This is a genomic window from Microcoleus sp. A003_D6 (assembly GCF_036702825.1).
GTDB lineage: Bacteria > Cyanobacteriota > Cyanobacteriia > Cyanobacteriales > Microcoleaceae > Microcoleus.
Genome location: NZ_JAUBWA010000038.1, coordinates 1 through 53,657 on the forward strand (window position 1 = coordinate 1; position 53,657 = coordinate 53,657).

The following is a 53,657-nucleotide window of genomic DNA, read 5'->3' on the forward strand; positions in this document are numbered from 1 at the left end:
GATCCGCCTGAACATACACCCGATAATTGCGCTGCTGGAGATTAAAATCGTTCACATACTGCGAACCCAGAGCCGTTTGTAACGTACTGAAAATATCATTAATCGGAATATCTAAAGCCTTAGCTCGATTGCGGTCAACTTCCACAATTAACTGAGGCGTATTCGCAGCAAACGTACTAAATACCGCTTGCAATCCCGGTGTCTGATTTGCCTGCTTTAAAATTCCACCCATCGCCTGAACCAGAGAATCTAAACCGCTGTTACCTTTGCGGTCTTGCAATTGAAATTGGAAGCCTCCAAATTGACCTAAACCTTGAATAGCCGGCGGATTCACAGGGAAAATTCTAGCTTCTGGAATCGAGAAAAACTTAGCCTGCAATTTACCAATAATCGCTTGTACAGTTTGATCTTCACCTTCCCTTTCTTTCCAAGGTTTAAGGGTAGTAAATATAATCCCCTGATTGGAACTATTACCGCTAAAACCAAAGCCACCTACAGAAAAAGTCCCCACAACTTCAGGAACTTTGAGTATTTCTTGTTCAACTCCGTCCATCACCTGCTGGGTGTATTGCAGCGAAACGCCTTGAGGCCCTTGAATAATTGTCAGAAAATAGCCCTGGTCTTCCTCTGGGATAAATGCAGTCGGTACTGATAAATAAAGCCAAGCTGTGAATCCCAGAGAAGCAATAAACACCAGGGTAACAATGGTTTTAAATCGGGTTAAGAATATTAAGGAATCTCTATATTTCTTTTGCATCCAATCCAGAAAAATATTAATCCGGTTAAACACCCAACCCAACGGGCCGCCAAACTTCTTACCTGGGCGCAGTAATATAGCGGCAAGTGAGGGAGTAAGAGTAACCGCCATAAAGGTAGAAATGAGCACTGAAAAAGCAATTGTCAGGGCAAATTGTTTATAGAGTGCTCCCGTTGTCCCAGGGAAAAATGCCACGGGTATGAACACGGCCATCAATACTAAGGAAGTGGCAATTACAGCACTAAAAAGTTCCCGCATTGACTCGGAAGCTGCTTGGCGGGCATTCATACCTTGGCGGACTAGACGGTCAATATTTTCGACTACGATGATAGCGTCATCAACCACTAAACCTGTTGCTAAGGTAAGACCAAATAGAGACAAACTGTTAATCGTAAAGCCGAATGCTTTGATAAAGGCAAATGTCCCAATCAAGGAAATGGGAATTGTGATGGTTGGAATAATCGTAGTGCGCCAATCTTGCAGGAAAACAAAAATAACTATAACCACTAGCAAGACTGCTTCAAACAGAGTTTTGACTACTTCTGCCATTGACTCTTGGACAAATTGAGTCGTATCTAGTGCGATTCTATGTATCACCCCCGGAGGGAAGTTTTTCGCTAATTGTGCCATTTCAGCTTTGACGGAGTTGGCAACATTTAGAGCATTACTTCCGGGCAATTGGTAAATCCCTAAACCCACCGCGTCATTCCCTCGAAATCGCAGGAAAGAGTTATAATTTTCTGCTCCCAATTCGGCTCGACCGACATCTTTTAACTTAACTAAAGTTCCATTTGTTTCGCTTTTAATAACTATGTCTTCAAATTCTGTGGGGCTTTTGAGACGACTTTCGGCACTCAAATCAATCTGATACATTTGCCCTTCTGGGGCTGGCTCTTGACCAATTCTTCCTACACCAACTTGCAAGTTTTGTTCGTTAATTGCTATTGTTACATCTTGCATTGTTAGATTACGAGCAGCTAATTTATTGGGGTCTATCCACAGGCGCATAGCATAGCGTCTTTCCCCAAAGATTCGCACGTCGCCCACGCCTTTTACTCTTTTTAAAGTATCTGCTAAATAGAGGTCGGCGTAGTTGCTTAAAAATATGGTATCGTATTCTTTATTTTCGGTAAATAATCCTATAGCCAGCAGCAGGCTGTTAGATTGTTTGGTAACTGTAACTCCTGTGCGTTGTACGGCATCTGGGAGTTGTGGTTGAGCAACTGCAACTCGATTTTGCACATCGACGGCGGCGATATCTTTGTCGCGGGAAGTATCAAAGGTGGCTGTAATGGTGCTAGTTCCACTGTTAGTGCTACTGGAAGTTAGATATTTCAGTCCTTCAATGCCGTTGATTTGCCTTTCTAGGATGTTTGTTACCGCATTTTCGACAACTTCAGCATTGGCACCGCTATAGTTGGCTGTGACGTTGATTTGGGTGGGGCTGATGTCGGGGAAGCGCTCGATCGGCAATGTGGGAATGCTAATTGCGCCTACCAAGATAATAATTAAGGCGCAGACGCTAGCAAAGACTGGTCGTTTAATAAAGAAATCTGCAAACATAATTTTGTTAATTGCTAATTGCTAATTGCTAATTGCTAATTGCACTTCAGTCAAAAATTCAAATGCCCCCCTGTTTTAGAGATGAGCAATCAAGTAGTTTTACATAATGTACGTAGTTGCGCTTCAGCGCTCTTAAAAAGCGAATTAAGAGCGCTGAAGCGCAACAACATACCTTATTTTTTGCTTTCTACTGATAATTTTTCCCCGGCTCCTTTCCCTTCCTCTTGAGCCATAATCGGAGCGCCGTCAATCAGGTTAAGGATGCCTGCTGTAACAATTTTTTCCCCGGCTTGCAAACCTTCGATAACTTGATAATTATTACCTTCAATGGTTCCCAACTTCACGGGCTTTTGTCGGGCTACTAAAGGAGGCATTCCAGGTTTTGGCTGTTCCGGCTTTTGAGCTGTGAAGACAAAAGTTTGCCCGCCTAAACGAGTTACTGCTGTGACTGGAACTAAAATTCCGGGGTTCTGTTTCCAGATGACTTTAGCTTTTACAAACTGGAGATTAAGCAGTTCGCCGGTGGGGTTGGGAAAGGTGGCTTTAGCTAAAATTGTTTGGGAATTGGCGCTGACGTTCGGGGAGATAAAACTGATTTGACCTTGGGCGATCGCCTTACCTTGAGCGTCGAGCATTTGTACTGGCAGCCCTAAGCGTAATTGAGGCATCCGTTCCAAAGGAATTGATAACCGCAAGTCTAGCAATTGGTTCTCTGTCAGGGTGGCAATGGCGTTGCCTTTTTGCAAGTAATCACCTACTTTCACTGGTATGTCGCCGATGACTCCTGCGAAGGGCGCGATGACCGCAGTTTCTTGTAGTTGTACTTCAAAGCCGCGCACTTGAGCGGCGGCCTCGGCAACTTGCGCTTCAGCTTGATCGAGCTGTTCTTGGCGAGTGCCGTTGGCTAACTGCGCTAATCTGCTCTTGGCTTGTGCGACTTCTGCTTCGGCTTTGGCTATTTCCTCTGGGCGCGAACCGTTTTGCAATTGCCGCAAAGCTTGCCGCTGCTGTTGCAAGGCTGCTGTCCGCCGATCGATCTCGGCTTGTCTGTTTTTTTGCCGCTGCTCGAACCGCCTTTGAGCTTCTCGGAGGTTGGCTTTGGCGCTGCCTTCTTTTTGGATGTATTCCTGGAGGGTGTTTGCAGATGTTGCGCCTTCTTTTGCCAATGCCTGATATCTGGCCAACTGCTGGCTGGCTAACTTTGCTTCGGCTGTGCTTGCCTCTATTTGCGCTCTTGCTTGGGCGATGTCTTCTAAGAGGCTACCTGTTTGGGCATCGGCGAGGTCGGCTTCAGCTTGGGAAACGCGGGCTTGGGCTTGACCAATTTCTTCTGGCCGAGAGCCCGATCGCAGTTGGGCTAGGTTGGCTTGAGCTTGGGCGACTTGGGCTTGAGCTTGGGCGATTTCTTCGGGCCTGGCTCCTGCTTGCAATTCGGCTAAGTGGGATTGAGCGCGAATCAGGTTGGCTTGGGATTGCCTCAAGTCAGCTTGGGCGCTGTCGCTTTTCATCCGGGCGATGGCTTGTCCTTGGTTTATGAAGTCCCCGGATTTGACAAAAATCTCCGTGACTAGCCCTTCTACTTCGGGTTTGATTTCTACCGAACGCTTGGCTTCTAAGCTGCTGACAAATTCCGAGGAATCTTGGACTGAGCTGGTTTGTACGGCTGCGAGCTTGACTGGTATGCCTGGGGGTTGGGCTGCTGCTGCCGGTTGCTGTGCGCGATTGTGACCGGATTGCCACGAGTACCAGCCGAAACCTGCTGCGCCTGTGGCGATCGCGAGCGCGGCAATTAGGGGCCAGCGCGATCGCGGTTTAGCAGGAGGGTGGGGGCTATCGGCAACGGTGACAGAATCCTGCGGTCGATCGCTGTCTCCATCGGTTGGGGGCAGTTCCGGTGTGGCAGATTTTTGCTCTTGGGCTTCAACCACGGATTCTGGGGATTTAGAATAACTCATTTGCAGCACCACTTAGATTTTTTTTAACTTCTAACTAACTGAGACTTGGGCGGAATATTTGATTCTCCGGCGTTCCCTCAAACATGGGGGAATAAGGACAAGCGATTTTAAACAGGATGGAATCGGAAAAGTACCTTTTTAATAAGGTTGGGGTATGTGCAGGGCTTTAATCTCATCGCAGTTAGTCAAGCCAGGGGGTGATTATTTTTAGGAAAGCTGGTTGTCAACTCTCAAAAGTTACGATCGGCAGGGAAGAGTACACATCCTTCTTATGACTCACCCACTCAGGTGAGTTGGAAGGATTTTCCCTTAGAGTCGGCGGATTCAGGGGAGGTTGGGGAGTCACGCACTCCTGCGATCGCGCTTCTTTCCTTAGCTAGTTGCTCGGTTAACCACTCTATCTCTAACGCCAGCACTGACTTGCAGCGATCGCGAGAGGCGAATTGATAGCAGTTGGTTAGTGGATATTCGCTTTTGAGACTTTCGATGTAGTCTTGCCGGATGTAACAGACTCGCAAGCGGTGTTCCAACAATTTCATCCGTTCGGCAGGTTCTAAGTCGCCAAAAAAGAAAAACTTGATTTGGAACCGGGAACCGCTGTTAACCCAACTTTCTTGAGGGTGTTCGAGCATTTTTTCCCGCCAGAGTTCGCGCCCTTTGGCGGTAATTCCGTAGATTTTGCGCGGACAGCCCGCATCTCCGGCTTCTTCGGCAATTACCGAAATCTCCCCTCGCTCTTCCAAGCGCTTCAGCAGCGGGTAAATCGCTCCGTAGTTGACGCTGATGCAACTGCTCATAAACAGCTCCAGTTGTTGCTTTAGCCGATAGCCGTGCAGGGGTTGCAACTGTAGCAGCCCAAGCGCTGATAATTCAAGCATTTATATCAAGTTGATATTATACTCTGGATTATACAACTATATCTGACTCAATGGCGATCTGGTCAATAGCTAGTTTTAAAGAAATTTGAGATTAAATACACATTTAATCAAATTTGTCAATACCCTTAAGATATATATTATTTTACGATCGGGAGAGGGCGATCGCTCGATCGTAAAAATTGGGTCTAAAATCCAAAATCAACGTCCTGTAATTACTTGAAATAACCACCCAAAAAGCATCACGCTCAAGAAAATTACACCTCCGACAATTAACATCAAACCCAACAGCAAAGCCGCGACAAATAACCAATCGGCTTTTTTCCCTTGTTCCGGGGAACCTAAATGAGCATCCAGCAATTCTATATTTTTGACATTAGCTTTCCAAGCAACATCCAATAAATCTCCAGCCACCGGTACAGTCCCAGCGACTGTATCAAATACGATGTTAGCGGCCATTTTTACTAAAGTCTCTTGCGGCACTCCCATCTGAGCGGATTTAAAAACTACATAACCGGCAAAAATTGAACTGACTAAATCGCCGCCGCCCGGTATCAGTCCCAATATCGGATCGAGTCCAATACGGTATTTTGTGCCGGGAATCGGAATTGCATTGTCTAGTAAATGGCTGATTCGACGGATTCGCCGCAAGGATGCTACATGATATGGGCTGGGAGTATTTGGCGAGGAATTTTGTATAGGAGAACGTGACATTTAATTACTCTCGATTGCGATATTATATCGTTTCCGGTTGCATCGGAATGATACCGAGGACACGGCATTGCCGTGTCCTGACTGTGGGTAATATTAATTCCGATGCTACGGGAGTTGATATTACTGCTAGTTTAGGATATTTATTGAAGCATATTCAAGTTTTGTCACTATGCCTCACGCCAGATTTTTATTGATTTTGGTCGATCGGCTTTTGTTTGTTTTTGAATGCACAGAAACCCGGTTTCTGTTCAAAACCGGGTTTCTTGCTTCTAGCTGCGGGCTTTTAATTTAGCCTTTTATTTGTTGCCTTCAGTGAAGTCGGCGTCAATCACGTCGTCGCCGCCGCCAGTGGGGCCGCCGTCTCCGTAGCCGCCAGGGCCGCCAGGGCCACCAGGGCCGCCAGTGGAGCCGTCTGCTTGCTGGTACAGGCTGCTGCTGACAGCGTAGAATGCTTGCTGCAACTCTGTTGTTAGGGTTTTGATGCGATCGTCATCTTCACTCTCGATCGCATCGCGCAAGTCTTTGATCAACCCTTCAACCTTAGTCTTGTCAGCAGGGGGAACTTTATCACCCAATTCCGCCAACTGCTTCTCAATTTGATAGGCCAAAGAATCGCCTTGGTTTTTGCGATCGATCCGTTCGCGACGTTCCTTGTCAGCAGAAGCATTCGATTCGGCTTCCTTCACCATGCGATCGACTTCATTGCTGGGCAAAGTAGAAGCACCGGTAATGCTAATCGATTGCTCCTTGCCAGTACCTTTATCTTTTGCAGCTACATTCAAAATACCGTTAGCATCGATATCGAAAGTAACTTCAATTTGAGGTACGCCGCGGGGGGCAGGTGGAACTCCATCTAAGCGGAAGGTTCCCAAATCCTTGTTATCATTCGCCATTTCCCGTTCGCCTTGCAAAACGTGAATTTCCACGTTTGTTTGGCCGTCTACAGCAGTCGAGAAAGTTTCAGACTTCTTAGTAGGAATAGTGGTATTGCGGGGAATAATTTTTGTCATCACGCCGCCCAAGGTTTCGACGCCGAGAGATAGCGGAGTAACGTCGAGCAACAGGATGTCTTTGACTTCGCCTGCGAGTACGCCGGCTTGAATTGCTGCACCGACTGCAACCACTTCGTCGGGGTTTACCGTTTGGTTGGGGTCTTTCCCGAGGATTTTTTTGACCAGTTCTTGCACCGCAGGAATGCGTGTAGAACCACCAACTAAGACGACTTCATTAATTGCAGATTTGTCTAATTTGGCGTCGCGGATCGCATTTTCTACGGGGATGCGAGAGCGATCGATCAAATCCGAACAGAGTTCTTCAAACTTGCCCCGCGTCAAAGTCGTGTCCAAGTGTTTTGGCCCGTCTTGAGTCGCGGTAATAAACGGCAGGTTGATTTCTGCTTGGGTAACGCTCGACAGTTCAATCTTGGCTTTTTCGGCTGCTTCCGTCAGGCGTTGCAGTGCTTGTTTGTCTTTGCGGAGGTCAATTCCTTCGGCTCTTTGGAATTCGTTAGCGATGAAATCAACAATTTTTTTATCGAAATCGTCACCGCCGAGGTGAGTGTCTCCAGAAGTTGCTAGCACTTCAAATACGCCGTCGCCTACTTCGAGAATAGATACGTCGAAAGTACCGCCACCTAAGTCAAATACGAGGATGGTTTCGTTGCTTTTTTTGTCTAACCCGTAAGCTAAAGCTGCTGCTGTAGGTTCGTTAATAATCCGCAGCACTTCTATGCCGGCAATTTTTCCCGCGTCTTTAGTTGCTTGTCGCTGGGAGTCGTTGAAGTAAGCGGGAACCGTGATCACCGCCTGGGTAACAGTTTCGCCGAGGTATTTGCTGGCGTCTTCTACAAGTTTGCGGAGAACTTGTGCAGAAATTTCTTCTGGGGCAAATTGCTTGCCGCGGGCGGGACAGTCTAGTTTGAGGCTGTTGCCGACTTTGAGGACTTTGTAGGAAACTTCAGTGGTTTCGTGGGTTACTTCATCAACCCGACGCCCGATAAACCGTTTTACTGAGTAAAAGGTGTTTTCGGCGTTCATCACGGCTTGACGCTTGGCGATTTGTCCGACAAGTTGATCGCCATTTTTAGCATATGCTACTACGGAAGGTGTGGTGCGACCCCCTTCGGCGTTGGCTATGACGGTGGGTTTGCCGCCTTCCATAACTGCGACGCAGGAGTTTGTCGTACCTAAGTCAATTCCAACTACTTTTCCCATAGGGGTGTTCCGGCTCCAATCTCTACAAAATTTTGGTTTTCTATCTGTGCGATAGTCTGGTTATTCAGGACTGCGATTTTACCTCGCGGTTTACGGGTAGTGAGTCCTGCTTTAATACAGTCTTCGATAGGGTGCTGATCTCTATACTGCGGGCGGTAGACCTTGCGATGAAGGGGTATTTACCGAACCTGTTGAGGGACGGTTGCATCCGTGAGGCTTGCACCGCTACAGTTGTTGACTGCTTTTGTTTACTCTTCCTAATGTACGGGGTTCGATCGATTCGGGTATTGTGGCAAACCGTATACGTTGTGTTGTATTTGCCGTCTTATGTATATAAATTTTGTTTGGTTGGTAGGGCGATTCGTTACGGGATAGCTGCGCCGCGCGTACTTTTGGATGCAAAATAAAAGTAAAATTTATCAATTACAGTCATGTTAGGTAGCCGTTGGATCGGAGGGCGATCGCTGCACATTTGCTGCTTGTGCAATTGTGTTCATCAGCATAAAAAGTGAAAGGGCAGTTTCCTGGCATTCTAAGAAACCAAATTTTTGGTAAAACTCCTTTGCATTCTCGTCTATAGAATCAACTCTGACACCGTAGACTCCTACTATTCTGGATACATCTATTGCTCTAGCAAGGGCGTGAAATAATAGTTGTTTGCCCAGTCCTCTACCCTGCATTGAGCGATCGACCGCAAGTTTAGCAATCAGTATAGCTGGAATAGGATATCTGGGCAGCCTCTGCCGCAGGTCGGCTGGCAAGTCTTCACGTTCAATCACACCTGCACAGCAAGAATAATAGCCAACTATCTGACTGCCTTCAGGCGAAAAAGCAACAAAAGTTTTGGCAATCCCATCTCGATCGTTTTTCTGAGCGTACTGTTTGAAGTACATATCTAATTCTGGATTTCCAGAATTAAATGGATCTTTTTTGAGACTGCTTGTACTGCGCCCTATTGTATCTAGCGTATAAATAATGCAATCCACAATTTATTATTTGTTTGAGTTGCCATAGTCTTGAAATAATTTAATCAGAGCTTCATTAGGGGGAGGCGGATCTAACATCATGTCTAACAAAAAATCCCAGTCGCGCTCGGACAGCTTCAAAACTGGGTTGCCAAAGGCTGCTGGGCCGTTGATCGCAGCATCTGCTTCGGCAATGAATTCGTCGAGGACAAATAGGTAAGCCCACCAAGAGAGTCGGGTTTCGGTACTGGTTTCGGTTTTGACGAGCGATCGCATTTTGCTATTCCTCCCGCTACTAAGATTGCTTTCCTGCTATTATTATAATTAAAAAAGCGCAGCGACAAGTTTCAACCTGCCGCTACCTGTTTGCTGCTTGTTTAATTGTACTCATCAGAATAAACAGTGAAAAAGGAGTATCTTGGTACTCCAAGAAACCGCACTTTTTGTAAAATTCTTTAGCTGGTTCGTCAATAAGCTGTTACGCATTTAAACCACTAATTATCCAGGTAGGGTGCGTCAGCTAGAACACTTATTAGCCACGGGAAACACTTATGTACTGACGCACCCTACAATGGTCTTTTAAATGTCGAACAGCTTAGCATCTACCCTGACAGCATAAATTCCCATATCTTCAGATACATTTAGTGCATTTTCAAAGGCATGGCGCAGTAACCGCTTTCCCAAGCCTCTACCTTGCATTGAGTAATCGACTGCAAGCTTCCCAAGCAGCATAGCAGGAGGGGGATAGTTGGGGAGATTTTCTCGCAGGTTAGCTGGTAGCTGGGTGCGATCGAGTAAATTAGCGCTGCAAGCATAATAGCCTGCTATTGTGTAGTTATCTTCACCTGTTAAAGCTACAAAAGTTCTAGCAGTACCGAGCCGATCGTTCTGCTGTGCATACCGTTTGAGATAGGCATCTAATTCTGTATTTCCCGAATTAAATGGGTCTTTTCTAAGACTGCTCGTACTTCGGTTTATATCTTCTAGATGGCTAATAGTCCAATTCACTCGCTTTACTGTTTTGTTTAATAATCTGCAAATAATGCGAGCAATCCTTCAGACGGTGCTGGTGGGTTTTCCATGACTGACAGTAAAAAGGCTCGATCGCGATCGGACAGTGCTGGAGGTGTATTATTGTAAGCTGCTGGGCCGTTGATAGTAGCATCTGCTTCGGCAATGAATTCGTCGAGGACAAATAGGTCAGCCCACCAAGAGAGTCGGGTTTCGGTACTGGTTTCGGTTTTGACGAGCGATCGCATTTTGCTATTCCTCCCGCTACACTGATTTTTTTACTACTATTATTTTAACCAAGAAAGCACAGCGACAGGTTGAAACCTGCCACTATAAAAACAGTTCGACTAATGACTAATGACTAATGACTAATGACTACTGACTACTGACTAATGACTACTGACTAATGACTAATGACTACTGACTACTGACTACTGACTAATCAGCAGAGCTGCGGGAAAGTAACTCAGAGCTTCACCAATTGCCAGCGTACCGTTACTTTCTACCGCCTGATTTGTAATCGCATCCTTCCAAACAGACGGCATTTGCTCGGATAATTTCAAATTAGTATCTTTCCAGACTTCCTTGCCGATCGGCATTTCTTCCGGTTTGACAACTCCTGTCAAAAACCGGGGAGCAATGACAATAACTGTAGTCTCTCCAAAGCTTCTGGCAAAGGCAACAACATTATCTTTAAACGTGCCAACTGCTTGCAGAGGCAGATAATCGCCTGATTGAAAAACTTGCAAGTATTTTTTTCTCGCTTCTAAAGCTCTTGCCGTCAAAAACAACTTAATTCTCGCGTCTTCCCGTGTCGCAATCAAATCTTCAATTAGTTGCAAAATATCCGTCTGAGCTTGCTCTTTAATTTCCCGCAAAACCTCGATTCTGCGGGCAAAATCAACGGGACGGCGGTTGTCGGGATCGACGTGACTCAAATCCCAGAATTCCGTCCCTTGATAAATGTCGGGAACGCCAGGAGCAGTAATTTTCAGCAGCGTTTGAGATAAAGAATTGAAAATTCCATAATCAGCTACTTTTTTCCAGAAAGGTGTAAATTTCTTGAGAAACTGATTTTGTTCCGAAGGTTCGAGAACGCTATCGACAAAGGTCATAAAACCAGCTTCGTAGTCGTTATCCGGTCTCAGCCAAGCCGTATAAACTTTGGCTTCGCGGACGGCTTTAATGACATAATCTTTCAGGCGATCGACATAATCAGTGTTTTCTATTCCCTCAAATGGAAAACTGCCGATCAGAGTTTGGTACAAGAAGTATTCGTCATTAGTATCGGGAACCATTCGATTCACAAAGTTGACTTTCTTAGAAGAGTTTAGCTCTCTCCAAGACCTGACTTGCTGTTCCCATTCATCGGGAAGTTCTGACAAAACGTTAATTCTGGCTCGCACATCTTCGCCGCGTTTGGTATCGTGGGTAGCTGTAGCATTCATTTTGTGCGGCCAAGCTGCTTGCTGCTGTTGGTTGAACTCGTGAAAATCTGCCAGCGGAACGCCGAACTGACTGGGGTTTCCTCCCACTTCGTTGAGGGATAAAAGCCGATAGTAGACGTATAAAAGCGTGTCTTCAACGCCTTTTGCCATCAACGGGCCTGTCAACTGCTGGAGTTTCATTACAAAGTGCCGGCGCTGCTCTTTTTGTTCGGTTGTTAGGGTTTCTTCTTCTTCGAGCAACAGCAGAGTTTCGATAAATTTAAGTTCTTTGAGGAGTCGCGGTACTTGTTCTTTGGCGTGGGCGATCGCATATTTTACGTAAGTGCGATCGGACTCTCTCAAACCGTCTTGATTGATGTAAGTTCGGTAGACTGGAAAAATCGTCAAAATAGCCGCCAATGCTTTTTCCAAACCGGGCCGAGTAAAGTCGTTTCCCTGTCTCGATTGACCGGAGATATTCTTCAAAAGTTGAGCTAGATTGTCTACATCTCCCGCCAAATTTTTCTCAACAATCAGCCCTTTTTTATCTAAAAACAACTGTTCGTAGGGAACGTTCAGGCGAGTAAATCTCTGATATATTTCGCTAAACTGCTGTTCGCGATCGCACCGACAAAAAACGCCGTTTACGTAGTTCAAAAAGTCGTAGCCGCTCGTTCCCTCAATCGGCCAATATGACGGCAAATCTTCTTCGTGTTCTAGAATCTTTTCAACAGTGATGTAAGTGTCTCCGACTCTCTCCCGGAGGCGTTTCAAATATTCTGTGGGGTCGTACAGTCCGTCGATGTGGTCGATTCTCAATCCGGTAAACTTTCCCTCTTCAACCAGGTCGAAGATCAGAGCGTGGTTTTTGTGAAAAACTTTAATCTCTTCAACTTTTACCGAAATCAGTTCGTTGACTGTAAAAAACCTTCGGTAGTTAATTTCTTCGGCTCCCACTTTCCAGAAAGCCAGACGGTAAAACTGCTCGGAAAGCAAATCGTCCAGCAAATTAAAGCTTTCGGGATTGCCCTTTTCACCGTTAAAAAAATTGATATTTTCATCTATAAATTCCTGCACCATGGGATTTTGATTGTACAGTTCCCACAGCAGTCCTTTGACAAAAGCTATCTGATCGTATCTGGCTGTACCTTTAGTTTCTGAAGATGTATTTTTAATCAAATAAAGAATTCCCAAAAACTTGATAAAATCTGGATGGCGTCTGCCTAATTCCCTGGCTAAATGCCCCAAATTATGACTGATAAATTTAGCATAAGATTCAATTTTTACTGGCAATTGTAAGCTGTAATAATTGATGGCCAGCCCAATTTCGCTGTATTTGAGTTGAATCTCGCCATTTTCCAGACACTCTCCATAAAAATTGCCCAGCAGCGGAGCCAGCACTCGACCTCTGAGATGTTCGTAAGCGTGATTCCATTCAATATCGAAGTAATCGAAATAGTCGGAATCTGGCCCGTGTTCCAATACGTCTAACAGCAGCAAATTTTGAGTGTCGTAAGCCATGTGGTTCGGGACAATATCTTGCAGCCATCCCATATTCCGTTTCTTGATTTCGTCTGTGAGCGATTCAAAGTTTTCTGATGTTCCCAATTCGGGATTGAGCTGATTTGAGTCAACGACATCGTATCCGTGAGAGCTGCCTTTTCTGGCTTTAAATATTGGTGAAGCGTAAAGGTCGGTAATTCCTAAATCTTCCAGATAGCTAAGGATTTGTTTGGCGGCTTCAAAGTTAAAACCTCCATGAAATTGAATCCGATAAGTTGTTGTAGGAATTCGCATTATGTTAATTTTACTCCTTATTGATTAGTCGATCGGGTTTTTTGCTTAAAATTAGAAATAGTAGGGTGCGTCAGCGGGTACAACATCACGGCTACTTACTCCAGAATCTTTCCCCGCTGACGCACCCTACGGGCCTGTTAGCTGCTGCTCGATCCAACCAACTATTTGATTAATTCATAGAGTGCAAAACTCTGCGGTTTAACAGTCAATTCTTGCTCTGAAGTTATCTTTTCAGGCAAACTAGAACCTGAACCCATCCATTTTTCATCAGCAGAGTCTAAAATTTTGTGACCGTTGCCTTGGGGAAGTGGAGCCGTAAAAGCTACCTCTTGCCTGTTGAAGTTTAGAATGCAAAATATCTGGCTGTCATCTGTCCAGCGACGTAGAAATAAGATTTTTTCGGCTTCAATGCTGGACACTTCTAGACTGTTTTTGTCGAGTTTTTTAAGGGCCGGTATTGTCCGCCGCAGTTGAATCAAATGTTGGTGCCATTCCCAGAGGATTTTGTGTTTGCCTTCTGTTTGTTTTTCCCAGTTTAACTTGCACTTTTGGAAGCTTTCAGGACTCTGGGGATCTTGAAACTCCCCTCGCCCTTCAAAAATTTTAAATTCTTGTTGTTTGTCTTTGCGGATAGCTTCAATTAAGTCAGGGTCTGAGTGAGAAACAAAGTACAGAAACGGCGCTGTTTCTCCGTATTCTTCTCCCATGAACAAGAAGGGAATGTAGGGAGAAATTAACACTGTGCCGGCTGCGAGTTTCAATCCTTCAAAGTCAACTATTTTCGAGAGTCTGTCTCCCAAAATGCGGTTGCCGATTTGGTCGTGGGTTTGGGAAAATACCACAAATTTATCGCCAGGTTCATCTTTTACAGAATTGCCGTGTTTCCGCTTTCTGTGGGGGGCGTACTGGCCGGAGTAAACAAAGCTTTCTTTAAAGGCTTTTTCTAAGTGTTCGCACTTGCCGAAATCTTGGTAGTATCGGTCGTCTTCTCCGGTGAGCAAGGTGTGCAGTGCGTGGTGGAAATCATCGCACCATTGGGCGTCTAGTCCGAAGCCGCCGAGTTCTTTAGGACGTACAGTGCGGACATCGTTTAAGTCGCTTTCTGCTATTAAATAAAGCTGCCGTCCTAGCTCTTGGGAAATATCGGCTGTGGCATTGGAAAGTTCTTGCAAAAACGGTCTTGCACCTACTTCAAATATTGCTTGAATTGCATCGAGTCTCAGAGCGTCGATGTGATAGTCTCGAAACCAGTAGAGGGCGTTTTCAATAAAGTAGTTGCGTACCCCGTCGCTGTAGGCGTCGTCGAAGTTGAGGGGGTCTCCCCAAATCGAGCCGTATTTTGATGTAAAGTAGGGGCCGAATTCGCGGAGGTAGTTTCCTTCGGGGCCGAGGTGGTTGTAAACTACATCAAGAATTACTGAAATGCCGTGTTCGTGGCAGGCATTGACGAGTTTTTTGAAGCCTTCGGGGCCGCCGTAGGAGTTTTGAACGGCGTAGGGATATACGCCGTCGTATCCCCAGTTTCGCTCGCCAGGGAATTGGGATACTGGCATTATTTCGATGGCGTTGATTCCCAATTCTTTAAGTTGTTTGAGTTGGGGAATCATTGCTTCAAATGTTCCGGATTGGGTGAATGTGCCGACGTGCAGTTCGTAGATAATCATTTCGGCTAGCGGCACCCCTTGCCAATTTGTATCTGTCCAAGCAAAGGCGCTTTCATCTATTACTTGCGAAGGGGCGTGCACGCCTTGGGGTTGATATTTTGAGGCGGGGTCTGGTCGATCGGTTTTTGCTTCGAGTTGGTAGGTGTAAAGGGTTCCAGGTTGGATGTCTGTAGCTGTAGTTTGCCAATAACCTTCGGCGGATTTCTGCATGGGGAGAAGGCGTTTGTCTGGGGAAACAAGTTGGACTGCTACTTGTTTGAGGGTGGGGGCCCAAACGGTAAATTCACATTGGTTGTTGCCGAGGTAGTTTGCTCCTATCTTCACTTTGAGTTTTTCTCCTTATAAAATAGGTTTGCGGTATGACTGAAAATGGTATCTTGGCAATAGGTCTGTTGAGTGCCGATCGCCAACCAGCCTGTTTAAAAAGTAATATCAGTTAAAAAAGTAACAGACAACTAACTTTAGACAGAGCAAGGGCTACAATTGTCGCAAAGAGGCAAAATTAGCGCTTGGTTCCATCTAAATTAGAGCATGAATCGGCGCGGGCCCGACGCGCGAAGCTTGCAGCTATTGGAACGCCAAATTAGCCGGCTAGGGTAACAATTCTTTATTTCTACACTGTGTAAAATCTACCCAAAGGTAGATAACAAGTCACCGCGAATGTGTATTTTATGGTTATTGCTTTTGGACGGGAAATCTGCTGCAATCTTGACTCGGCGGAGTCTCGCGAGTGGTTGGTAACAAACGGGATCGGCGGTTATGCTAGCGGGACGATCGCGAATCTCCTCACGCGCCGCTATCACGGCCTGCTGGTAGCTGCCCTCAAACCCCCGCTGGGACGCACTTTGATGCTCGCCAAGCTGGACGAGACGGCTGTGTATCACGATCGCCCCTATCCGCTTTATACAAACCGCTGGGCCGACGGTACGATCGAACCCCACGGCTACAACTACATCGAAAGCTTTCACCTCGAAGGCACGACGCCTGTTTGGAGGTTTGCTCTCGCCGACGCTATCCTGGAAAAGCGGATTTGGATGCAGCAAGGTGCTAACACAACATATATTCAATACCGCTTGCACCGCGCCTCACAACCGATCGCCCTCGCTGTCAAAGCTCTAATCAACTACCGCGACTATCACCACACAACTCGCGCCGGCGACTGGCAAGTGAGCCTAGAAACCTTGGAAAGCGGGGTTTGCGTCACCGCATTTCCCTCCTCTGCACCCCTGTACCTGCTGACGGATGCCGAACCAGAGGCACAATTTCGAGTCTCTGCGCCCTTATACAATTGGTACTACGGATTTGACTTGGCAGCAGAAAAACGGCGCGGATTGGACTGCTGCGAGGATCACTTGCACGCGGCGACTTTTCACATGACGATCGCACCGGGAAGTTCTCTGACATTGATAGCGAGTACCGAGAAAAATCCCCAGTTATTCCGTGTCAAACACCCGTCTATTGCTCAAGAGGGGGAGAGGGGGAGAGGGGGAGAGGGGGAGAGGGAGAAATTAGCGACTAACATTCACGGGGGAGTAAACCCGGATTTGGTGTTAAACGGCGGTACAGCTTTAGAAATGCGTCGCGCTGCCGATCGAGAACTGCTGCAAAACTGGTCAAAAGTGAGCGAATCTCCCGACTGGATCGATCGCTTAGTGCTCGCCGCCGACCAATTTATCGTCAGCCGCCCGCTACCGGATGAACCCGAAGGCAAAACGATCGTCGCCGGATATCCCTGGTTCAGTGACTGGGGACGGGATACGATGATTAGCTTGCCCGGCCTCACAATCTGTACCGGGCGATCGGAAATTGCGCGATCGATTTTGCGGACATTTGCGCGGTATGTCGATCGGGGAATGCTGCCGAACCGCTTCCCGGATGCGGGCGGCGAACCGGAATACAATACCGCAGACGCTACTCTGTGGTACTTTGAGGCAATTCGCGCTTATATCGATGCTACGCGCGACGACGAACTTTTGGCCGAACTCTGGCCGACATTATGTGAGATTGTTGACTGGCACTTGCAGGGAACTCGGTATAATATCCGCGTCGATCCCGATGACGGTTTAATCTACGCGGGCGAAACCGGCGTGCAACTGACTTGGATGGACGCCAAAATCGGCGATTGGGTGGTGACACCCCGGATTGGTAAGCCGATCGAACTCAGCGCGCTTTGGTACAATGCTATACAAGCAATGGCAAGTTTTGCTCGAAAACTGGGCAAGCCTCACGATGAATACCGGCAATTGGGCGATCGAACAGCCGCCGGATTCACTCGTTTCTGGAACGACTCAAGCGGTTACTGCTACGACGTTCTCGACGGCCCGGACGGACACGATAGTTCGCTGCGGCCCAACCAGATATTCGCCGTGTCGCTGCCCCTATTAACTGGGTATCCGCCTCCGAACTCTTTATCAGCAAGGGGATTGCGGGCCAAGGAAACCCACCGCTATACACCGTTACTGACGCCCATCCAGCAGCGCGGCGTGGTGGACGCCTGCGCCCAGCAGCTTCTGACTTCTGTCGGCCTCCGCAGCCTCTCGCCGCAGCACCCGCAGTATCGCGGCAGGTATGGAGGCGACCAATTGCAGCGCGACAGCGCCTACCACCAGGGCACAGTTTGGGGCTGGCTGATTGGCCCGTTTGTCTTGGCGCACTTGCACGTATACAAAGACCCAGCACAAGCTCGCGAATTCCTCGAACCGATGGCACATCATATAATGGCCGGCGGAGTTGGCAGTCTGAGCGAAATTTTTGAGGGCGACGCCCCCCACTCGCCCCGAGGCTGCACGGCTCAAGCTTGGACTGTGGCTGAGGTGCTGCGGGCTTGGTTGGCAATTAATACTGTGGGTGTTTAAATGGGGAATGTTATGTTTGGCTGAATAGGAGGTTTATGACATTATTATTAGCTGGCGATATTGGCGGAACTAAGACTATTTTGCGCTTAGTTGAAAGGACTGTTAAGGGTGAAATGAACGCACTTTACGAGTTCCGCTATCCCAGCGGGGAGTTTCCCGATTTAGTGCCGATGGTGCAGCAGTTTTTGACGGAAGCTGCTACTAAGTTGAATTTGACGCCATTACCTGAAAAAGCTTGTTTTGCGATCGCAGGCCCGGTGGTTAACAACACTGCAAAACTGACTAATTTGCCTTGGGTGCTAGAAGCAAAGCGTCTGGAACAGGAATTAGGAATATCACACGTTAGTTTAATTAATGATTTTGTCGCGGTTGGCTACGGCGTGTGGGGTTTGGATGCTAAAGACTTGCACATTTTGCAAGTAGGAAAACCCCGCGAACACGCTCCAATTGCTGTGATTGGTGCGGGGACTGGTTTGGGAAATTGTTTTGCAATTCCCGAGGCAAATGGCATCAGGGTTTTTTCTTCGGAAGGGGGACACGGTGACTTTGCTCCTCGCTCGGAGTTGGAGTTTCAATTGCTGAAATATTTGTTAGCAAAACACGACATTCAAAGAATATCGATCGAGCGTGTGGTTTCGGGACAAGGGATTGTTTCAATTTACCAGTTTTTGCGGGACATAAAATTTGCTGCTGAATCGCCGGAGATAGGGAAAGTTATCAAAAAATGGGAGTCAGAAATCGGTAAAAGCGAGAAGACTGTGGATGCGGGAGCGGCAATTGCGACGGCGGCACTGGAAAAGTGCGATCGGCTTTCGGAACAAACAATGCAAATGTTTGTAGAAGCTTACGGCGCAGTGGCGGGAAATATGGCTGTGTCACTTCTACCTTACGGCGGTTTGTACGTAGCCGGCGGCATCGCTGCTAAGATTTTGCCGCTGATTCTAGAAGGGGGTTTTATGCGAGCTTTTACCCACAAAGGGCGGATGGATTCGCTGTTGGAAATGATGCCTGTTCGTCTTGTTTTAAATCCCCATGTAGGGTTAATTGGAGCCGCAGTTTGTGCGGCCGGTCTTTAGGAGAATTTTAAATAGTTTGGGCGGGCAAGATGCCCACCCCACAAGAGTTTTTGTGGCACAGGCATCTTGCCTGTGCAAATATTTGGGGCGGGCAAGATGCCCACCCCACAAGAATTTTTGTGGCACAGGCATCTTGCCTGTGCAAATATTTGGGGCGGGCAAGATGCCCACCCCACAAGAATTTTTGTGGCACAGGCATCTTGCCTGTGCAAAGATTTGGGGCGGGCAAGATGCCCACCCCACAAGAATTTTTGTGGCACAGGCATCTTGCCTGTGACAAAGATTTGGGGCGGGCAAGATGCCCACCCCACAAGAATTTCAGAAAAAGCTAACCTTCATATATTTGCCAGAAAAAAGGATATTCCTCTGGAGTCGCTGAAAGACCAGCTTTGACAGGATTTTGCCTGATATATTCCCAAAAAGACTCAAATTCTCGTTCATCTCTGACTATTCGGTCATGTCGCTCATCTTGCCAGACAGTACCAATATGCTTCATAACCTTGGGAATTTGTTGAGAACTGTAGCTTTTCATACTGTGCAGAATGCTGCTGAGCGACCAAAATTCATCCTCCGACTTTGGCAAAGGCTGAATTAGCATATGCACGTGATCTGGCATGACAACTAAGCAAAAGATTTGATACCTTTGCCTATCAAAAAACTTGCAAGTATTGAGGACAAATTGTCTGGCTGCCGGAGTCAATTCAATCTTTTCCCAAGTATTAAAAGTGATGAAATAGACCAATCCTTCTAACTCCCAATGAGGTAAATTTCTGTAAGTGATTTTTAACTTTGGTTCCACCAGAGATTGATAATTCTTGGTGGGGTGGGCATCTTGCCCGCCCCCAAGCCGCAGCCTAGAAACCGGCTGCACCAGAGATTGATAATTCTTGGTGGGGTGGGCATCTTGCCGGCCCCCAAGCCGCAGCCCAGAAACCGGCTGCACCAGAGATTGATAATTCTTGGTGGGGTGGGCATCTTGCCGGCCCAACTCCTGATTGCTTCCCTGACTCAAATTTCTATGAATCATATACTTCGTACAATCACAACTTAATATAAAATAGCCTCAAGCAGGCAAGAGGTCAATGCCAATGCCGATCGACTTTCCTCTTTTCTGCTACTTCATCTTCAAAATCTTCTCAGCAGCACTTTCAGACACCGGCATCACCGATAACCGATTGCCTTTTCTCACCAGGAAAATCTCATCAGCGCTAAACTTTTGTTTCAGTTCATCCAAAGATATTAACTTAGCAAACTCCTCAACAAACTCCACTTTTACAGTTTGCCAGCGAGGCGCATCAACCGGGGATTTAGGATCATAATATTCGCTCTTTCTGTCGAACTGAGTCTGGTCAACAATCCCAGTCTCAACCACGCGCACCAACCCGACAATGCCTGGTATTTTAGTATTAGAATGGTAAAAAAATACTAAGTCTCCACGACTCATTTCTCGCATAAAATTGCGAGCTTGATAGTTGCGAACGCCATCCCAAATACAAGTGCGATCGCCCTTCAAGTCCGCAATACTGTAAACATCCGGTTCCGACTTCATCAGCCAATAATTCATAGAATATCTTTCCGCTTCTGCAACCACAGAGTCAACATCAAATAAACAAAAATATGCACGCACAAAATCCCCCAGTTCAAACCCAAATTTTCCCACGTTGGATCGTAAACAGGAGTAGGCTCAAACGGCTGAGGAAGCGTACTCCCGTCCGGTAATGTAGTAGGCGCGGGAACCATCGCATTCACATTAACTAAAGAGCCGTAAGCACCCACAGACCAGCGGCTTAACATCAGCCAAGAAAACTTGCTCGCCGCACCTTCCATCTTAAACAAAACTCCCGAAAAAATAATCTGAGGCAGCAATAATAGAGGCAAAGCGCTGTTAGCTTGAGAGCTGTTTTTAACAATCGCGGAAACGACTAATCCAAGACTTATGCAGCTCATTAAAGTTAGGAATGTAGTAATACTTGCTCCCACAGGCCAGGAAATAAAACTCGGTTCGGGGGATTTAAAAGCAATCAGAATAACTCCTACCATTAACAGCGTTTGCAATACTGCCAAACCAGAAAGTATGAAAATTTTTGAACCTACATAAGCAAACAATCCTAAATTAACCAAACGTTCGCGCAAGTAAATAGCAGATTCTTTGACGATTTCTTGCAGTGAAGTTGCCAGTCCCACCCAAATCGCCGCGCAGGTAAATACAAACAAAACTCTGAGCGCTAAAGGTGCTAAAGTTGCCTCCGGTGCGCCAATTAATGGGTCTTTATCTCTGACGGCTAGCCGCAGCAAACTAATGCCGATCGGCGCTGTTAAAAGAGCTAAGCTCAAGTTAACCAAGTCGCGGGAAACGAGTTGAAAATAGCGCTGGGCAAGCAGAACGAGTTGTTTTACAAAAGATACAGATTTTGGCTTAGAAGGTGCAGAGGGCGTTTTGCCGTCGGGGTTGCCTGTGCTGAAGTGGTTGACAATATAGCGCTGATAGTAGGGAGATTTATTAAACTTTTCTGCCCAGCTTTGAACGTTGATTTCTCCTGTTTCTAGTTCGTTGTAAATGTCGGCAAAATCGCCAGTTTTGACATCGAAAAAATCGAGGGCTTCCCTAGGTGGGCCGAAGTAACAAAGGCGTCCGCCGCGACCCATAAAAACAATTCGATCGCACATCGTGATATTTGCCGTCGCGTGAGTCACCAGAATCACCGTCCGGCCTTGATTTGCCAACTTTCGCAGCAGTTGCATCATCTTCTTATCCAAACCCGGATCGAGTCCTGAAGTCGGTTCATCTAAAAAGAAAAGTTTCGGGTCTGCTAACAGTTCGACTCCGATGCTAACCCGTTTTCGCTGTCCGCCGCTAAGCTGTTTTACTAAAGCCTTGTGGCGGTGAGACATTTCAATATCTTCTAAAGTTTTTGCAACTACCTGATTGACATCTGTATCGGGAGGTAAGCGCAATTTAGCTGCATAACTCAAGACTTCTTCTACTGTCAAATCTGCGTGTACAATATCATCTTGAGGCACGTAACCGATTTGATTGCGGTAAATATTGAAGTTTTGGCGCAGGTTGTCGCCGTTGAGAAACACAGCGCCGTTAGTGGTTTTTTCAATGCCTAAAAGCGTCCGCATTAAAGTAGATTTACCCGCACCGCTACCGCCGACTAAAGCCACAAACTGCCCCGGTTCGATCGCCAAAGTGATGTTGTCCAAACGCTTCGGAATCACCAGACTGTCAGCATCCAAACGAATTTGATGGCCGGAGTCTTGCATCTGCAACTCACCGCTGCGGTAAGTTAGAGTAAACGGGCCGATCCGAATTGCATCTCCCTCGGACAACTGTACAGAATTTGTCACTCGCTGACCGTTAACAAAAACCCCGTTAACGCTGTGGTCTCGCAAAATATAATTGCCGCGACTGTCTTGGTCGATTGTGGCGTGGCGTCTAGAAACAAGCGGCGCATCTAATTGCAGCGAAGCGTTTGGATCGCGGCCCAACAAAACCGACCGATTCTTAAGAAGAATTGACTGCTTGCTAGAGACAGCAACCTGATTCGCCAGCGGATTAAAATAACTCAGCAAAACTTGATTTTGAGGATCGAGACCGATTTTAATTTCTGTGCCGTTTTTCAGACAATAACCGTCATTGGGAGTGATGCGAGTGCGATCGACAAATAAGCCATTAGTGCTCGGCCGCTGCCCGTCACCGTCGTAAATCCAGTAATTATTCCCAATTTGGCGCAAAACAGCATGACAACCGGAAACTGCGCGCCAGGGTTCGGGAATAATTAAATCAGCACGAGTGCGATCGCGCCCCAATACGTGCTGCTGCTGTTTTAACTCTAACTGTACAACTTCCCCTTGACTGCTTAATACTAAATAAGGTCGATCGCTTAAAGCAGTCGCTTGTCCTATATTGCCTGTCATAGTTCAATCGCGGTTTTGACACTCACATTCGTCAGCATATCAAAAAGTGGAAGTCATTAGTCATTAGTCATTAGTCATTAGTCATTAGTCATTAGTCATTAGTCATTAGTCATTAGTCAACTGACAACTGTCAACTGACAACTGTCAACTGTCAACTGTCAACTGTCAACCGACAAACTGCGAAGCCGATTAATTGCAGCCGCCAATTCAAACCGTCGAAACATGGCAAAATCCCCTTCAGGAAAAGGCGATAAAATATCCATCCCCTGCGCTTCAATATCTGCCATCACCAAATCTATGATTTCCGACAAAGTGCGTTTCCCGTCCATGTATTGCTGCTTAGCATAAACCATTGCCGCAGCGATCGCCCTCAACTGTCCGCTGTCCACAATTTGCTCGACAGCACCCAAATCAATCTCCTCAGTTCCGAAAGCCAATTCATCAACATCCCGCACCTTCACCCGCACATCTCGCCGTCCCCGACTCGGATCTAAACTAGCAGGAACCGGCACTCTTTGAGTAATCTCACCAAAATTTTCTCCCCCTTCAGCAGCGCGGCTAATCGAGTAATTCTTAGCAATCTCTTTAGCTTTTTCCGTCACATTATATGCTTGAAAATTATCCATTGCGATCGCAGTATCCGCCACATCAAAATAATCGCCGCTTCCCCCCATGACTAAAATAGTCGATACGCCATAATCTGCATACAATTGTCTCACTTTATCAATAAACGGCGTAATCGGTTCTTTATCTTTAGAGATGAGTTCTTGCATTCGGCGATCGCGAATCATAAAATTCGTCGCCGCCGTATCCTCATCAACTAATAAAACAGGCACTAAATCCCCTTCTGAAATAGCGACTAATTGCGTCTCTAAAACAAAAGGCTGAGCTTCTTCCTTCTTCCCTCTTCCTTCTTCCCTCTTCCCTCTTCCCTCTTCCTTCTTCCTTCTTCCTTCTTCCTTCTTCCTTCTCCCCACTTCCAAAGCCTCAATAATATTAGCAGCTTGCGACGTACTGCCGCTCGCATTTTCAGTATAAAATTGTGCAGTATCTCTACCTTGCGGCAAGTGGTTAATAAAAGGCGAAATATCAACTCCTGCAACACTTCTCCCATCTTCCGCCCTAATTTTAACCGCCGCCGGACTTGTGACCACAAATTCCCTACCATCTCCAGGAATGCGATTGTAAACTCCCAATTCGATCGCTCTCAGTAGAGTCGATTTCCCGTGATAGCCGCCCCCAACAATCAAAGTAATGCCAGCGGGAATACCCATACCGGAAATCAAACCGCGATTCGGACAATTAAACTCAACTTTTAACGACGGCGGCGACCCAAAAGCCACAGCATTATTTAACAAAGGACTGTTGTCAACACCTGTGCGGCGGGGTAAAATAGAACCGTCAGCAACAAACGCAACTAATCCTTTTTCAGCTAACTGCTGCCGCAGCCAGTCAGCATCTTCTACAGTTTCAACATGACGGCGACATTCAGCAGTATTTAAGTTAGCATATTTGAGAGATTGGCTGACAATTCGCGGGATATCTTCGCACAGCATTTCAGCAGCTTGTCGCCCTAAAATACTGCGTCCACTCGCTGGAAGTCCGACTGCAAATCGCAGTTCAACTCCTCCTAAATCTTCAACATCGGATGTATTTGAGGAAATGATAAATGCGGAAGTTCGCTCTAAAACTTCTTGTCCAAAGCGAGTCACTGCGATCGTACCGCTTTTGCCAGTGCCGCGTTTGCTGCTGATGCTGTGTGCTGCTTTGTCAAACTGGCGAGTTAGGTAATCTCGCAAGGCTATTTCTCGACTGCGAGAGTTGAAAAGTTGACGGGGAATTTGAGCAATGTTTGGGGGAACTATGACTCGAAATTTACTGGGAGAAGCAAACGGATCTCCCTGCACGTAATCAATAATTAATGTGAATTCAGAAAAGTCGTAGTTACCTTGAATGTCTTTGTATGCTTTGTAGCCTCGATTGTCTAGTTGCAGTAAATGCCGTTGCAGTCTTTCTTTGTTAGTCATTAGTCATTAGTCATTAGTTATTTGTTATTAGTTGGCAGTAGTCAGTAGGCCGTTGGCAGTAGTCAGTATCAATAACAGCCATCATGCCCAATGCCCCATGCCCGATGCCCCATCCCCAATTCCCAATTCCCCATGCTCAATTCCCAATTACTAATTACCTAATTCCAATAATTTAGCCGTAGCATTAACAACAATTTGAGCAGAACCGGTGAAAAAAGGTCGATCGATAGTTGCTAAGGTATCGCTAGATTGGTGATAGTGGGGCGATCGCAAATTTGCAGTATCCGTCACCAACACAGCACCAATTCCTTTATACCAGAAAGGCGCGTGGTCGCTCCGCAAAACATCGGGAGTCAGCAACCCTTTCAGGGGAACCGGCAGCGCCACCACCGCAGGCAAATCGGCTTTTCCCGACTCAGCAAAACTTTTCAACAGCAGCGGGTGTTCCGCATCCCCAATCACAGCGATAAACTCGCCCAATTCGGGAGATTTTACCCCCGATGCTTCTAGAAAAGGTTGCGCTGTCAATCCTTCGGGATATTGCTGGCATCCCGGCGTGCGGCACGCATAACCTACCATATCCAGGACGATCGCACCCTGCAAATTTTTTAACCGCGCCGCGCTACCGGTAAATGCTAAACTGCCTAAAAGTCCGAGTTCTTCCCTGTCGAAAAATGCTACTTGCAATGTCCGAGGCGTGGGGCGAGAACCCAGCAATCTTGCTACTTCTAAAACTACTGCAACTCCCGTCGCATTGTCGTCAGCGCCTGGGGAGTTTGGTACAGTATCGTAGTGTGCTGCGACTAAAATTGCACCGGCGTTTGAGTCAGTACCTTTTCTCTCAGCGAAGACGTTAATTCCGCGATCGAACGGCTGCAATTCTGCGGAAAATCCTAATGTTTGCAGTTGTTGAGAAATGTAGTCTCTCGTGAAAGAGCGAGATCGTTCTCCCTCGCGTTCTCCTACTAAAGTCTCGACGTGTTTCCACAACCGAGATGGGTCAATTTCCTGCTGAAAAAAAGTATTTTTTTCAGCAGGAAGCGGTGAGAAAGACGGGTTTTGGGAAATGTTGATTTTGCGATCGATCGAAACTTCGGGTACAGCCGACAACCGCTGCCACGAGTCAGAACCCCAACCCGCAGCCGCCACCGCAACCAGAATAAATAGCGCTATCCAAATCAATTGTTTCATCAGTAAGTCTATTTAAGATTGTAGACTGTTAGATTTTAGATTTTACATTGACACCATAGTTAAGAATAAACCTGTTTCAAAAAATGAAACTCAAAACTCTTAACCTTAGCTGCGGTAAGGTCAGTTTTTTATTTTTTAATTTACCTAAAAAAGCAGGTAAAAGACTTTGAATGTCGCCGTCGAATCTGTATTGCTTATTGCCTCATTCAACAGCGACATTCCCGCCTAGTAATTTACTTTCACAATTCACAAGTCAAAACTACTTTTTGTCCAACTCAATTTCCTTGTTTTTCAATATCAACCCGCTGCTGCTGGGAACAGCGCAAGGAATAGTTTTTGCCAAAAATTCGACAATTTGAGTGGGTTTTTGAAACCACTCGGAATAACTGGGATTGAGTTCGTCGTACAGTGCTTTTAAAGCTTGGATTTCGGCCTCTAGCTGCGCTGCTGCTTGATTAATTCTGCGAGCTTGTGCTTGCAAGCGCTTTTCCCCCTTTTGAACGCGGTTTTCTACTTCTTGCCAGTATTCTCCGGCCAGCATTTTTTCTAGTTCACCTTGTTTGTAATTGAGTAAAGCCTGTTTTTGTTGCAGTTGTTTTTCAATAATTTTAGTTTCTCGGTCAATCTCCTGGATTTGCTGCAACCACTGTTCCCCAAAAGCAGCATTTTGCTGGTGGAACTCAGCAATGGCCTCGGAAGTATTATTCTTGGGAAAACTGACTGCCACTCGGCATTCAGAGCGCTGTACGCAAAGTTTTTCCCGCAACGAAAGCAGGGTGGCAAGTTCTGCTTGCAGCGCGGGGATTTCTGTTTGGAGTTCTGGGATCGTCTGACTCATTGGTTCAATTAGTGAGCTTCTGCATCGATTTTAAGCTAATTGTTTATTTTTATACCAATCCCGGCCGCCGGATTGCGGGAATTATCTAATTTTAGCGCGCTCGGGGCCGATGTCTAGGCCTAATGGCGGATAATTTGTGGCACAATTGCGGATGACACATTTTAAATTAAGATTAAAATTATAATTAGTTACAACCCTAAATTATTAGGTTGGGGAATTTTAATTTACCAATCAACATAAATGAAGGTTGGCTCTGTTTTCCTATCGCACCTCAAGTTCTGCTCAAATTTTTCAGATTGTGGACTGCGGGAAAGGATATATTTAAAATTAGGAAGGGAGTACATGAAAATTACTGGTCAATTAATGTTGGGGTATTTAATGGCTGCTATTTTTGGTGTAAAATGTTGCATCAATGCAAAAATATTGCCGACAAGTGTAGGGGATGGAGACGGCAATCGCGCTGTAGCAGCAATTTTGGTGGGGTATGAGAAACTTAGCTATTTGCGATCGGCATCTCGCCCCGCAACTTCTGCAAGCGCCGACTTGTTTGTGGATAAATTATCCCAAATAAAACTGGTAAATCCACCGACACAAAATTTTCTACACTCTGAGGAAATTTCTGAAAAAGAGCGTCGTTTTACTTTAGAAACAATCGGTTATGTTGCTCTTATTTCTGTAGTAATCTCCTTATCGATCGGGACGAATACGGTAAGTATCTTATCCAAGGCGATCGGGTTAATCAAACCCAAGTCTGAAACAGGGAAGGACAAGCTACCAGAAGGAGAAACAGTATTGCATCCAAAAAAAGAACAGGATATCCGGGATACTATTGCCAAAATGACCCAAGATTTGCAGCAAACTGCCGAATATGCCCTCGATATTTGCGAGGACATGAACGTCTCGATAATTGCCACCACCCCGCGCGGTCATATCCTGTCGTTAAACCAAGCTACCTGTCAACTTTTAGGATACTCTAAAAAAGAGTTGTTAGGTCAACAAATAGCCGGACTTTTTAATAAAAATGACTCGCCTGCTTCCGAGTTAGAATTAACAAATTTAACAGCCGAAGGTTCTGTCCGAAACGTCGAAAAAGTCTACCTTTCCAAATATGGAAAAAAAATAATTGTACTGCTTTCTATTTCAACTATTCGCGACCGCAAAGGCGAGATCGGCGGCAAGTTGTATATAGCACAAGATATTACTGAGAGCAAGCGGGTTGAAAGAAATTTGCGGCGCAGTGAAAAAAAGTTTCGGCAATTGATAGAAACTGTTAATGCTGCTGCATTGATCTATCACCGCAGAGATTTGCGCTATGTCAATTCTCAGACAGAAGCTCTGACTGGATACAGTCGCGAAGAATTGCTAGGGTTGGATTTATACGATTTAATTCATCCAGATTCTAGAGAAACAGTTAAAAAATGGGGTAAATCCAACCAGCCGCGATCGAGTGCCGGCTCAAAATATGAACTGAGAATTATCACGAAAACCGGAGAAACACGCTGGATTGAAGCAACTATCGATATTATCAAATTTGAGAGAAAACCGTCAATATTAGTCACAGCGTTTGACATCAGCGATCGCAAATTAGCAGAGTTAGAACTAGAAACATCTCTTTCGCTGCTTCAAGCAACCATTGAATCTACTGCTGACGGCATTCTGGCGGTTGATAGTGTAGGAAAAGTTCTCACCTTTAACCGCAAGTTTGCCCAAATGTGGCAGTTGCCGGAGTTTCTGCTCGATTCGAGAGATAGCAACCAAATTTTGGGGTTCGGAATCAACCAGTTAAAATACCCGGAAATCTTTCTCAATCGCGCTAAAGAATTGTCCGATCGCCCGGCAGCCGAAAGTTACGATATCATCGAGTTTAAAGATGGCAAAATCTTGGAACGCTACTCGCTGCCGCAGCGCACTAAAGGCAAAATTACAGGTCGAGTATTCAGCTTTCGGGACGTAACGGAACGCGTGCAATCCGAAGAAAAACTGCGCAAAAGCGAAGAACGCTTTCACCTGCTGACGCGGGCGACAAATGATGCTGTCTGGGATTTTGATTTGTTAAAAAATGAGTATTGGTTGAGCGAAGAGTTTGAAAAAGTTTTTGGATACAAACTCAACGAAACTCAGACGATAGAATTAGAATCGTGGTGGCTAAATATTCATCCCGAAGAACGAGAAAGAGTGATGTTAAGCTTCAAGGAAACAATGAACTCAGACGCTCAATGTTGGTCTGAGGAATACAGCTTTCACCGTGCAGGCGGGGGATATGTTTTTGTGCTAGATCGCGGGTACATCATCCGCGATGAAAGTGGCAAAGCAGTAAGGGCGATCGGCACGATGATGGACATCACTCAGCGCAAGCAAGCTGAAGAAATTATCCGCTATCAAGCTGTTTACGACCAACTCACTGGTTTACCGAACAGGATACTTTTTAACGAGCGGCTGCTGGCTTCCTTAAAACAAGCTAAACAAACAAAAAAAATGCTAGCTGTGATGTTTTTAGACTTGGACAGGTTCAAAAAGATTAATGATACACTAGGTCACGCTGCGGGCGATCGCCTGTTAGAAGGTTTTGCCGGACGCATCAGCGACACTTTGCGATCGACTGACACGGTTGCCCGCTGGGGAGGCGACGAATTTACCATACTGCTTCCCGATATCAATTGCTTAGAAGATGCAGTTAAAACAGCTCAAAGAATACTCAATAATTTAAAGCCAGCATTTAAACTAGAAGGACAGCCGTTTCATGTTAGCAGCAGCATCGGCATTGCTCTTTATCCAAATGATGGTGAAGATGCCGAAACTTTAGTCAAAAATTCTGATGCTGCCTTGTACCGCGCTAAAGAAATGGGAAGAAATAACTATCAGTTATATACTTCAACAATTAATCCCCAAGGCAGCCATTTACTAACTATAGAACACAGGTTGCACGAGGCTCTAGAACAGGGAGAATTTGAGGTTTTCTACCAGCCAAAAGTCAACATTACTACTTGGAAAATTCAGGGCATGGAAGCCCTGCTGCGCTGGCAACATCCACAATTAGGTTTAGTTAATCCCGCTACATTTATTCCGATCGCCGAAGATAACGGGCTCATTGTAGCTATTGGGGAATGGGTGCTGCAAACTGCCTGCATTCAAAATAAAGCTTGGCAGGATGCTTTGCAGCCAGATTTGCGGGTAGCAGTCAACGTTTCGGCTCGGCAGTTTCAGCAATTTAATTTATTAGAAATGGTAGCTAACTGCTTGGAAAAAAGCGGTTTAGCAGCCAAGTATTTAGAGTTAGAAATTACCGAGACTACAGCTATGCAAGATGTAGATTATACCACAAAAGTTCTCAGGGAGTTGCAGAATATGGGAGTGCAGATTGCGCTGGACGATTTTGGCACGGGTTATTGTTCTCTAAATTATCTCAAAAAGTTTCCCTTGAATATCTTAAAAATAGACAGGTCGTTTGTCAGCGAAATGACGACCGATCCCTGCGAACGGGCGATCGCCAAGGCTATAGCGACGCTGGGGCGAGATTTGAAATTGAGCGTGGTGGCGGAAGGAGTAGAAACTAAAGAGCAGTTGGATTGTTTGCGCGAGCTCCACTGTCAAGAAATTCAGGGTTACTATTTCAGTCGTGCACTATCAGCAAGTGATGCTAGCAAACTATTGGTAAATTCTCTGTTGAAGAAAGTGAAAATTGCTTGAGACGGATCGGTGAGGGCGATGGGACTTTAAGATTATTGAATGTTTAATTTTATGTATGAAAGTATATTAGACCTCTTGCAAAAATAGCTGGGACGGGCAAGATGCCCATCCCACAAGAAAAAATAACTCTTGTGGGACGGGCATCTTGCCCGTCCGAAAATTTGCTTAAAAGGATTTTTGCAAGAAGTATATTAAGTGCGCGAGTAAAGGAGAGTGTCACGATCCAAATCAACCAGCGAAAACTAATACCAATTTCAAAAAAGAATGCAACAGTATTCTTGTTCCCCCCCTTAGCAAGGGGGGGCTAGGGGGGGTCGAAGAGTGTTGCACGATTTTAGAGAAATGGTATTATTCTAAGAAAGCCGATTTGACTGAGTTTCATCCGCAAGCAATTGGGATGCTGATTCCCGTCTTGCCATCAGCCACCGTCTGCGTTTCCAATTCACCAAACCAGTGATTAATAAAACACTGGGTATTAAACCGATGAACACATAGAGAATGCGAGTATAAATCCCGCCAAAAAGACCGAAATGAAGAGTACCGATCGCAATCATAAACTTGAACATAGGCGGCGGTTCTACAACCCGATTGACCTTCAACACTTTCCCACTGTATTGGTTCAGTTCCACACTACTCAGAGCAAATCGAAGCAACTCGTGAGGAAGTTGCTTGCTAACCGTAATTTTTTCAGGTTGAGCTTCATCAAAAACTACATAAGTCGTTTTTCCATCCGGCATAGCAGCATCAGCTTTGCGTAACAATTCGCTTAAAGCTACGGGTTGTTTGGCTGGCGGTAAAACTTTCGCAACTGGCGGAGATTGATTTAGTCCAAATAGCAGGACGAAGTATGAAAGCATGGCACCTGTAACAGCCAGAATCAGTAAAAATGTACTTGATAAAATGCCTCCGACTTGATGGATGTCGTAACTTAATAACGGTAGTGGCGCCGCTGTCCGAACTGTAAAGCCGCTTTTCAATTTTCGCCAACCAGTCCACAACATTGTCCCGGTAATTACGATTAGTAGAAACAGCAAACCAGTCGCGCCGACAATCGCTGTTCCAACTTGACCGAGGGCTAATTTGTAGTGCAATTCGTAGAGAAATCCCATCAGCGATCGCTCCCATTTTCTCGATCCTAAAATCTTAGCCGTGTAAGGATTTACGAATGTATCTAGGTTTTCCCCATCTTGGGCTTTGATTGTCACCTGATAGCTGCCATTCGGCGTTTGAGGAAAGCGAATCGACTGTAAAGGGAAGTTAGGATAAGCAGCTTGAACTGGCGCGATCATTTGATCCAGGGATGCTAGCTTTCCTTGGGGAACAACTCGCATTAAAGATGGGTTAATTGCGCGATCGACTTCCTGGTGAAACACAATAGCGCTACCCGTTAAACTAATCACAGTCAGTAATAGACCGATTGCGATCCCAATCGCACCATGTATTGTTACTATTGGTTGGCGAATTTTCATTGTTTTTCACTTTTTATTTAGATAAAAACCGTATTTAGCGGTAGGTTAATGACACTAGATTTGAGATTTTAAACGGCGATAATTGGCAATCAAAACTCTACGGAAACCGTTCGCTGAACTGTAAATTGATAGGTCAAATTCCACCCCCTGGCTTTGTGGCTCGCCTGTTGCGATCGAAAACCCAAGGGGATTGCTTGGATCGCTCGTCGCTACATTCTGTTTGGTGATGTTGAAGTATAAGCTGTCGCGCATTTAAATTGTATATTCAGGGCGGGCGGGACGCCCACCCCACAAGATTTTGATTTTTTTCACATACAATTTAAATTCAGAACAGCTTACCAGAGTAGCTGATAGTCTACCTCCAAGCACTTCGGTTTTCGCGCCTACTTCCCATCCTTCCCTTTTTTCGGGTTTCAGCAGAGTACCAGTATTGCCATCTGCTGCATTGTTAGGCTTGAATGAGCGCGAGTAACTGGCGTAAAGAAAAAGCTCTGAGATGGGTTGATAGACAATGCCAAATCGAGGAGTCACGGCACTCGGATTTTGCGAAAGGTCATTCGATTTTAGATTTTAGATTTTGGATTTTGGAGGCGACCCCACGGATAAATTTGGGGGCTTGAGGATTTTAGATTTTGGATTGATTCCACGGATAAATACGGCACTCGGATTTTGCGAAAGGTCATTCGATTTTAGATTTTAGATTTTAGATTTTGGATTTTGGAGGCGACCCCACGGATAAATTTGGGGGCTTGAGGATTTTAGATTTTGGATTGATTCCACGGATCAATCACGTGGCGGGTACCATCAAGAAATTCGCTTGTCAGGGAGGTTAGAGTCGAAACCGTACTGTCTAAAGATTGCTAATTGATGGAATAGATCGTAGCGCAAACCTGCAAGTAGCTTGAGATTGTTGGTAATTGCAATTCGATCTTGAAGATAAATGCCCAGTTGATTGGTATAGTAGCTTGTGTCATTAAATCGAGTTAAATCATCGCGATTTTGTCTATACCCAGTTGTGGGGGCATTTCACAAATCATCTCAAGCTGCTCTCGTGACAGGATTTGTAGGCTGTTTTGTTTGGCTTCGATCGACAGTTCGCGGAAATCTGCCTTTGTTAAGCTAATGGTCATAGCAGGTATTGGGTTCAGTTCTGAGTTAACCATTCTAAGAGCGTTGGCGGAGGCCAAATGCGTCCGCCCTCGCGCCGTGCTTAAAATACCTTTGTGAGCGTTACTTCGCACTGCTCAGCTTTCAGGCAGTGCAAAATATTAGAGAGAAAAACCACGTCACTCACTCTCCTTTGCCGCACTTAGTTTTGCCGCCACCGCAATAAGTCCCCCACCAAGGATTGAATTTAGCCGGATCTTCTGGATCTTTGGTCATATTCACAAGCGTTGCAAAGCTAGATGGCTTACTGGCATACCGCAAGTGCATATGTATTGGTTCACCGTTTAATTCACCGTGCGGCGGGATGAAACTGAGATACTGGAATTTATTGCAGCCTGGATCTTGCTTTTCTTGTTTCACCAACTCAAATAAATCCCAAGTCATTTTATATTCGGCGTAATACTTGGCATCGCCAGTTGCACCCATATAGACATACTGGCAGTTGCGCGCGATCGGTTTTTTCCCGGCTGCATCAAGGTAGAAGCTGAATTTCTCCATTTTTTCGACATCAATGCGTTTGGGGTTGCGCGGATCTTTGACAGAGTTCTGGTGTTCTGTGTTGAGATTAAACACGCCATTAAATCCTAAGTAAGGGACTTTATGGGCATTCATCGAGATAACTTGAGTAGCTACAGGTGATGGAGGCGTAATTTTTTGGGGCGCTGCCGGAGCAGTCTTTTCAGAAGAACTTGCAATGTTTTCTGAGGCTGGTTTTGCATCAGGTTGATTGGCTTGCGGTGCATCTGATAGGGGTTGACAAGCGATCGCCATTACCCCAGTTAGAATGAGAATTGGATTAAGTTGAAATCGTTTCATGGTGGAGTCTAATGGTAGAAAAAATTAGAACGCGATTGAGTCGTTGCAAAGTCGAAAAATAACTATCACAACTGTATGGAAAATGAAGCAATTACTCTCAAAGGTTCTCCAACTTCAATTCTATATCTGCCATTTGTACCCTGAGAGTAATCAACATTGAAAAGGTTCTTAACATTGATTGCAAAGCGCCAATTGTCTCGACGGTAAAAAATAGCAGCATTCGTCAGAAAGTAACTATCCAACTGGAAAGTGTTCTCAAGATCCCCTTGTCGTTCCCCAACGTAGTTGAATCCAACTCCGATCCCTAACCCTTGCAAATCACCGCTTTGAATGGTGTAAGTTGTCCACAAACTGCCGCTGTGTTCGGGAACGTTGCTCAAGCCATTACCCACTTCAATTGCATTATCTTTGGTAACTTCAGCATCTGTGTAAGCGTAGGCGCCAATAATATTCCATCCGGGCAGAATCTCACCAGAAAGATCCAACTCAACTCCTCGACTCCGTTGTTCGCCTGTTGCTATAGAGAAAAATGAATTGTTGGGGTCGCTAGTGGCAACATTTTGCTTGGTAATGTCAAAATACGCCAAAGTAGCAGAAATTCTATTTTGGAATAATTCAGTTTTAAGACCGAATTCAAATCCCTTAGCTTTTTCCGGTTGCAAGAGACTACCATCGGCGGCAGCCGTAGTGACAGGAAGAAACGATCGCGAATAGCTGCCGTAGAGAGAAATCTCTGGAATCGGTTGATACACAATTCCCACCCGCGGCGTAAAAGCATCATTAGTTTCGGTAGTTTTCACATCACTCGGAGCGGAAAAACCCTCTATAGAACCGATTGTTTGCTCTACCGTGTCGTAGCGGATGCCAGCCAGCAGTTTCAAATTATCAAAGAGCGAAATTTGATCTTGTAAGTAGACTCCTAGCCGATCGCTTTCTACCTTTTTATTTAAAAAGATGGGAATAGTATCAAAGCCCGGTCTGGGAAAGGCTCCATAAACGGGGTCGAAGACATTGAAAGGTGTCAATGCCGCGAAATCAAGTCTCCCAATTTCTTCGTCATTCAATCGATTCAAATCAACCCCCAGTAACAGGGTATGCCGCACTGAACCTGTGGCGAAGTTCCCCACAAAGTTTGTCTGTAGGGAGTAATTTTTAAATTCAAGGTCAAACCCACCGTAAGAGCGCTGGGCAATGCCAGTTGCCTCATCAAACTCGAACGGAAACGAAGCAAATCTCTGCTGGGTATTTCTGTCTGAATATCGAAAAGCGTTACGGAATTTCCAGTTATCGCTAAACCGATGCTCAAAGTCATATCCAACAGCAAAAAGTTGGATTGTTGTGGAATCGTCTGGCTCTCCAAAGATGCGACGGCGAGGAGTATCGAGTAGCCGATCGCCCACAGCAATTCGACCAAAGTCTATAGGTTGCTGGATATCAGAATATTGCAACCGAACTGTGAGATCGGTGCGATCGCTAATTTTCCAAGCGATCGTCGGCGCAACTAGCACCCGATCGATATCTTGCTCAAAGTCGCGAAACCCTTCTGAGTGTTCGTAAACTGTATTCAATCGGTAGAGCAAACTACCATCGGAGGTTAAGGGGCCAGAAATATCAAGCCGAGGGCGACCAAACCCATAATTACCTAACTGAACTTCGCCCTCGTAAAACGGATTTGACAGCGGCTGTTTGGTCGCTACGTTAATCACACCGCCCGGTTGAACTTCACCAAATAAGATAGAGGCCGGCCCTTTGAGAACTTCGATGCGATCGATATTTGCCGTGTCTGGCAACAATTCACTCGATGCTAAACCGTATTCTCTAAAACCATCAGTCAAAACAGGAGCACCAGTAAAACCGCGAAGAACGATATCTAATCCCTGACCTTCAGCACCACCCTCAAAGGTCACACCGCTGACGTTGTTTAGCGCTTCCTCCGCTCGAATCACTTGTTGATCTTGTATCACTTCTTGGGGAATAACTTGGATCGACTGAGGAATATCTCGAGTTGGCGTGTCGGTTCTCGTCGCAGTTGAAGCATTGGGAGCTCGATAGGGAGTTTGCTGACGGGCGGTGACGGTAATTTGAATTTCTTTTGTGCTGACACTCAAAACTAAACCGCTATCGCTTTTGACTACACCTGCTGTTGGCAAATTTTCTTGCCCTGTAATGCTGATGCGGATACTATTGCCATCAACAGCAGTCACCGTGACTGAACTAATCCCCTCAAATGGATTTTCGGCATTAAATTCTCCACCCCCTGGTAGGGCTAATTGAGCATTGGCAATCTCAGCGATCAGGGTTTTTCCCTCTGCCCTAGTATTCGCTTGCAGCACTTGCCCGGAAGCTGTGTCTAAAAGGACTTCTAAACCTTCAGGAGTTGAGTTCAATCGCACGCCGGTTACTTGTACGACTGATTGAGAGATTTGCACTCCTGAAGAGAAGCTAAAACTTGGTTGCCGCGGCAATAATCCCTCTGCACTGGTGCTGGGTTGCTGGATTTCGTTGACTTTATGAATAGATGTCGCCGGTATTGATAGCGCAGCAGCGAATGGTGGAGGATTGGCGATAGAGGTAGAGCGATCGTCATTGTTAGAAATATTTTGCGTCAACTGGGGATTGGGTTGGCGAAATTCGTCCTCCTCTGTTTGCTTTGTTTCAAGCTTCTGACTTTTAATCAACGACTTCACCTGAATGGGAAGTTCTGGCTGTAACCCAGTGGCGATCGCGGACTCTTGTTGAGGCAATTCCTCTGATTCACGATGAATCTCGATCGGCGCAGGTGCGATCGATCGCGATCGATCGGATTCTGTTAAGTCCTCTTTAGCAGCCTCAGCCGCCAATGAAGGCGCGATACCAACACTCAGCAGTGCAACGCACGCCAATGATAAATACAGTTTCATCTTCACACCACACACCGGTAATATTTTTGGGGCTGCTACGCAATTCGTCAGGGTGGCGGTCAACAACCAGCACTTTATCACTAATTATTTGCAGTAACTCGCTCAAAATATAATAACTACGGTGTCAATGTCAAGCAAAATTTTCACCTATCTATTAATATAGATTATCATTAATTAGTAAAATGCGCCGGAGGGCTGATGGTCGATTCGGGGGTCTGCCGTTGACGCCAACAAACACGTTGAACCTCCAGTCCGGCCCTCGGGGCCTGTGAGGACTTGAGCTATAAGCTTGGGACTTAAGTGTAAGAGCGGACTGGAGACCTAAGTTGAGATTTAGGCTCGACCTAATCAAGAACTAATCTTAATAAGCTCTGACAACAGTCTGAGAAGAACTTATTGAGAAGGAAGATCGGGCGATCGCGCGACGCGCGATCGCTCGGCCTGGACTGAACCGAGAAACCAGATCCACAAGTGCGGCAAGTCGTTTTAAGGGCGATCGAACTCAGCAGCAGCCACCGAAGTTAAGGTAACAGTCGATCGCCCCCCGTGGCTTAAAACTTAAAATAGTGTGCAGAATGACGGACTTGTACCCAAAGACAAAGGAAAATATCGCTACTCCAACATAAAGGCTTTGTCTATGCAGCCAATTCGCACATTTAACGTTTCCCCCTCGCTACCGACAATTCTCGAACCCCTGCGCAAGCTTGCCTACAACTTGCACTGGGACTGGAACGTCGATACCAAAGACCTCTTCCGCCGCCTCGATCGAGACCTCTGGGACTCCAGCAACCAAAACCCGGTGCTGATGCTCGGAACCATATCTCAAGAGCGACTGCAAGAAATGGCAGAAGACGAAGGCTTCATTGCCCAAATGAACCGAGCAGCGCAACAATTAGACGATTATCTCCAAAATCGCCCCTGGTACCGCAAACAGCGCGGTACAGAGCAGAAAGAATGCTACGCTTACTTTTCGATGGAATTCGGCTTAGTCAAAGCCCTACCCATCTATTCCGGCGGTTTGGGCGTACTCGCGGGCGACCACCTCAAATCAGCTAGCGATTTGGGCTTGCCCCTAGTCGGTGTCGGCCTGCTCTACCAAGAAGGCTATTTTTCGCAGTATCTCAACGCCGACGGCTGGCAGCAAGAACGCTATCCGCTCAACGATTTCTACAATATGCCGCTGCACCTAGAACGCAATCCCGACGGTTCGGAATTGCGGATCGAGGTGGACTATCCGGGGCGCAAGGTTTACGCGCGGATTTGGCGGGTGCAGGTGGGTGTTGTGCCCCTGTACTTGATGGATACAAATATTGAACCGAACAGCCGCTACGACCAAGATATTAGCGACCAACTGTACGGCGGTGACAAAACCCTGCGGATGCACCAAGAAATCATGCTGGGCATCGGCGGCGTGAAAATGCTCAAGGCCCTGGGCTTGACAGTCACGGCTTATCACATGAATGAAGGCCACGCGGCTTTCATGGCTTTGGAACGCATTCGGATGCTGATGGAGGAATATCACCTGAGTTTCGTGGAAGCGGAACAGGTGGTGGTGTCGAGCAGTATGTTTACGACTCACACGCCGGTGCCTGCTGGGTTTGACTTGTTTGAGCCGGATATGGTGATGCACTATCTCGATCAGTATCCCAAAATATTTGGCTTGTCGCAAGATGAGTTTTTGGGATTGGGCCGGGAGAATACTGGCGATTTGTCCGCACCTCTGAATATGGCAATTTTGGCAATTAAAATGTCGAGTTTTGTCAACGGGGTGGCGGCTTTGCACGGTGTGGTGTCGCGCCCGATGTTTCAGGGTTTGTGGCCGGGTTTGCCGGTGGATGAGGTGCCGATTACTTCGATTACCAACGGGGTTCACGCTCGCAGTTGTGTGGCGAAGTCTACTCAGGAGTTGTACGATCGATACCTCGGCCCGGAGTGGGAAATGACCGGCAAGGACGATCGGCTGTGGGATCGGATGTCGTCGATTCCTGATGAGGAACTGTGGCGCAATCACGAACGCTGTCGATCGGAGTTGGTGGTGTTCGCGCGGGAGTGGCTGCAAAAGACTTTGCGCGAGCGCGGTGCGGCCCAAACGGAAATCGAAAACGCGCGGGAAGCTCTCAATCCCAAGGTGCTGACGATCGGGTTTGCACGCCGCTTTGCTACTTACAAGCGGGCGACGCTGTTTTTGCGCGATGTCGATCGAATTATGCGGATCATGCGGGACAGCAACCGCCCGGTGCAGTTTGTGATTGCTGGGAAGGCTCACCCGATGGATATTCCGGGTAAGGAATTGATTCGGGATATCGTTCACTTCATCCGCGAACACGACACGATGAGCTCGATGGTGTTTTTGCCGAACTACGATATTAACGTCGCTCGGATGATGGTGTCTGGCTGCGATGTGTGGCTGAATACGCCGCGCCGCCCGCGTGAGGCTTCGGGTACTTCCGGGATGAAAGCTTCGATGAACGGTTTGCCGAATCTGAGCATTCTTGACGGATGGTGGGATGAGGCTGATTATGTTCGCACGGGTTGGCCGATCGGACATGGCGAGTTTTACGAAGATACTAAGTATCAAGATGAGGTCGAGGCGAATGCTTTGTACGACTTGATGGAAAAGGAAGTTGTACCCCTATTTTACAACCGGGATGCTGATGGCATTCCCCGCGGTTGGACGGCGAAAATGAAGGATTCTATTCGCTTGAATTGTCCTTTGTTCAATACTGCTCGGATGGTGAAGGATTACGCGCGGCGGGCATATTTCCCGGTGAGCGATCGATTCCACACCATGACTTCGGATAATTGCGCTCCGGCGAAGGAGTTGTCTCACTGGAAGAAGCACGTTCTCGCGAAGTGGAACGACATTAAAATTGAGGCTGTTGATATTTCCCAGGATAAGGAAGTTAAGGTCAATCAGTCGATCGCAGTTAAATCTCGGATTAATCTGATGGGATTGACACCGGCTGACGTGCAAGTCGAACTTTATCAAGGTTCGGTTGATGCTAACGGAGAAATTGTCGGTGGCGTGCCGGTGGTAATGGAGTATTTGGGTGAAGATGCTCACAATGCCAGTCTTTATACGGCTGACATAACTTATACTTCTAGCGGTTTGCAAGGTTTGTCGCTCCGGGTTTTGCCGAAGCACGACAATCTCAGCAGTCCTTATGAAGCTGGCGTGATTCTCTGGGCGCATTAAGAAGGAAGAAGGAAGAAGGAAGAAGGAAGAAGGAAGAAGGAAGAAGGAAGAAGGAAGAAGGAAGAAGGAAGAAGGAAGAGAAAAGAAGTAAAAATTCTCCCTCTCTCCCTCTCTCCCATTCTCCCCCTCTCCCCCTCTCCCCCTCTCCCACTCTCCTTATTTCCCTTGGGGAATGACGATGTAGCCGTTTGTGCGATCGCCCAATACGAGATTCCGCTCGATTCCCCAGTACCACCAGTGCGCGCCGATATAAGCGCACAGCAAGGCATCTAGCTGGTCTTCTAAGGCTTTGATGGTGGCAACACTGGTGGGGATTTCGGGGAGTTTTGAACCGCTGATGAACGCTGATGAACGCGGATTTTTGTTCTCGACATTGGCGAGATTTAAAGATGGTTTGAGAGTCGGTAAAATATCTAAAATATACTGGTAGAGTTTCATCAATTCTAGTTGACGTTCTGCCAGTTTTCCTTTTTTATATTTGATTATTCGTTCTAATTGAAATAGATTGATTGTGGCTGGATGGGGATAAACTTCTATTTGATATCGCCCTAATTTTTTAGCTTCAATAGTTGGGGCGTGGACAAATCCTCTGGCTTCTAAACTGAGGCCGAAGTCTACGGTTTTTTGGGCGAAGGGGCGGGAAAGGTTGGCGGGATAGCAGCCTGCGTGGTAGCGCCCGAAGTGTTTGTGGGTGAGTTTGTCGGCGAGGCGCATTCCAGATGGATTGCTGATGATTGTGGGGGCATCTACGGCGATGATGGCTGGTTCGGTTGGGGAGATTTGGCGATCGATCCAGGTGAGGATGTCGTTGGTTGCTAAAAGGCGATCGCACTCTATTAATTCTAATTGGTTATTTTGCCAATTCAAACAGCACAAACCGCTTGCTCCCGAACTCCAGCCTAAATCTATGCCGATAAATTTCATATATAGTCTTTCGATCTCTCATATGAGGTACCCGGCGGGCATAGGGCATAGGGCATAGGGCATAGGGCATAGGACATTCTGGACGCACGGGTGGTCAGAAACCGGGTTTTTTTGCCAAATACTTCGTCACAACCGGCAAAAACTGCAAAAAACCCGGTTTCTTTGGCTTTGATGCGTCCACTCAACTTTTCTCCTGCTTTTCATCCGATGGCGGGGGCTGTTTTTGCATTTCCTTTTGATGTTCTCTGGCTGCTTGCTCCAAAAGGAATGCTGATAAGCTGCTGATTGAACGGCGTTCCCGATCTGCCCACTCTTCGAGGATGTCATAGATTCCATCAGCCAAATAAGTGGTTAAGCGTTTGGTCATCCGAGGCTCAGTATTTTTTTGTTTAGGGCGATCGTCATTGTGCTGTATCTGGACTGTCTTGTCGAGTATACGTTATTTACGTTACACATATGTGGCGTTTAAGTGATATACTGTGAACAAGTCAAAAGCCAGCGTCATCCCTAGGAAAGTTCGTCGCTGGCTTCTGGCCCCTAAATAAGCAAGGAGACAATTTCTATGGTACAGCCTGGAAGCGACGGCAGCGAATATACTCGCGGCTATCAACAAGCTTTAGATGACTTTGGCGTGACGCAACTGCTGTCGGGTATCCGCAGCTATTCTGATGAGGATTTTGAGGCCGATCGCGCGCGAATGACTGGGCCTGAGCTCGAAAGCTTTGCGGTGTTTCTGATTTTGCGCGTCGGGGCGAATCTCAAAGGAAGTACGATCGCCCGCTACCTCAAAACTCTCAGAAAAGCAAATTCTCCGACGATCGCCGATCGCCCCGCGATCGAACTCAACCCAAATTCGCGATCGAAAACACCTGAAAAGTCAAAGGAGGGCGATCGCACTTCTTGGGCGATCGTCCGCATTTTACCGAATGCTCAGCATTACACAATTGCTCGTTTTTTTAACCGCCAAGATGCGGACGATCATTTGAGGGCTTTGTGTCGGTTTATTCCTGATGGAGTGTTTGAGGTTGTGTGGGTGTCGGCTGTTTAAAGAACCAGGATAGTCCTAGACGCGCCGACAGTCAGAAACCGGGTTTTTTACTAAAATCTGTGGTTGTAGCCGACAGATGAGATAAAAACCCGGTTTCTTGGGTATTATGGGCGATCGACCCGCGCCGACTTTATTTCGATTCGCGTCCGCAATAAACGACCATCTCGATCGAGACGCAAACCCGATCTACTGTTATTTGCCTAACTCATCTGCTTTCTCAATTCTCTCAGCATTTTACTGCTACCTTCCGTGAATGCTCGATCGACCAACTGAGGAATTAACTCCAGAATCGGTAAGTTGGGAAAAGTAGGACTACTAGAAGATTCAACATACTTCCCGTCAATAAGAACGTTAATGGTAAATTTTTTTTCAGTATAGATCCACACTTCTGGAACCTCTAATGCTTCATAGATATCGAGAGCAGTCAGGGATGTTACATCTGCTTCAATTGCCAAGTCAGGAGGCGGATCTACAGTCAGATCTATTCTTTGGCGATCGCGCACTTCCTCAGCATTTTGGATGTAAAAACAGGTATCTGGTTCGAGTCCTGCTTGTTTGGCTTTCTTTCTAAAGGTTGTCGAACCAAAGTCTTCCCAATCTCGCTCTTGGATATCGAGTAGGGTGGTAACTATATGACCAATAATTCGGTGCGGTCTTTCGTGGATTGGAAGGGGCGACATAATTTCTAGTGTTCCTTTAATATAAGCGATTCTCGTCCTGATTCCTGCTGCTTCTCTTTCTTCTAGAATCGCTTCAAATTGATCCCATGTGACATCGCGGATAGTCATTAAACTACCTGGGTCAAGCTGAATATTTTTAATGGGGATTGTGACGGATATGGTAGCAGTCATAGGTTTTAATTTCTGGAGATGGTGTTGGATTTGCGATGGAATGCTTTGTGATCTCCTCCGAAGGAATCCATATTTTTCTTACCTCTTCCTAAATTATAGCATGACTCTCAAACCGAATATTGAAGCAACTGACGAGTAGCCGATCGGATTTCATTAACCTGATGTTTGGAAATAGGGCGATCGCCTTTTCCTAAAAACAAATAAAAAACCGGGTTTCTAGGGTATTGGCGATCGCCCCACAGCGATTTTATTTGGGCGGTTGAGAAGGTGCGGGACTGAGTATCAGCAATTGATCGCCTGATTGACTTTGTTGAATGGCAATCACTGGCGGTCGAACTTTCGGGTCTTTTTGCTGTTCTTTTGTTAAAGCTGGAAACAGATAAATCCAGTTTCCTCTCTCCAAAAGCAACCGCCAAACTCTAGGTTCTTTGGGATTATTAATATCAGTATAATCTCTTTTGCTCAAATCTGCAAATAGACCTGCATCGCCGATCGCCTTAAATCCTTTGGGGTCTAGTCGGAGTGTTGGATCGTCGAGTTTTCTTCCTAAAGCAATGTTGTCTTGTTTGGCGATTAAGGCAACTGCGGGTAAAGACGAATTTTCCCCGGCATCGCGTCGGGCATCGGCAATACCTTGGTGGTATGCTGACCAGAATAAAACTAGCAATACCCAACCGACGATGATAATTTCGTCAACGAGCGATCGCAATAATTTGATTGAGTTATATCTATTGACATTAAATTGTTGCCAAGAGTTCAGGATGCGGTAAAGCCACGGGAATCTTCTGGCGTAAGTAGAGGAAAGCCACCGTGTAATTGTGCCATTAATTTTAGCAGCAACTGTCTTGTTTATACTATTAACCAGCCACAAACTGAGGTAAATCGCCAGGGCTGTCAGCAGAAGGGCGATCGCACTCCTGAGTATTGTCGGGCCATCGCCTAAAAATACCTGAAGCGGTACTAGGAAAAACGATTCTACTGGTAAATCGAGGGTAATTACATTTAGCTGAAAGCAGTAAAAATAAGACCAGCGATAAATCCAGCCGGTGAAAAACAAACCGGCACCAAGCAAGCCAACAACACTGGCAAAGTTGCCTAAAATATTCGATTCTGGAGTAGGTTGGGGAGAAGCGGTCACGGAATCACCTTCAAGGGATGTGGAGTACAATTTTAGGACAGTAGCACGGGTAACGCTTATCCTTGAAGGGGGTCTAGGGGACGATGAAACGCAGAACACTTTCTTTTCTAGTTGTAGCACTTTTTACAGTAACAGCGGGTATGGCAGCACAAGTTAATGCGGCCAGTCAGGAAGTCCAGAAACAGAATTTGCCATCCGTACAAGCACAGGCTAACGCTAGCCAGCCCATACCCGTAGCGTTGCCGACGCAAGCGGAAATTGTGATGAAAGGGGGCGGAAAAAGAGACGGTCGAGTTGTGCAGATTGACGAGAAAGTGCAACAATTATGGATACAGCTAGGACAGGAAAAGCGATCGATCCCGTTGGGTCAAATTGATAAAATCGTGTTTTCCAAAAGTGCGGTAGTTTATCGCAGTAATGGGGTGCAACTTATTCGGGGCGAGCTCCCGCCAGCTACTAGCACTCAAGCCAAATGGAATGGCATTCCCATGAGTGCTTTTGAGCTGAAAGATGCTGTTAAAGGTCAAGCTGTGGTGAATTTGGGGCCGCCTGTCGTGAGTCGAGGGCAGTTGCGGGGGATTTTGGGAGTATCGAAAGACCGGCAATTTTTCGTGGATGAAATGCAATTTGATGTTCAGAAAAAGACGATGACAATTGCAGCGACTCCGTATTGAGTCCGTCGGGAGGTCAGAAACCGGGTTTTTTTACGAAAATATTTCGTGCAGCCCGCAGATTCGGTAAAAAACCCGGTTTCTTTGGTCGGAGTGTGTAAGTTCTGTCCGCAGTTGTTTGGCTGCGATCGCGATTTAATTTCAATATCTGACGGTTTTGACGAGCCATTAGAAGATTTCAAGGATTAAAAAATTCTGCGTTTGATGCCTATCCTATTAATCGAATTGGGTGAATTATAAAAATGATGAAACGATTTATCAGCAGTGTTTTGGTCTTGGGTGTGTGTCTGACTCCTCTGACTGTGCCGGTGATGGTTCAACCTAGTTGGGGGCAAAGTCAAAATTCACTGGTTCAAGAAGTAGAGAGACTTATAAAGCAAGCACTACAACAGACACAACAAGGACAAGCCCGACAAGCGATTGAAACATTGCAGCAAGTTCTAGGAATTGCACGACAATTTAAATATAGACAAGTTGAAGCTTTAGCACTCACTGGGATTGGTTTTAACTATAACAGAATCTTCCAACCGCAAGAAGCATTGAAATACTACAACCAAGCTTTACCAATTAAGCAGGAAATCGGCGATCGTGCAGGCGTTGCTACTACTTTAAATAGTATTGGTTTTAACTACGATCGCCTCTCCCAACCGCAAGAAGCTTTGAAATACTATAACCAAGCTTTACCAATTCTGCAAGAAGTCGGAGATCGAAAGGGGGAAGCTGCTACTTTGAATAATATCGGTTTAGTCTACAACAGTATTGGGCAACCGCAAGAAGCTTTGAAATACTATAACCAAGCTTTACCAATTATCCGGTCAGTGGGAGATCGCTCTGTAGAAGCTACTACTTTGAATAATATTGGTGCAGTCTACGGCAGCATTGGACAACCGCAAGAAGCATTGAAATACTATAACCAAGCTTTACCAATTAGGCGGTCAGTGGGCGACCAGCATGGGGAAGCTGGTACTTTGAATAATATTGGTGAAGCCTACAAAAAAACTTCGCAACCCCAAGAAGCATTGAAATACTATAACCAGGCTTTACCAATTATGCAAGAAGTAGGCGATCGCGCCAGCGTTGCTGCTATTTTCAGTAATATCGGTGAAGTCTACAACAGTATTGGACAACCGCAAGAAGCATTGAAATACTATAACCAAGCTTTACCAATTAGGCGGTCAGTGGGCGATCGCTCTGGAGAAGCTGCTACTTTGAATGGTATTGGTTTAGTCTACAACAGTATTGGGCAACCGCAAGAAGCATTGAAATACTATAACCAAGCTTTACCAATTATCCGGGAAGTGGGCGATCGCTCTGGGGAAGCTGGTACTTTGAATAATATTGGTGCAGTCTACGGCAGCATTGGACAACCGCAAGAGGCATTGAAATACTATAACCAAGCTTTACCAATTATGCAAGAAGTAGGCGATCGCTTTGGGGAAGCTGCTACTTTGAATAATATTGGTGCAGTGTACAACAGCATCTCCCAGTCAAAAGAAGCCTTGAAATACTACGATCGAGCTTTACCAATTATCCGGTCAGTGGGCTATCGTGCGGGAGAAGCTACTACTTTGAATAATATTGGTTTAGTCTACAACAGAATTTCTCAACCGCAAGAAGCTTTGAAATATTACAAACAAGCTTTACCAATTATGCACTCAGTGGGTGATCGTGCGGGGGAAGCTGCTACTTTGAATAATATCGGTTCCGTATACGACAACATAGGACAACCACAAAAAGCATTGAAATACTATAACCAAGCTTTACCGATTATGCAAGAAGCGGGCAATCGCAGGGGAAAAGCTGTTACTTTGAATAATATCGGTTCCGTATACGACAACATAGGACAACCACAAAAAGCATTGAAATACTATAACCAAGCTTTACCAATTACGCGCTCGGTTGGCGATCGCGCACAGGAATCAGTTACTTTGGGTAATATTGGTTCAGTATACGATAGCATTTCCCAACCGCAAGAAGCATTAAAATACTATAACCAAGCTTTACCAATTAAGCGCTCGGTGGGCGATCGCTCTGGGGAAGCTACTACCTTGAATAATATTGGTCAAGTCTACAACAGCATTTCCCAACCGCAAGAAGCTTTGAAATACTATAACCAAGCTTTACCGATTCGGCGCGAAGTGGGCGATCGCTCTGGGGAAGCTGGTACTTTGAATAATATTGGTTTATCGTACCGAGATATGAAGCAACCGACTCAAGCGATCGACAATTGGGAGAAATCTGTCCAAATTACCCTAAAAATACGAAGTAGTTTACAGCGAGAAAATCGCCAAAAGTTTCTAGAAGCTAAAAGCGGAACTCCGATGGCCCTCACCTCCCTCCTCATCGACCAAAACCAAGCCGATCGCGCTTTCCAATGGGTCAACATCACCACCACAGCAGACCTCGCCGACTACACCCGCTTAATTGACGCCAAAGTCGCAAACCCCGAAGCACAAAAAGCAATAGACGAATGGAATCAAAAAAATCAACAACTCCAGTCACTCCGCCGCCAACTCGAAGACAAATTCTCAGAAAATCTCTCCCGACAAATCCGGGACTTAGAAGCAGAAGTCAACCGTCAAGCTGAAGCAATCTCCCGCCAATTCCCAGAAGTCGCTGAACTCTTTGAAACCACACCCAAAGATATCGCCCAACTGAAAGCAAGTATCGCACCAGATACCGCTGTCATTCAACCCGTCTTGCTGACAAATGTCAAAAATGTTCCCAATACGATCGCCATATTTGTCTTGACAAAAGACAGTTTAAGTGTTAAGAAAATACCCATAAAACCCGCAGAATTCGACAAACTCCTCACTCAATACCGCGAACAACTGCAAAATACTGGCGACACTAACGTCACCGTAACTGGCGGCAAACTCTACGACATCTTCATCCGGCCAGTAGAAGACCAAATCAAGGCATTCTCCCCCAAACAATTGAGCATCATCGCCACGGGAAAACTGCGCTACATCCCCTTTGAAACCCTGTCTGACGAACAAACCGATCAATTCCTCATCGAGAAATATCCCGTCAACTATCTCACCCGCATTTCAACCAGGTCAATTCCCGATTCCACATTACAAGGCGGCATCTTAGCATTAGGAAATCCCGTCCCCCGCAATCCGCAAAATCTACCCGGTTCCGAAGCAGAAGTTAGAAATATCGCTCAATTATTCCCCGGCAGTTCTGCCTATATCGGCAATGCCGCCACCCTCGACCAATTCAAAACCCAAGCACCCCGCTTTCCATTTTTGCACCTAGCAACTCACGGCTGTTTCCAACCCGAAGGCTGTCAAAAATTGGATATGAAAGCAAATACACTGCTATTTGCTGACACTCAATTCAATATTGCCGATGCCGCGTTATTAGGATTGCAAAACACCAGACTCCTCACCTTAAGCGCGTGTCAAACAGCTTTGCAAGCGAATTCCAACGGCGAAGAAATATCGGGAGTTGCCTATGTTTTTGAGCGTGCGGGTGCAAAAGCTGTGATGGCGAGTCTCTGGAGTGTTGATGATACTGCTACTCAAGAATTGATGGTTCAATTTTATCAAAATATCAATAAAGGGATGAGCAAAGGGGAAGCTTTGCGGCAAGCTAAATTGAGTCAAATCACTCGCCATCCTTTTTATTGGTCGCCGTTTATTTTAATTGGCGATGCGCGGTAGTTAATGCAAAATTGGGGTTCCTTATAGGAAACCCGGCGGTTGAAACCGCGTCTTGTCAAACCAAGTCCGCCTTCGCGGACTGAAGAATAAACCAGGGATTTAACGTAATTTAGTCGATCGCAGGCTGCGTTAATTTTTTAGTCTCGCGTTGGGCGGACTTCGTTTATGTAGTTTATACTAAAATACCATTTCTCTAAAATCGTGCAACACTCTTCGACCCCCCCTAGCCCCCCCTTGCTAAGGGGGGGAACAAGAATACTGTTGCATTTTTTTTTAAAATTGGTAGAATTAAAATACAAACTCTCTTTAATAAAACCGATGGAAACCATTAATCTTAAAGAAGAAGTCCGCAGCTTAGTCGATCGACTGCCTGAAAACTTTACCTCGTCTGACCCAATATCTGCAATTTTTCTCCGACAAGCCATGAAATCCGAACCTATCCAAGTTAAAGGCATAAAACAAGGTAAAAGCATCCAAATGTTTATTAGCAGTGTTTTGGGTTTGGGTGTGTGTCTGACTCCTCTGACTGTGCCGCTGATGGTTCAACCGAGTTGGGCGCAAAGTCAAAATTCACAGCTTGAAAAATTAGAGCAACTCATACAGCAAGCAATACAACAGGGACAGCAAGGACAAGAAGCGCGACAGGCAATAGAAACATGGCAGCAAATTCTAGTCATGGCGCGACAATTTCAAGACAAAAAAAGTGAAGCTCTAGCACTCAATTATATTGGTCTTAACTACGACAGCATTTCCCAACCGCAAGAAGCATTGAAATACTTTAACCAAGCTTTACCAATTATGCGGTCAGCGGGCGATCGCAGGGGGGAAGCTGCTACTTTGAATAATATTGGTGCAGCGTACAACAGCATCTCTCAACCGCAAGAAGCATTGAAATACTACAACCAAGCTTTACCAATTACGCAGTCAGCGGGCGATCGCAGGGGGGAAGCTGCTACTTTGAGTAATATTGGTGCAGCGTACAACAACATTTCCCAACCGCAAGAAGCATTGAAATACTATAACCAAGCTTTACCAATTCTGCGGCAAGTGGGCGATCGCAGGGCGGAAGCTGTTACTTTGAATAATATTGGTTTTAACTACAACAGCATTTCCCAACCGCAAGAAGCATTGAAATACTTTAACCAAGCTTTACCGATTATGCGGTCAGTGGGCGATCGCACGGGGGAAGCTGCTACTTTGACTAATATTGGTTTAGCGTACGACAGAATTTCCCAACCGCAGGAAGCATTGAAATACTTTAACCAAGCTTTACCAATTATGCGGTCAGTGGGCGATCGCACGGGGGAAGCTGCTACTTTGACTAATATTGGTTTAGCGTACAACAACATTTCTCAACCGCAAGAAGCATTGAAATACTTTAACCAAGCTTTACCAATTTTGCAGCAAGTGGGCGATCGCAGGGTGGAAGCTGCTACTTTGAATAATATTGGTGGAGTGTACAAAAGCATCTCCCAACCGCAAGAAGCATTGAAATACTTTAACCAAGCTTTACCAATTTTGCAGCAAGTGGGAGATCGCAGTGGGGAAGCTGCTACTTTGAATAATATTGGTGCAGCGTACAACAGCATCTCCCAACCGCAAGAAGCATTGAAATACTTTAACCAAGCTTTACCAATTCTGCGGTCAGTGGGCGATCGCAGGAGGGAAGCTACTACTTTGAATAATATTGGTAGAGTGTACAACAACATTTCCCAACCGCAAGAAGCATTGAAATACTACAACCAAGCTTTACCAATTCTGCGACAAGTGGGCGATCGCAGGGGAGAAGCTGTTACTTTGAATAATATTGGTGCAGCGTACAACAGCATTTCCCAACCGCAAGAAGCATTGAAATACTTTAACCAAGCTTTACCAATTCTGCGGTCAGTGGGCGATCGCGCGGGGGAAGCTGCTACTTTGAGTAATATTGAGGCAGTAAACAACAGAAGTCAACCGCCAAGCGGAACAAATATCCCGCCAGTTCCCAAATGAACAAGGTTATTTCCCTGCTGTCTTGCAGGCAATTAATACCAATTTTAAAAAAGAATGCAACAGTATTCTTGTTCCCCCCCTTAGCAAGGGGGGGCTAGGGGGGGTCGAAGAGTGTTGCACGATTTTAGAGAAATGGTATAAGAACCGCTAAACTCTCCCCCACAAAGCCAAGCCGCCGCCCCTTCCCCTAGCCGCAATTATCCCATTTTCCACCATAAAATATGCAAAAAATGCCTGCTTCCCCACACTCAAACTAAAAAATTCCGTCTCCCGCGCTTCTCCACCGCGAATAAATCCTTGATATACAGTTTTTCCCAACAATTTAACCGCAATTCTGGTAAAATCAAAAGCTAAAATATTGTTGGGCAAAAACTTAGTCGGCCCGGAAAGAGTCAGTTCGATCGTACCAACTTTTACAGAATTTTCAACCTTACCAATTTCGCTATTCTCTTCTCCTTCAGCGACAGGTTCTGCGGAATAAGCAATTTGAATCTTGGCAATCCACTGAGGGATGTAACGCCCCGCACCCAACACAATCCCCGCTTTTTTTCGAGTCTTTTTCGTGCCGGTGATAAAGCACAGTTGCCAGTGGCCGATTAGCTGGTTAAAATCATAGCGGACTTTGGTTTTTTTAGCGGTTTTCTCGGCTGCTAAGAGGGCGGCGACTACGGCGTCGGGAGATGGTTGAGAATTCGATTTGGCGGCTTGTTCTAGAATAGATATGTTTTCCATTTAACAAACAATATGAATTTTCAACGCAAATTATATTTTCGCCGCTGGATCGGACTTTTGTTGATAAGTGCGATCGCCCTCATCCTATTTTATCCGAAAGCTCAACCGAGCGATCGACCTTCCAACTATTCCCTCAGCAGTCAATCAAATTTCAACCAACCCAGTTACTATCCCTTAAACCAAAATATCCCATCCAATCTTTATTTACCAACCGGCAACTGGACGGGACGACTAATTTTGCCAACTTTCGCACAAATGCAGGAATTTCCTGCTGAAGATTTGGTCTGGCTTGAAGTATACCATGCTCCGGCGACTGCTGAAAACTTAATCGGAAAACAGGTGCGCTTGGCGTGGAATCAAAAAACAACTTTAACCGCAGACATCCAGTTTACAGATAGCACAAACAAGAGCAAAAGTCAAGGCAACGTTCATCCCGATCGGCTAAACAACCGTTCTCAAGTCGGCCCGCTGCAATCTCTCGCCGGCGCCAGACCTAACGATGATGTTACTGTTAGTTTAGAGTCAGTTTCAGTTGAATCCGAAAGCGACAAATTCCCCGTTATCCGCACAAACAGCGAACCAGTGCAAATTACGGGAAGATTTTACGGTTTGGTAGCTTTCCTCGGCCCGGAAACTGACAAAAATCAAGCCTTACCAAAAGTTTGTCCGGGAACACTTCCCTGCGAAAGCGAATACCTGCGAGTTCGCCATTACAATCCGGTTTCCAAACAGTTTGACGGAGTGGAAGAAACTGTGAGATTTCCCCAACAGCCGCCGAAAGGCAGCGGCGTTTTTCCCTCGACTCCCCGACAGTTGGAAAAGTCGCCAGTTGGGAAAGCCGGCTGGTACATTTACGGCGCTAAAGATGCGGCGGGAATTTTTAGCGTTCAAGCAATTAAACCCCGATCGCTCTTTCAACTTCAGCCGCAACAAGTTATAATTGGCAATAATAAAGGACTCAGTTATATCAAAGTAGAAAACTGGCAAAATACTGAAAGTCGCAAAGGTACAGCCCAAACCGTACTTGTTGGCGGGAAAGACGATCGATCGCCCGATTTAGTGTCAGAATGGAAAGAGGGCGATCGAGCCTTATTAATTCACATATTCGGCGGTATCGGCGGCAAACAAGGCGAATCTGTCATCCTCGGTACTGTCACCGGACATTTCGCCTACGGAATCGCTACAATTGTCCGCGATCCTGTTACCAAAGAATTGCTGTTTGACATCGAATACAACCAAGTTTACGCCCACAATCCCGAAGCCATTGTTGCTGGAAAAACAACCTGGGCCAACTATATGGGAAACTTGCAGAGAGGTTGGCTTGGTACTCGCCCAGTCTCGGATGTTATTGTCAAGTTAGATGCAATTTCTCGCGATTACAAGTTTGGCAAAATTGTGCTTTCTCCCCTCGACGAATTTCAGCGGGAATTGCAAATAATGGCAGCCCGCTACCGCACGGGCGACGGCACGGGAAGTGCGGCAGTTACTCCCGCTACTTCTTGCGTGCAAGATTCCAGTCAAGCACTTTATTTAACTATAGAATCAATTACCAAAAAAGTCAATTCAAATCCCGAAATTCAAGACTGGATCGCAGCCCATCCCTCGGATGCAGAAACTTTGCGGTTTCAGCAGCTTGTAGCTTTGGGAGATGCACTGAAACAGCAATTAATTCCCTTGGGAATTGTGCGATCGGACTGGCAGCAAAATGCTAAACTTTTATCGGGAACTGGCGCGTCACCGGAATTTGCGATCGGCAATAGTGTATTTGCAGCTTTGATGAGTTGGCGAACCATGCTACCGCGCGGCGCCCACGATGAATTGAGCCGAATTTTCCTGAAAGCCGGCGCTCAACTTTGGTTTATTCGTACCGATCAAGTCGGAGGATTCAACCCGGATATTGTACCAGTCGCGCCTACTGTTTTGTTCGGGCAATTTCCGATTTTAGCTAGTTTAATATTTCGCTCTTTTGCCGGGTTTACGACTTTCCCGAATGCGGGGCAATGGTCGATCGTACTTGGGGTTTTGTTGCTTTACGGGGCGATCGCAATTCCGTTAGGCGTGTCCAAAGGTTTTTTGCAGGTAAGCGCACCTACCGGCAATGTTTGGAGTCTGCTTTTGGTGGCAGTCAAAGCGCTAATTATTCCCGTATTCGTCGAGGAATGGCTGTTTCGAGTTGTGCTGCTTCCCCATCCCACAGAAGGAGTGACTTTAATTGCTTGGGTGTTGTGGATTGGATTGAGTTTGTTCCTGTACGTGATTTACCATTTTTTGATGGCAAACACTTTATTCCCACAGGGATACCAGACATTTGTTAAACCAATTTTTTTGATTTTAACCGGATTTTTGGGTGTGGCTTGTACTGTTGTTTATGCCTTGACTGGTTCTGCTTGGGCGGCGATTTTTATTCATTGGGTGGCGGCGGCAATTTGGCTGTTTGGACTCGGCGGAAAAGACCAGCTTTACGATAAAATACTGTAGTTTAGACTAACTAAAGATGAGAACGGTGGCAAAAGAAGAACTAGAGCCACCGCGCCGGGAGAGAATGAGGG

Annotated in this window: 37 protein-coding genes and 1 pseudogene; 9 read left to right on the forward strand and 29 right to left on the reverse strand. The window is 46.1% G+C overall.

Annotated features, from left to right (window positions below; genetic code table 11):
- From QUB70_RS12750 to treZ, 11 genes are all read right to left on the reverse strand, one after another.
- The coding region (locus QUB70_RS12750) for an efflux RND transporter permease subunit (RefSeq protein ID WP_332980754.1) at window positions 1-2,320 on the reverse strand (2,320 nt) is incomplete at its 3' end.
- A 173-nt stretch (window positions 2,321-2,493) separates the two neighbouring features.
- Entirely contained in the window at window positions 2,494-4,275 is a 1,782-nt protein-coding gene (locus tag QUB70_RS12755) for an efflux RND transporter periplasmic adaptor subunit (RefSeq protein WP_332980755.1), read from the reverse strand.
- Window positions 4,276-4,559: 284 nt separating this feature from the next.
- Window positions 4,560-5,153, reverse strand: coding sequence for a PadR family transcriptional regulator (locus QUB70_RS12760; RefSeq protein WP_332980757.1), 594 nt, complete (start codon window positions 5,151-5,153; stop codon window positions 4,560-4,562).
- Between the two features lie 198 nt (window positions 5,154-5,351).
- On the reverse strand, window positions 5,352-5,864 hold the full coding sequence (locus QUB70_RS12765; protein WP_332980758.1) for a DUF4112 domain-containing protein: 513 nt from the start codon (window positions 5,862-5,864) through the stop codon (window positions 5,352-5,354).
- Between the two features lie 296 nt (window positions 5,865-6,160).
- Window positions 6,161-8,077 carry a molecular chaperone DnaK gene (dnaK, locus tag QUB70_RS12770; protein WP_332980759.1) on the reverse strand — a complete coding sequence of 639 codons (1,917 nt, stop codon included), beginning with the start codon at window positions 8,075-8,077 and terminating at the stop codon, window positions 6,161-6,163.
- A 434-nt stretch (window positions 8,078-8,511) separates the two neighbouring features.
- Window positions 8,512-9,063: a GNAT family N-acetyltransferase gene (locus QUB70_RS12775; protein ID WP_332980762.1), complete on the reverse strand. Its 552-nt coding sequence runs from the start codon at window positions 9,061-9,063 to the stop codon at window positions 8,512-8,514.
- A 6-nt stretch (window positions 9,064-9,069) separates the two neighbouring features.
- Window positions 9,070-9,318, reverse strand: coding sequence for a type II toxin -antitoxin system TacA 1-like antitoxin (locus tag QUB70_RS12780; RefSeq protein ID WP_332945424.1), 249 nt, complete (start codon window positions 9,316-9,318; stop codon window positions 9,070-9,072).
- A gap of 303 nt (window positions 9,319-9,621) precedes the next feature.
- On the reverse strand, window positions 9,622-10,050 hold the full coding sequence (locus QUB70_RS12785; protein WP_332980763.1) for a GNAT family N-acetyltransferase: 429 nt from the start codon (window positions 10,048-10,050) through the stop codon (window positions 9,622-9,624).
- Between the two features lie 17 nt (window positions 10,051-10,067).
- Window positions 10,068-10,301 carry a hypothetical protein gene (locus QUB70_RS12790; RefSeq protein WP_332980765.1) on the reverse strand — a complete coding sequence of 78 codons (234 nt, stop codon included), beginning with the start codon at window positions 10,299-10,301 and terminating at the stop codon, window positions 10,068-10,070.
- A 183-nt stretch (window positions 10,302-10,484) separates the two neighbouring features.
- A complete protein-coding gene (gene treY, locus QUB70_RS12795) occupies window positions 10,485-13,277 on the reverse strand; it encodes a malto-oligosyltrehalose synthase (protein ID WP_332980767.1) in 2,793 nt (930 codons plus the stop codon).
- Between the two features lie 161 nt (window positions 13,278-13,438).
- Window positions 13,439-15,265: a malto-oligosyltrehalose trehalohydrolase gene (gene treZ, locus QUB70_RS12800; protein WP_332980769.1), complete on the reverse strand. Its 1,827-nt coding sequence runs from the start codon at window positions 15,263-15,265 to the stop codon at window positions 13,439-13,441.
- A 347-nt stretch (window positions 15,266-15,612) separates the two neighbouring features.
- On the opposite strand from treZ, the gene QUB70_RS12805 reads away from it, so the two are divergent.
- Both QUB70_RS12805 and QUB70_RS12810 read left to right on the forward strand, forming a co-directional pair.
- On the forward strand, window positions 15,613-17,796 hold the full coding sequence (locus QUB70_RS12805; RefSeq protein WP_332980771.1) for an amylo-alpha-1,6-glucosidase: 2,184 nt from the start codon (window positions 15,613-15,615) through the stop codon (window positions 17,794-17,796).
- Between the two features lie 35 nt (window positions 17,797-17,831).
- On the forward strand, window positions 17,832-18,872 hold the full coding sequence (locus QUB70_RS12810) for a glucokinase (RefSeq protein ID WP_332980772.1): 1,041 nt from the start codon (window positions 17,832-17,834) through the stop codon (window positions 18,870-18,872).
- Window positions 18,873-19,200: 328 nt separating this feature from the next.
- On the opposite strand, the gene QUB70_RS12815 is transcribed toward QUB70_RS12810, so the two are convergent.
- From QUB70_RS12815 to QUB70_RS12840, 6 genes are all read right to left on the reverse strand, one after another.
- Window positions 19,201-19,899 carry an REP-associated tyrosine transposase gene (locus tag QUB70_RS12815; RefSeq protein WP_332980773.1) on the reverse strand — a complete coding sequence of 233 codons (699 nt, stop codon included), beginning with the start codon at window positions 19,897-19,899 and terminating at the stop codon, window positions 19,201-19,203.
- An 87-nt stretch (window positions 19,900-19,986) separates the two neighbouring features.
- The gene (locus QUB70_RS12820; protein WP_332980774.1) at window positions 19,987-20,436 is read right to left on the reverse strand and encodes an EVE domain-containing protein; all 450 of its coding nucleotides are present in this window, start codon (window positions 20,434-20,436) and stop codon (window positions 19,987-19,989) included.
- Window positions 20,433-22,793: an FHA domain-containing protein gene (locus tag QUB70_RS12825; RefSeq protein ID WP_332980775.1), complete on the reverse strand. Its 2,361-nt coding sequence runs from the start codon at window positions 22,791-22,793 to the stop codon at window positions 20,433-20,435. The genes QUB70_RS12820 and QUB70_RS12825 overlap by 4 nt, the downstream gene beginning before the upstream one ends.
- A 158-nt stretch (window positions 22,794-22,951) precedes the next feature.
- Window positions 22,952-24,820 (reverse strand): ABC-ATPase domain-containing protein, encoded by a 1,869-nt coding sequence (locus QUB70_RS12830; protein WP_332980778.1) that lies wholly within the window; start codon window positions 24,818-24,820, stop codon window positions 22,952-22,954.
- Between the two features lie 150 nt (window positions 24,821-24,970).
- Window positions 24,971-26,011: a M28 family peptidase gene (locus QUB70_RS12835; RefSeq protein ID WP_332980780.1), complete on the reverse strand. Its 1,041-nt coding sequence runs from the start codon at window positions 26,009-26,011 to the stop codon at window positions 24,971-24,973.
- Between the two features lie 259 nt (window positions 26,012-26,270).
- Window positions 26,271-26,849 carry a hypothetical protein gene (locus QUB70_RS12840; RefSeq protein WP_332980782.1) on the reverse strand — a complete coding sequence of 193 codons (579 nt, stop codon included), beginning with the start codon at window positions 26,847-26,849 and terminating at the stop codon, window positions 26,271-26,273.
- A 342-nt stretch (window positions 26,850-27,191) separates the two neighbouring features.
- Here QUB70_RS12840 and QUB70_RS12845 point away from each other — a divergent pair, with 342 nt between their 5' ends.
- On the forward strand, window positions 27,192-30,536 hold the full coding sequence (locus tag QUB70_RS12845; protein ID WP_332980783.1) for an EAL domain-containing protein: 3,345 nt from the start codon (window positions 27,192-27,194) through the stop codon (window positions 30,534-30,536).
- A 353-nt stretch (window positions 30,537-30,889) separates the two neighbouring features.
- On the opposite strand, the gene QUB70_RS12850 is transcribed toward QUB70_RS12845, so the two are convergent.
- The 7 genes and pseudogenes from QUB70_RS12850 to QUB70_RS12875 all read right to left on the reverse strand — a co-directional run bounded on the left by QUB70_RS12850 (window position 30,890) and on the right by QUB70_RS12875 (window position 36,888).
- On the reverse strand, window positions 30,890-32,005 hold the full coding sequence (locus QUB70_RS12850) for a PepSY-associated TM helix domain-containing protein (protein ID WP_332980785.1): 1,116 nt from the start codon (window positions 32,003-32,005) through the stop codon (window positions 30,890-30,892).
- Between the two features lie 54 nt (window positions 32,006-32,059).
- Window positions 32,060-32,257: a hypothetical protein gene (locus tag QUB70_RS12855; RefSeq protein ID WP_332980787.1), complete on the reverse strand. Its 198-nt coding sequence runs from the start codon at window positions 32,255-32,257 to the stop codon at window positions 32,060-32,062.
- A pseudogene (locus QUB70_RS12860) lies at window positions 32,258-32,548 on the reverse strand (TonB-dependent receptor domain-containing protein); the annotation flags it as partial.
- Window positions 32,549-32,809: 261 nt separating this feature from the next.
- The gene (locus tag QUB70_RS32700) at window positions 32,810-32,953 is read right to left on the reverse strand and encodes a hypothetical protein (RefSeq protein WP_442927782.1); all 144 of its coding nucleotides are present in this window, start codon (window positions 32,951-32,953) and stop codon (window positions 32,810-32,812) included.
- A 35-nt stretch (window positions 32,954-32,988) separates the two neighbouring features.
- Window positions 32,989-33,135: a hypothetical protein gene (locus tag QUB70_RS12865; RefSeq protein WP_332980788.1), complete on the reverse strand. Its 147-nt coding sequence runs from the start codon at window positions 33,133-33,135 to the stop codon at window positions 32,989-32,991.
- Between the two features lie 160 nt (window positions 33,136-33,295).
- Window positions 33,296-33,988, reverse strand: coding sequence for a hypothetical protein (locus tag QUB70_RS12870; RefSeq protein WP_332980790.1), 693 nt, complete (start codon window positions 33,986-33,988; stop codon window positions 33,296-33,298).
- Window positions 33,989-34,053: 65 nt separating this feature from the next.
- Window positions 34,054-36,888, reverse strand: a complete 2,835-nt coding sequence (locus tag QUB70_RS12875) for a TonB-dependent siderophore receptor (protein WP_332980792.1) — start codon at window positions 36,886-36,888, stop codon at window positions 34,054-34,056.
- A gap of 637 nt (window positions 36,889-37,525) precedes the next feature.
- On the opposite strand from QUB70_RS12875, the gene glgP reads away from it, so the two are divergent.
- Complete coding sequence (gene glgP, locus QUB70_RS12880) at window positions 37,526-40,084, forward strand: alpha-glucan family phosphorylase (protein ID WP_332980813.1); 2,559 nt, start codon at window positions 37,526-37,528, stop codon at window positions 40,082-40,084.
- Window positions 40,085-40,240: 156 nt separating this feature from the next.
- Here glgP and QUB70_RS12885 read toward each other — a convergent pair whose 3' ends face one another.
- Together QUB70_RS12885 and QUB70_RS12890 are read right to left on the reverse strand one after the other, a co-directional pair.
- Complete coding sequence (locus tag QUB70_RS12885; protein WP_332980795.1) at window positions 40,241-41,008, reverse strand: DUF429 domain-containing protein; 768 nt, start codon at window positions 41,006-41,008, stop codon at window positions 40,241-40,243.
- A gap of 181 nt (window positions 41,009-41,189) precedes the next feature.
- The gene (locus tag QUB70_RS12890) at window positions 41,190-41,375 is read right to left on the reverse strand and encodes a ribbon-helix-helix domain-containing protein (RefSeq protein WP_332980796.1); all 186 of its coding nucleotides are present in this window, start codon (window positions 41,373-41,375) and stop codon (window positions 41,190-41,192) included.
- A gap of 195 nt (window positions 41,376-41,570) precedes the next feature.
- On the opposite strand from QUB70_RS12890, the gene QUB70_RS12895 reads away from it, so the two are divergent.
- Complete coding sequence (locus QUB70_RS12895) at window positions 41,571-42,056, forward strand: hypothetical protein (protein WP_332980797.1); 486 nt, start codon at window positions 41,571-41,573, stop codon at window positions 42,054-42,056.
- A gap of 200 nt (window positions 42,057-42,256) precedes the next feature.
- On the opposite strand, the gene QUB70_RS12900 is transcribed toward QUB70_RS12895, so the two are convergent.
- A complete protein-coding gene (locus tag QUB70_RS12900) occupies window positions 42,257-42,907 on the reverse strand; it encodes a Uma2 family endonuclease (protein ID WP_265235574.1) in 651 nt (216 codons plus the stop codon).
- Between the two features lie 247 nt (window positions 42,908-43,154).
- Entirely contained in the window at window positions 43,155-44,045 is an 891-nt protein-coding gene (locus QUB70_RS12905) for a hypothetical protein (RefSeq protein ID WP_332980799.1), read from the reverse strand.
- A gap of 83 nt (window positions 44,046-44,128) precedes the next feature.
- Here QUB70_RS12905 and QUB70_RS12910 point away from each other — a divergent pair, with 83 nt between their 5' ends.
- The 3 genes from QUB70_RS12910 (at window position 44,129) to QUB70_RS12920 (ending at window position 50,376) form a co-directional block, all read left to right on the forward strand.
- Window positions 44,129-44,719, forward strand: a complete 591-nt coding sequence (locus QUB70_RS12910) for a hypothetical protein (protein WP_332980801.1) — start codon at window positions 44,129-44,131, stop codon at window positions 44,717-44,719.
- 239 nt (window positions 44,720-44,958) lie between these two features.
- On the forward strand, window positions 44,959-48,384 hold the full coding sequence (locus QUB70_RS12915; RefSeq protein ID WP_332980804.1) for a CHAT domain-containing protein: 3,426 nt from the start codon (window positions 44,959-44,961) through the stop codon (window positions 48,382-48,384).
- 318 nt (window positions 48,385-48,702) lie between these two features.
- Entirely contained in the window at window positions 48,703-50,376 is a 1,674-nt protein-coding gene (locus tag QUB70_RS12920) for a tetratricopeptide repeat protein (protein WP_332980808.1), read from the forward strand.
- Window positions 50,377-50,523: 147 nt separating this feature from the next.
- Here the strand turns inward: QUB70_RS12920 and QUB70_RS12925 are convergent, their stop codons facing one another.
- Window positions 50,524-51,108 (reverse strand): hypothetical protein, encoded by a 585-nt coding sequence (locus QUB70_RS12925; protein ID WP_332980809.1) that lies wholly within the window; start codon window positions 51,106-51,108, stop codon window positions 50,524-50,526.
- A 12-nt stretch (window positions 51,109-51,120) separates the two neighbouring features.
- Between QUB70_RS12925 and QUB70_RS12930 the strand changes: the two genes are divergently transcribed.
- Window positions 51,121-53,586: a CPBP family glutamic-type intramembrane protease gene (locus QUB70_RS12930; protein WP_332980811.1), complete on the forward strand. Its 2,466-nt coding sequence runs from the start codon at window positions 51,121-51,123 to the stop codon at window positions 53,584-53,586.
- The last annotated feature ends 71 nt before the right edge of the window (window positions 53,587-53,657 follow it).

Bases quoted from the DNA above. Each gene is read 5' to 3' on its own strand.
- QUB70_RS12755 (WP_332980755.1), bottom strand. From the start codon at position 4,275: ATGAGTTATTCTAAATCCCCAGAATCCGTGGTTGAAGCCCAAGAGCAA.
- QUB70_RS12760 (WP_332980757.1), bottom strand. From the start codon at position 5,153: ATGCTTGAATTATCAGCGCTTGGGCTGCTACAGTTGCAACCCCTGCAC.
- QUB70_RS12765 (WP_332980758.1), bottom strand. From the start codon at position 5,864: ATGTCACGTTCTCCTATACAAAATTCCTCGCCAAATACTCCCAGCCCA.
- dnaK (WP_332980759.1), bottom strand. From the start codon at position 8,077: ATGGGAAAAGTAGTTGGAATTGACTTAGGTACGACAAACTCCTGCGTC.
- QUB70_RS12780 (WP_332945424.1), bottom strand. From the start codon at position 9,318: ATGCGATCGCTCGTCAAAACCGAAACCAGTACCGAAACCCGACTCTCT.
- QUB70_RS12790 (WP_332980765.1), bottom strand. From the start codon at position 10,301: ATGCGATCGCTCGTCAAAACCGAAACCAGTACCGAAACCCGACTCTCT.
- treY (WP_332980767.1), bottom strand. From the start codon at position 13,277: ATGCGAATTCCTACAACAACTTATCGGATTCAATTTCATGGAGGTTTT.
- QUB70_RS12805 (WP_332980771.1), top strand. From the start codon at position 15,613: ATGGTTATTGCTTTTGGACGGGAAATCTGCTGCAATCTTGACTCGGCG.
- QUB70_RS12810 (WP_332980772.1), top strand. From the start codon at position 17,832: ATGACATTATTATTAGCTGGCGATATTGGCGGAACTAAGACTATTTTG.
- QUB70_RS12815 (WP_332980773.1), bottom strand. From the start codon at position 19,899: ATGATTCATAGAAATTTGAGTCAGGGAAGCAATCAGGAGTTGGGCCGG.
- QUB70_RS12820 (WP_332980774.1), bottom strand. From the start codon at position 20,436: ATGAATTATTGGCTGATGAAGTCGGAACCGGATGTTTACAGTATTGCG.
- QUB70_RS12825 (WP_332980775.1), bottom strand. From the start codon at position 22,793: ATGACAGGCAATATAGGACAAGCGACTGCTTTAAGCGATCGACCTTAT.
- QUB70_RS12830 (WP_332980778.1), bottom strand. From the start codon at position 24,820: ATGACTAACAAAGAAAGACTGCAACGGCATTTACTGCAACTAGACAAT.
- QUB70_RS12835 (WP_332980780.1), bottom strand. From the start codon at position 26,011: ATGAAACAATTGATTTGGATAGCGCTATTTATTCTGGTTGCGGTGGCG.
- QUB70_RS12840 (WP_332980782.1), bottom strand. From the start codon at position 26,849: ATGAGTCAGACGATCCCAGAACTCCAAACAGAAATCCCCGCGCTGCAA.
- QUB70_RS12845 (WP_332980783.1), top strand. From the start codon at position 27,192: ATGAAAATTACTGGTCAATTAATGTTGGGGTATTTAATGGCTGCTATT.
- QUB70_RS12850 (WP_332980785.1), bottom strand. From the start codon at position 32,005: ATGAAAATTCGCCAACCAATAGTAACAATACATGGTGCGATTGGGATC.
- QUB70_RS12855 (WP_332980787.1), bottom strand. From the start codon at position 32,257: ATGCGCGACAGCTTATACTTCAACATCACCAAACAGAATGTAGCGACG.
- QUB70_RS12865 (WP_332980788.1), bottom strand. From the start codon at position 33,135: ATGACCATTAGCTTAACAAAGGCAGATTTCCGCGAACTGTCGATCGAA.
- QUB70_RS12870 (WP_332980790.1), bottom strand. From the start codon at position 33,988: ATGAAACGATTTCAACTTAATCCAATTCTCATTCTAACTGGGGTAATG.
- QUB70_RS12875 (WP_332980792.1), bottom strand. From the start codon at position 36,888: ATGAAACTGTATTTATCATTGGCGTGCGTTGCACTGCTGAGTGTTGGT.
- glgP (WP_332980813.1), top strand. From the start codon at position 37,526: ATGCAGCCAATTCGCACATTTAACGTTTCCCCCTCGCTACCGACAATT.
- QUB70_RS12885 (WP_332980795.1), bottom strand. From the start codon at position 41,008: ATGAAATTTATCGGCATAGATTTAGGCTGGAGTTCGGGAGCAAGCGGT.
- QUB70_RS12890 (WP_332980796.1), bottom strand. From the start codon at position 41,375: ATGACCAAACGCTTAACCACTTATTTGGCTGATGGAATCTATGACATC.
- QUB70_RS12895 (WP_332980797.1), top strand. From the start codon at position 41,571: ATGGTACAGCCTGGAAGCGACGGCAGCGAATATACTCGCGGCTATCAA.
- QUB70_RS12900 (WP_265235574.1), bottom strand. From the start codon at position 42,907: ATGACTGCTACCATATCCGTCACAATCCCCATTAAAAATATTCAGCTT.
- QUB70_RS12910 (WP_332980801.1), top strand. From the start codon at position 44,129: ATGAAACGCAGAACACTTTCTTTTCTAGTTGTAGCACTTTTTACAGTA.
- QUB70_RS12915 (WP_332980804.1), top strand. From the start codon at position 44,959: ATGATGAAACGATTTATCAGCAGTGTTTTGGTCTTGGGTGTGTGTCTG.
- QUB70_RS12920 (WP_332980808.1), top strand. From the start codon at position 48,703: ATGGAAACCATTAATCTTAAAGAAGAAGTCCGCAGCTTAGTCGATCGA.
- QUB70_RS12925 (WP_332980809.1), bottom strand. From the start codon at position 51,108: ATGGAAAACATATCTATTCTAGAACAAGCCGCCAAATCGAATTCTCAA.
- QUB70_RS12930 (WP_332980811.1), top strand. From the start codon at position 51,121: ATGAATTTTCAACGCAAATTATATTTTCGCCGCTGGATCGGACTTTTG.